This window comes from Nonomuraea sp. NPDC052129 (assembly GCF_040680095.1).
Classification (GTDB): Bacteria; Actinomycetota; Actinomycetes; order Streptosporangiales; family Streptosporangiaceae; genus Nonomuraea.
The window spans coordinates 115343-171471 of record NZ_JBFAVX010000015.1; the positions used below are offsets into that span (position 1 = coordinate 115343).

General features: G+C 69.7%; 52 protein-coding genes, 6 tRNA genes and 1 pseudogene (2 of these 59 running past the window's edge). 27 read left to right on the forward strand and 32 right to left on the reverse strand.

The features are described from left to right. From AB0L53_RS29965 to AB0L53_RS29975, 3 genes are all read right to left on the reverse strand, one after another. A protein-coding gene (locus tag AB0L53_RS29965) for an RNA polymerase sigma factor (RefSeq protein ID WP_364000670.1) crosses the window boundary here: on the reverse strand, positions 1-561 show its 5' portion. It extends 51 nt beyond the left edge of the window; only the first 561 of its 612 coding nucleotides appear in the window; it begins with the start codon at positions 559-561; the stop codon falls past the left edge of the window. Positions 562-669: 108 nt separating this feature from the next. Continuing rightward, positions 670-1638, reverse strand: coding sequence for an SPFH domain-containing protein (locus AB0L53_RS29970; RefSeq protein ID WP_364000673.1), 969 nt, complete (start codon positions 1636-1638; stop codon positions 670-672). 100 nt (positions 1639-1738) lie between these two features. Beyond that, the gene (locus tag AB0L53_RS29975; protein ID WP_364000676.1) at positions 1739-3049 is read right to left on the reverse strand and encodes an MFS transporter; all 1311 of its coding nucleotides are present in this window, start codon (positions 3047-3049) and stop codon (positions 1739-1741) included. Positions 3050-3134: 85 nt separating this feature from the next. Between AB0L53_RS29975 and AB0L53_RS29980 the strand changes: the two genes are divergently transcribed. The 6 genes from AB0L53_RS29980 (at position 3135) to AB0L53_RS30005 (ending at position 7801) form a co-directional block, all read left to right on the forward strand. Further along, entirely contained in the window at positions 3135-3827 is a 693-nt protein-coding gene (locus tag AB0L53_RS29980; RefSeq protein ID WP_364001041.1) for a GntR family transcriptional regulator, read from the forward strand. Positions 3828-3868: 41 nt separating this feature from the next. Continuing rightward, positions 3869-4231, forward strand: a complete 363-nt coding sequence (locus AB0L53_RS29985) for a DUF2203 domain-containing protein (protein WP_364000679.1) — start codon at positions 3869-3871, stop codon at positions 4229-4231. A 95-nt stretch (positions 4232-4326) separates the two neighbouring features. Beyond that, positions 4327-5328, forward strand: a complete 1002-nt coding sequence (locus AB0L53_RS29990) for a hypothetical protein (RefSeq protein ID WP_364000681.1) — start codon at positions 4327-4329, stop codon at positions 5326-5328. Positions 5329-5332: 4 nt separating this feature from the next. Beyond that, positions 5333-6307 carry a hypothetical protein gene (locus AB0L53_RS29995; RefSeq protein ID WP_364000684.1) on the forward strand — a complete coding sequence of 325 codons (975 nt, stop codon included), beginning with the start codon at positions 5333-5335 and terminating at the stop codon, positions 6305-6307. A 78-nt stretch (positions 6308-6385) separates the two neighbouring features. Then, a complete protein-coding gene (locus tag AB0L53_RS30000; protein ID WP_358549971.1) occupies positions 6386-6913 on the forward strand; it encodes a CGNR zinc finger domain-containing protein in 528 nt (175 codons plus the stop codon). 273 nt (positions 6914-7186) lie between these two features. Beyond that, positions 7187-7801, forward strand: coding sequence for an alpha-ketoglutarate-dependent dioxygenase AlkB (locus AB0L53_RS30005; RefSeq protein ID WP_364000687.1), 615 nt, complete (start codon positions 7187-7189; stop codon positions 7799-7801). Positions 7802-7921: 120 nt separating this feature from the next. Here the strand turns inward: AB0L53_RS30005 and AB0L53_RS30010 are convergent, their stop codons facing one another. From AB0L53_RS30010 to AB0L53_RS30040, 7 genes are all read right to left on the reverse strand, one after another. After that, positions 7922-8434 carry a GNAT family protein gene (locus AB0L53_RS30010; protein WP_364000690.1) on the reverse strand — a complete coding sequence of 171 codons (513 nt, stop codon included), beginning with the start codon at positions 8432-8434 and terminating at the stop codon, positions 7922-7924. 94 nt (positions 8435-8528) lie between these two features. Then, complete coding sequence (locus tag AB0L53_RS30015) at positions 8529-10091, reverse strand: phospholipase D family protein (RefSeq protein ID WP_364000693.1); 1563 nt, start codon at positions 10089-10091, stop codon at positions 8529-8531. A 10-nt stretch (positions 10092-10101) separates the two neighbouring features. Further along, positions 10102-11448 carry an amidase gene (locus AB0L53_RS30020; RefSeq protein ID WP_364000696.1) on the reverse strand — a complete coding sequence of 449 codons (1347 nt, stop codon included), beginning with the start codon at positions 11446-11448 and terminating at the stop codon, positions 10102-10104. Between the two features lie 98 nt (positions 11449-11546). Continuing rightward, positions 11547-11623 (reverse strand) — tRNA-His (locus AB0L53_RS30025). Positions 11624-11625: 2 nt separating this feature from the next. Beyond that, positions 11626-11698: transfer RNA gene (locus AB0L53_RS30030), tRNA-Arg, on the reverse strand. 4 nt (positions 11699-11702) lie between these two features. Then, positions 11703-11775 (reverse strand) — tRNA-Met (locus AB0L53_RS30035). Positions 11776-12029: 254 nt separating this feature from the next. Then, complete coding sequence (locus tag AB0L53_RS30040; RefSeq protein WP_364000699.1) at positions 12030-12581, reverse strand: TetR/AcrR family transcriptional regulator; 552 nt, start codon at positions 12579-12581, stop codon at positions 12030-12032. A gap of 95 nt (positions 12582-12676) precedes the next feature. Here AB0L53_RS30040 and AB0L53_RS30045 point away from each other — a divergent pair, with 95 nt between their 5' ends. Beyond that, the gene (locus tag AB0L53_RS30045) at positions 12677-13669 is read left to right on the forward strand and encodes an NAD-dependent epimerase/dehydratase family protein (RefSeq protein WP_364000702.1); all 993 of its coding nucleotides are present in this window, start codon (positions 12677-12679) and stop codon (positions 13667-13669) included. A gap of 49 nt (positions 13670-13718) precedes the next feature. Here the strand turns inward: AB0L53_RS30045 and AB0L53_RS30050 are convergent, their stop codons facing one another. Next, on the reverse strand, positions 13719-14636 hold the full coding sequence (locus tag AB0L53_RS30050; protein WP_364000705.1) for a cation diffusion facilitator family transporter: 918 nt from the start codon (positions 14634-14636) through the stop codon (positions 13719-13721). 137 nt (positions 14637-14773) lie between these two features. On the opposite strand from AB0L53_RS30050, the gene AB0L53_RS30055 reads away from it, so the two are divergent. The 3 genes from AB0L53_RS30055 to AB0L53_RS30065 all read left to right on the forward strand — a co-directional run bounded on the left by AB0L53_RS30055 (position 14774) and on the right by AB0L53_RS30065 (position 19862). Then, entirely contained in the window at positions 14774-15478 is a 705-nt protein-coding gene (locus tag AB0L53_RS30055; protein ID WP_364000708.1) for a ferritin-like domain-containing protein, read from the forward strand. A 73-nt stretch (positions 15479-15551) separates the two neighbouring features. After that, positions 15552-16778: an FAD-dependent monooxygenase gene (locus AB0L53_RS30060; RefSeq protein WP_364000711.1), complete on the forward strand. Its 1227-nt coding sequence runs from the start codon at positions 15552-15554 to the stop codon at positions 16776-16778. Positions 16779-16841: 63 nt separating this feature from the next. Then, positions 16842-19862 carry a BRCT domain-containing protein gene (locus AB0L53_RS30065; protein WP_364000713.1) on the forward strand — a complete coding sequence of 1007 codons (3021 nt, stop codon included), beginning with the start codon at positions 16842-16844 and terminating at the stop codon, positions 19860-19862. Positions 19863-19914: 52 nt separating this feature from the next. Here AB0L53_RS30065 and AB0L53_RS30070 read toward each other — a convergent pair whose 3' ends face one another. Together AB0L53_RS30070 and AB0L53_RS30075 are read right to left on the reverse strand one after the other, a co-directional pair. Further along, a complete protein-coding gene (locus AB0L53_RS30070) occupies positions 19915-20136 on the reverse strand; it encodes a cold shock domain-containing protein (RefSeq protein WP_364000716.1) in 222 nt (73 codons plus the stop codon). Positions 20137-20218: 82 nt separating this feature from the next. After that, positions 20219-20743: pseudogene (locus AB0L53_RS30075) on the reverse strand (LysR substrate-binding domain-containing protein); the annotation flags it as partial. Between the two features lie 200 nt (positions 20744-20943). On the opposite strand from AB0L53_RS30075, the gene AB0L53_RS30080 reads away from it, so the two are divergent. Together AB0L53_RS30080 and AB0L53_RS30085 are read left to right on the forward strand one after the other, a co-directional pair. Next, the gene (locus tag AB0L53_RS30080) at positions 20944-21492 is read left to right on the forward strand and encodes a hypothetical protein (protein WP_364000718.1); all 549 of its coding nucleotides are present in this window, start codon (positions 20944-20946) and stop codon (positions 21490-21492) included. Next, positions 21489-21944: a hypothetical protein gene (locus AB0L53_RS30085; protein ID WP_364000721.1), complete on the forward strand. Its 456-nt coding sequence runs from the start codon at positions 21489-21491 to the stop codon at positions 21942-21944. The genes AB0L53_RS30080 and AB0L53_RS30085 overlap by 4 nt, the downstream gene beginning before the upstream one ends. A gap of 510 nt (positions 21945-22454) precedes the next feature. On the opposite strand, the gene AB0L53_RS30090 is transcribed toward AB0L53_RS30085, so the two are convergent. Continuing rightward, entirely contained in the window at positions 22455-23708 is a 1254-nt protein-coding gene (locus tag AB0L53_RS30090) for an MFS transporter (protein WP_364001044.1), read from the reverse strand. 56 nt (positions 23709-23764) lie between these two features. Between AB0L53_RS30090 and AB0L53_RS30095 the strand changes: the two genes are divergently transcribed. After that, a complete protein-coding gene (locus AB0L53_RS30095; RefSeq protein ID WP_364000724.1) occupies positions 23765-24325 on the forward strand; it encodes an ABATE domain-containing protein in 561 nt (186 codons plus the stop codon). A 596-nt stretch (positions 24326-24921) separates the two neighbouring features. Here the strand turns inward: AB0L53_RS30095 and ltrA are convergent. The 5 genes from ltrA to AB0L53_RS30120 all read right to left on the reverse strand — a co-directional run bounded on the left by ltrA (position 24922) and on the right by AB0L53_RS30120 (position 29315). After that, on the reverse strand, positions 24922-26172 hold the full coding sequence (gene ltrA, locus AB0L53_RS30100; RefSeq protein ID WP_364000728.1) for a group II intron reverse transcriptase/maturase: 1251 nt from the start codon (positions 26170-26172) through the stop codon (positions 24922-24924). 713 nt (positions 26173-26885) lie between these two features. Further along, positions 26886-27422, reverse strand: a complete 537-nt coding sequence (locus AB0L53_RS30105) for an alpha/beta hydrolase (protein ID WP_364000731.1) — start codon at positions 27420-27422, stop codon at positions 26886-26888. 31 nt (positions 27423-27453) lie between these two features. After that, positions 27454-28158, reverse strand: coding sequence for a site-specific integrase (locus AB0L53_RS30110; RefSeq protein WP_364000733.1), 705 nt, complete (start codon positions 28156-28158; stop codon positions 27454-27456). Next, a complete protein-coding gene (locus AB0L53_RS30115; RefSeq protein ID WP_364000736.1) occupies positions 28050-28424 on the reverse strand; it encodes a hypothetical protein in 375 nt (124 codons plus the stop codon). Before AB0L53_RS30115 ends, AB0L53_RS30110 begins: the two co-directional genes overlap by 109 nt. Positions 28425-28568: 144 nt before the next feature. Beyond that, positions 28569-29315, reverse strand: coding sequence for a TetR/AcrR family transcriptional regulator (locus AB0L53_RS30120; protein ID WP_364000739.1), 747 nt, complete (start codon positions 29313-29315; stop codon positions 28569-28571). 105 nt (positions 29316-29420) lie between these two features. On the opposite strand from AB0L53_RS30120, the gene AB0L53_RS30125 reads away from it, so the two are divergent. From AB0L53_RS30125 to AB0L53_RS30135, 3 genes are read left to right on the forward strand one after another with little or no spacing between them, the layout of a single operon-like run. Further along, positions 29421-30419, forward strand: coding sequence for a zinc-dependent alcohol dehydrogenase family protein (locus AB0L53_RS30125; RefSeq protein ID WP_364000741.1), 999 nt, complete (start codon positions 29421-29423; stop codon positions 30417-30419). Between the two features lie 12 nt (positions 30420-30431). After that, positions 30432-30794 carry a nuclear transport factor 2 family protein gene (locus tag AB0L53_RS30130; RefSeq protein WP_364000744.1) on the forward strand — a complete coding sequence of 121 codons (363 nt, stop codon included), beginning with the start codon at positions 30432-30434 and terminating at the stop codon, positions 30792-30794. Positions 30795-30815: 21 nt separating this feature from the next. Next, on the forward strand, positions 30816-32099 hold the full coding sequence (locus AB0L53_RS30135; RefSeq protein WP_364000747.1) for an SGNH/GDSL hydrolase family protein: 1284 nt from the start codon (positions 30816-30818) through the stop codon (positions 32097-32099). Here the strand turns inward: AB0L53_RS30135 and AB0L53_RS30140 are convergent. The 7 genes from AB0L53_RS30140 to AB0L53_RS30170 form a co-directional block, all read right to left on the reverse strand. After that, positions 32041-33261: a Tn3 family transposase gene (locus AB0L53_RS30140; RefSeq protein WP_364000750.1), complete on the reverse strand. Its 1221-nt coding sequence runs from the start codon at positions 33259-33261 to the stop codon at positions 32041-32043. The genes AB0L53_RS30135 and AB0L53_RS30140 overlap by 59 nt on opposite strands. A gap of 13 nt (positions 33262-33274) precedes the next feature. Then, positions 33275-33793: a DUF6879 family protein gene (locus AB0L53_RS30145; protein ID WP_364000753.1), complete on the reverse strand. Its 519-nt coding sequence runs from the start codon at positions 33791-33793 to the stop codon at positions 33275-33277. Continuing rightward, positions 33762-34037, reverse strand: coding sequence for a hypothetical protein (locus tag AB0L53_RS30150; protein ID WP_364000756.1), 276 nt, complete (start codon positions 34035-34037; stop codon positions 33762-33764). The genes AB0L53_RS30145 and AB0L53_RS30150 overlap by 32 nt, the downstream gene beginning before the upstream one ends. Before the next feature lie 231 nt (positions 34038-34268). After that, positions 34269-34343 (reverse strand) — tRNA-Val (locus tag AB0L53_RS30155). A gap of 1 nt (position 34344) precedes the next feature. Further along, positions 34345-34418 (reverse strand) — tRNA-Cys (locus AB0L53_RS30160). 14 nt (positions 34419-34432) lie between these two features. Next, a tRNA-Gly gene (locus AB0L53_RS30165) sits at positions 34433-34504 on the reverse strand. 38 nt (positions 34505-34542) lie between these two features. Next, positions 34543-35178, reverse strand: coding sequence for an ACT domain-containing protein (locus AB0L53_RS30170; RefSeq protein ID WP_357959398.1), 636 nt, complete (start codon positions 35176-35178; stop codon positions 34543-34545). 81 nt (positions 35179-35259) lie between these two features. On the opposite strand from AB0L53_RS30170, the gene dusB reads away from it, so the two are divergent. Further along, positions 35260-36369 carry a tRNA dihydrouridine synthase DusB gene (dusB, locus tag AB0L53_RS30175; protein WP_364000759.1) on the forward strand — a complete coding sequence of 370 codons (1110 nt, stop codon included), beginning with the start codon at positions 35260-35262 and terminating at the stop codon, positions 36367-36369. Positions 36370-36378: 9 nt separating this feature from the next. Here dusB and AB0L53_RS30180 read toward each other — a convergent pair whose 3' ends face one another. Next, entirely contained in the window at positions 36379-37158 is a 780-nt protein-coding gene (locus AB0L53_RS30180) for a phytanoyl-CoA dioxygenase family protein (RefSeq protein ID WP_364000761.1), read from the reverse strand. 34 nt (positions 37159-37192) lie between these two features. On the opposite strand from AB0L53_RS30180, the gene AB0L53_RS30185 reads away from it, so the two are divergent. After that, the gene (locus AB0L53_RS30185) at positions 37193-38242 is read left to right on the forward strand and encodes a helix-turn-helix domain-containing protein (protein WP_364001046.1); all 1050 of its coding nucleotides are present in this window, start codon (positions 37193-37195) and stop codon (positions 38240-38242) included. A 74-nt stretch (positions 38243-38316) separates the two neighbouring features. Here the strand turns inward: AB0L53_RS30185 and AB0L53_RS30190 are convergent, their stop codons facing one another. Beyond that, a complete protein-coding gene (locus tag AB0L53_RS30190) occupies positions 38317-39468 on the reverse strand; it encodes an ROK family protein (RefSeq protein ID WP_364000764.1) in 1152 nt (383 codons plus the stop codon). Between the two features lie 166 nt (positions 39469-39634). Here AB0L53_RS30190 and AB0L53_RS30195 point away from each other — a divergent pair, with 166 nt between their 5' ends. From AB0L53_RS30195 to AB0L53_RS30225, 7 genes are read left to right on the forward strand one after another with little or no spacing between them, the layout of a single operon-like run. Next, positions 39635-40933, forward strand: coding sequence for a glycoside hydrolase family 36 protein (locus AB0L53_RS30195; RefSeq protein WP_364000767.1), 1299 nt, complete (start codon positions 39635-39637; stop codon positions 40931-40933). Beyond that, the gene (locus AB0L53_RS30200) at positions 40930-41820 is read left to right on the forward strand and encodes a sugar ABC transporter permease (RefSeq protein WP_364000770.1); all 891 of its coding nucleotides are present in this window, start codon (positions 40930-40932) and stop codon (positions 41818-41820) included. The genes AB0L53_RS30195 and AB0L53_RS30200 overlap by 4 nt, the downstream gene beginning before the upstream one ends. Positions 41821-41828: 8 nt before the next feature. Continuing rightward, the gene (locus tag AB0L53_RS30205; protein WP_364000773.1) at positions 41829-42638 is read left to right on the forward strand and encodes a carbohydrate ABC transporter permease; all 810 of its coding nucleotides are present in this window, start codon (positions 41829-41831) and stop codon (positions 42636-42638) included. Positions 42639-42648: 10 nt separating this feature from the next. Continuing rightward, on the forward strand, positions 42649-43980 hold the full coding sequence (locus AB0L53_RS30210; RefSeq protein ID WP_364000776.1) for a sugar ABC transporter substrate-binding protein: 1332 nt from the start codon (positions 42649-42651) through the stop codon (positions 43978-43980). Then, entirely contained in the window at positions 43977-45521 is a 1545-nt protein-coding gene (locus tag AB0L53_RS30215) for an alkaline phosphatase D family protein (RefSeq protein ID WP_364000779.1), read from the forward strand. Before AB0L53_RS30210 ends, AB0L53_RS30215 begins: the two co-directional genes overlap by 4 nt. A 12-nt stretch (positions 45522-45533) precedes the next feature. Then, the gene (locus tag AB0L53_RS30220) at positions 45534-47471 is read left to right on the forward strand and encodes an NPCBM/NEW2 domain-containing protein (protein ID WP_364000786.1); all 1938 of its coding nucleotides are present in this window, start codon (positions 45534-45536) and stop codon (positions 47469-47471) included. Between the two features lie 11 nt (positions 47472-47482). Further along, complete coding sequence (locus tag AB0L53_RS30225; RefSeq protein WP_364000789.1) at positions 47483-49087, forward strand: beta-N-acetylhexosaminidase; 1605 nt, start codon at positions 47483-47485, stop codon at positions 49085-49087. Here the strand turns inward: AB0L53_RS30225 and AB0L53_RS30230 are convergent. From AB0L53_RS30230 to AB0L53_RS30245, 4 genes are all read right to left on the reverse strand, one after another. After that, entirely contained in the window at positions 49084-49581 is a 498-nt protein-coding gene (locus AB0L53_RS30230; protein WP_364000792.1) for a DUF2087 domain-containing protein, read from the reverse strand. The genes AB0L53_RS30225 and AB0L53_RS30230 overlap by 4 nt on opposite strands. Positions 49582-49767: 186 nt before the next feature. After that, positions 49768-52275, reverse strand: a complete 2508-nt coding sequence (locus AB0L53_RS30235) for a DUF3516 domain-containing protein (protein WP_364001049.1) — start codon at positions 52273-52275, stop codon at positions 49768-49770. 62 nt (positions 52276-52337) lie between these two features. Continuing rightward, on the reverse strand, positions 52338-52838 hold the full coding sequence (locus AB0L53_RS30240) for an N-acetyltransferase family protein (protein ID WP_364000795.1): 501 nt from the start codon (positions 52836-52838) through the stop codon (positions 52338-52340). A 59-nt stretch (positions 52839-52897) separates the two neighbouring features. Further along, the gene (locus tag AB0L53_RS30245) at positions 52898-54181 is read right to left on the reverse strand and encodes an acyltransferase (protein ID WP_364000798.1); all 1284 of its coding nucleotides are present in this window, start codon (positions 54179-54181) and stop codon (positions 52898-52900) included. Between the two features lie 208 nt (positions 54182-54389). Here AB0L53_RS30245 and AB0L53_RS30250 point away from each other — a divergent pair, with 208 nt between their 5' ends. Both AB0L53_RS30250 and AB0L53_RS30255 read left to right on the forward strand, forming a co-directional pair. Beyond that, the gene (locus AB0L53_RS30250) at positions 54390-55625 is read left to right on the forward strand and encodes a sensor domain-containing protein (protein ID WP_364000801.1); all 1236 of its coding nucleotides are present in this window, start codon (positions 54390-54392) and stop codon (positions 55623-55625) included. Then, positions 55616-56129, forward strand: partial view of a response regulator transcription factor gene (locus tag AB0L53_RS30255; protein WP_357959441.1) — the 5' portion only. The gene runs 134 nt beyond the window's last position; only the first 514 of its 648 coding nucleotides appear in the window; the start codon lies at positions 55616-55618; its stop codon lies beyond the right edge, outside the window. The genes AB0L53_RS30250 and AB0L53_RS30255 overlap by 10 nt, the downstream gene beginning before the upstream one ends.

Below are 56129 nucleotides of genomic sequence, written 5' to 3' on the forward strand. Positions count from 1 at the left end.
GATGGTTCCTTCCGGGACGCCGAGCAGCCGGGACGCCTCCTTGACGGTCAGCCCGTCGAGAACGGTCGCCTGGATGACCGCGCGCAGCTCCGGCGAGAGGCGGTTGAGGGCGGCGCCGAGGTCCCCGTGCTCGATGCCGAGGAGCGCGATGTCCTCAGCTGACGCGATGGCCCGCTCATCGAGGGCTCGCCCTTCCAAGGCTCGCTCTTCGACCGGCTCGCTGGTGAACCGGTGCGGGCCGAACCGGTGGGAGCCGCGGCCGCGCAGGGCCGAGACGAGGCGGCGCAGTGCGATCGTCCACAGCCAGCCCGCCGCGTTGGCCCCGTCGAAGCGGGCCGCCGCCTTCCACACCGCGAGGAAGGTGTCCTGCAGGGCGTCGTCCACCGCGTCGGGGTCGGCGCAGCGGCGGGCCAGCCGGGTTCTGAGCCAGGGGGCGTGCCGGCGGTGGAGCAGGCGCAGCGCCGTGACGCTCTCCGCGGCGATCGCGGCGATCAACTCGGCGTCCGTGCTGTCGGAGCCGACGTCCGGGGGCTCGCGCCGGCTGAGGTGGAACCGTTTCACACCTCAGCTATCGCACATGAGTGCCTGGACGGTTCTCAACGGGCTGGGATCACTCAGTGGGTCGGGATCACTCAACGGGGCGGGATCACCTCAGCGGGCCGGGGTCATTCAGCGGGTCGGGATCACGATGGACTGCGGGTTCCCCGGGGCGTAGACGGTGATGCCCTGGGGGAGCGACTTGAGCTTGTCGATCTCGGCGCAGGCCGGGCACTTGTCGTAGCCCTCCTGCCGGGCCTGGTTCGCGGCCGACTCGGCCTTGGCCTGGGCCACCCGGGCCTGGGCCTCGGAGACGGCGGCGTTGGCGGCCAGCGATCTGTCCACGGCCTGCTGCACCTCCACCGGCAGCGTCACCTTGGCCAGGGTGAACCGCAGGCCGGTGAAGAACTCGCCGCCCAGCGCCTGGGGCAGGTCCTGGGCCAGGGTGGCGTTGATGGCGTTCTGGACCTTGGTGATGTTCGTGTTGCTGTCTTGAGCCTGGGGTTTGGTGTCGCCGCCCTGGTCCTTGAGCGCCGTGTTCGCCAGCAGGGAGCACGAGGGGACGAGTTCGGCGCAGCGCATGTTGCCCAGTTGCCCGCGCAACGCGTTGTCCACCACGGGGCGGACGGCCTGGCCGAAGAACGCCGACCAGCCGTCGTCGCCGTCCCACGCGGCCAGCGACTCGTCGTTCTGGGCGCGGTACGTGCGCGTGCCGTACTTGTCGTCGAATCTCTTCAGCGCGTCGTGGTCGAGGTTGAGCGTGAAGTACAGGGTGCCCTCGATGCCCAGGTTCACGCCGTCGCTGCTCGGCACCGTCACCACGTCCACGCCGAGCGTGGTGGCGCGCTTGGCGTCGGCGGTGATCGTGTAGAAGCGCTGCTGCGCGGGATAAGGGTGGACGGAGGACCACATACCCGTCCAGGTCAGGCCGGAGCCCGGGTCGATGACCTGGCGTACTTGGTTGTCGTCGAACCAGCCGCCGTCGCGGACGACGGCGATCTCGCCGCCTTCGGTGCTCTCCAGACCGCCGATCGCCCCGATGACGGTGGGGATCGCGAGCAGCGCTGCGAGGACCAGGATGACCGACAGGGTGATGCGCACGGGGACCTCCCGCGCGGGCGGCGGTGGCAGCCACCGCCCGCGCATTTCGCGGCAGACTTGCGGAGGTACGGCCGACGGTTTCCGGCCGAAGGCAGGGCGTTCAGACTCGTTGCGCTACGCCGCCAGGGTCGGCGGTGATGTCCAGGTCGCGGGTCTCCGGCGCGATGGCCAAGCCGACGGCCGTGACGGCCAGCGCGGCCACCACGTAGAGGGAGACCGCCGTCGTGGTGCCGTACGCGGCGAACAGCTTCAGCGCGATGATCGGAGCCAGCGCGCCCCCGACGATCCCGGCGACCTGGTATCCCATGGACGCGCCGCTGTAGCGCAGCCTGGTGCTGAACAGCTCGGCGATGAAGGCGGCCTGCGGGCCGTACATCGCCGCGTGGGTGATGAGCGCGACGATCGAGGCCAGGGCGATCAGCGGGAACGACTTGGTGTCGAGCAGCGGGAAGAAGACGAACACCCAGACCGCGGCGCCGATGACGCCCGCGAAGTAGACGGGCCGCCGGCCGACCCGGTCCGACAGCGCGCCGAACAGCGGGATCAGCGCCAGTTGCAGCGCGGACCCGATCAGCACCGCGTTCAGTCCCACCGAGCGCTCCAGCTTCAGCGGGCCGGTGAGGTAGACCAGGATGTAGGCGGTGAAGGTGTAGAAGGCCACGTCCACGCCGATGCGCGCGGTGAAGGCCGACAGCAGCGCGCGCGGGTGCGTACGCAGCACCTCCAGCAGCGGCATCTTCGCCTTGGCGCCCTGCTGGGTCAGCTCCGTGAACAGCGGCGACTCCGTGACCTTCAGCCGGACCCAGAGCCCGACGAGCACCAGCACGCCCGACAGCAGGAACGGCACCCGCCAGCCCCACGACAGGAACGCCGCGTCCGACAGCGTGAAGGACAGGATCGCCAGCGTCCCGGTGGCCAGCACGTATCCGGCGGGCACGCCCACCTGCGGCCAGCTGGCGTTGAAGCCGCGACGGCGGTCGTCGCCGTGCTCCAGCGACATGATGACCGCGCCGCCCCACTCGCCGCCCAGGCCCAGCCCCTGTATGGACCTGAGTGTGGCCAGCAGGACCGGCGCGAGCGCGCCGACGCTGTCGTAGCCGGGCAGCACGCCGATGAGGAACGTCGAGACGCCCATCACCAGCAACGTCACGACCAGCACGGTCTTGCGGCCCGCGCGGTCGCCGAAGTGACCGAACACGATCCCGCCGAGCGGCCTGGCCACGAACGCGACGGCGTTGGTCGTCAGCGCCAGCAGGGTCGCGTTGAGCGGGTCGAAGGTGGGAAAGAACAGCTTGCCGAAGACCAGCGTCGCCGCGGTCGTGTAGAGGAAGAAGTCGTACCACTCCAAAGAGGTGCCGATCAGGCTGGCGAGGATCACCCGCCGGGTCTGCCGCGTGGAGCCTGTCATCATCGCTCCTTCGATCAGGGGGTTCTTATCAACATAAGGATCGTTGAACAATTCGACAAGAGATTTGTTGGATGATTCCCTGTTGACTGTGGATGACGCGGCGGACAGCCCCCTTTCGGATCTCGAACATGACCGGTCCAGGCTGGGCCGCAGCAGCACGGCCGAGCGGGTGGCCGACATCCTGCGCGACCGTGTCACCGAGGGTTTCTTCGAGCCAGGTCAGCGCCTGTCCGAGGAGGCCATCGCGGACGCGCTCGGCGTGTCGCGCAACACGCTGCGCGAGGCGTTCCGGCTGCTCGGCCACGAAGGGCTGCTGGACCACCGGCTCAACAGGGGCGTGTTCGTACGGATCCTGTCGGCCGAGGACGTCGCGGACCTCTACCGCGTACGCCGGGTGATCGAGGGCGCGGCCGTCCGGCGCCGCCCGAGCGGCCAGGAACTGGCCGTGATCAGGGAGGCCGTGGCCGACGCCGAGCGGGCCGCCGCCGACGACGACTGGCGTGGCGTGGGCACCGCCAACATCCGCTTCCACCAGGCGCTGGTGACGCTCAACCAGAGCCCCCGGCTCGACGAGGCCATGCGCCAGCTCCTGGCCGAGCTGCGGCTCGTCTTCCACGTCATGAAGAATCCGCGCGCCTTCCACGAGCCGTTCGTCACCCGCAACCGCAAGCTCCTCGAGCTCCTCGAAGCCGACCGGCCGGACGAGGCCGCCGCCTTCCTCGACGCCTACCTCGACGACGCCGAGCAGCTCCTCGTGCGCGCCTACGAGCCGAACCGGTGACGATGATGCGCGCCTACGAGCCCACCCGATAGCGTTCGGGCATGGCCAGGACGTTCACCCTCGACGAGGCGCGCTCGCTCATGCCGTCGATCATCGACGACGCCGGCGTGCTGATCGCCGCCCGCGCCGACCTGGCCGAGATCGCCTTCGACCGCGAGAGTGCCGGCGGGTCCACGCTGGGCGGCATCCCCGAGATGAAGGCGATCGAGGCGCGCATCGAGGAGATCCTGAGCACCTGGACCGGGCTGGGCATCGAGGTGAAGGGGATCGCGCCGGTCCTCATCGACTTTCCCGCCGTGCTCGACGGGGTGTCCGTACGTCTGTGCTGGATCGAGGGCGAGACTGAGCTGACCTGGTATCACCGCACGGACCTGGGCTTCGCGGGCCGTCGCCCGCTGCGCTGACCACCTGTCCGGCGGGGCACATGAATGTGTCTCACCTGTGATCAACCCGTTTCACTCGGCCGGTATCTAACCGGACGAGTGAAGGGAACACCACCATGAGGCACACCTCAGCGACCGCCGCGCTCCTCGCGACGGCGGTCATCGGCGGGCTGGGGATCATTCCCAGCGCCGCCCACGCCCAGGCGGGCCCGTCCGAGGCCCGGGCGGCCTGGATCCGGTCCTGCAACGACAAGAAGAGCGACACCGCCTACCCCTGCGGTCACTGGCAGCTGGTCATGCGTGACGGCGGGAAGGTCGTCGTGAAGGACGCGGCCGCCGCCGGGATCGACGGCAAGGGCAAGAACTCCGACATGTCCGGCGTGTTCGCCGTCAGCGGCGACGGCCGCGTGATCGCCTACGAGCGGGCCCGCGACCATCGCATCGTCGTCCGGGGGGCGACGGGCGGCCCGGTCAAGGTGCTGGCCGCGTCCCTGGTGCCCAAGAAATACGGGACGGGCCCGCTGGTCCTGTACCTGTCGCCCACGGGGGACAGGCTGCTGATCGACGCCAACGACGAGTCTGATCGAGTCCCCGGCAAGGTGGTCACGATCGCCACCGGCAAGATCGTCCAGCTGCCCGCCAAGGACACGCTCGTGGGCTTCAGCGGCGACGGGGGCGAGGTGCTGGCTCAGCGCTCCGTGGGCGACAACACGACGGCGCTGATCACGTACCGGGCCGACGGCACCTCGGTCAAGCGGACGCCGCCGCAGGTCGTTGCGAACGCCGCCATCACCGCGCTGGCCGCGGACGGCAAGACCCTCGCGGTGTTCGCCGCCGGGAACGAGGAGACCAAGAAGCCCCCGCGGCTGCGGATCTACGACCTGGAGACCGGGGACCTCTCCGCGGGCGTGGACCTGGCGCTGAAGCCGGGGCAGACGCCGTACACCGCCCGGTGGACCCCGGACGGACGGCTCATCGCGGTCGTGCAGTCAGGTGACGAGGGCTCGACGGCGGTGGTACGGGTGCTCACCGTCGACACCACGAGCGGCGGCGTCACACAGGCGGACAAGTATGCGGTCAGCAAGTCCAGGTACACCTTCACCGTGGCAGGGGAGTGACACCATGAAGATCAGGATCGCGGTGGCGATCGCGGCAGGGCTGGCCGCCCTGGTGACCGCGCCTCAGGCCGCCCAGGCCGCGCCACATGACCACCACGACGGCATCCGCTACGCCTCGGTCAAGGGCTGCACGGTCAAGGGCGAGCAGCGGCCCTGCGGCAAGTGGCGGCTGATGATGCACAGCGGGGAGAAGGGCTCCCTGCCCGACGCCGAGACCATCGCCCGCGAGGCGAACGGCAAGTCTTCGGTCACCCAGGTCGCGCCCATCGCCGTCAGCGGCGACGGCCGGCGCGTCGCGTACTTCACCAAGTCCGGGCGGCTGGCCGTACGGACCATGGGGGGCGGGGTGAAGGTCTTCGCCAAGGACGCGCTGCCGCGCGTGGCCCAGTACAGCGTGACGTTCCAGCTCTCCGACGACGGCGGCAGGCTCGCGGCCGTCTTCACCACCGACAAGGCGGTGAAGACGCGGATCTTCGACACGGCCACCGGCGCCCTGCTCGGCTCGACGCCCGGCAACCAGACGCTGCTCGGCTTCAGCGCCGACGGCGGCGAACTGCTGACCGAGGTCTCCGCCGACGAGTCCGTCACGGACCTGATCGCCTACAGCGAGTCCGGCGAGCAACTGTACCGGGCCACGCCGCCGCAGATCGTCGCCTCGAACTCCCCGTCGGCCCTCGCGGCCGACGGCCGGACGGCCGCGAACGTCGTCATGGGCGGCGCCAAGTCCCAGCTCGTCCTGTACGACATGCAGACCGACCAGGTCATCGCCAAGCGGAAGGTCAAGCTGCCGGCCGGCGGCCTCCACATGATCGACTGGACCGGCGAGCAGCAGGTGACGCTGCACCTCGTGCAGGACCGCGGGGGCAAGGCGAACAAGATGACGATCGTCCAGATCGACACCGGCACCGGGGCCGTCAAGGTCCGGGACCACTACCCGCTCCTGAAGGACAGCTACGTCTTCGCGGCCTGCGGCGGCTGAGCTCTCGTCAGGTTCGACGCGGCACGGCGGGGCTGGGGAGCCCCGCCGTTTCCGTGTCCGCGGGCATACGCTGCTGGCGTGGCGGTTCACTCGACCAAAGCGATGGCGGCTCGGGCCGTGGCCCTGTGCGTCGCGCTGCTGCACGAGGAGCCGTCGGCGGAGTCCGTCGCGCGGGTGCTGCGCGACCACGGCGAAACCGGCGACCTGGACCTGGGCGAGGCCGACCTGGCGGCGATGCGGGCCGCGGCGGAGCGGCTGGTCGCCGTCTTCGCCGCCGCCGGCCCCGACCTGGCGGCCGCCCGGCTGAACGATCTTCTGGCGACGGCCGCGCGGGCGCCCCGCCTGACGAACCACGGGGACACGACTCCGTGGCACCTGCACGTGGACGGCGACGACTACGCGCCGTGGGGGGAGTGGTTCCTGGCCTCCTCGGCCCTGGCGCTGGCCGTCCTGCTGGCCGATCACCAGCGAATGCCGGGCGGGCTGTGCGCCTCGGCCGCCTGCCGCCGGCCGTACCTGGACCTGGGGGGCGGTAGCCCGCGGCGCTACTGCAGCACGCGGTGCGCCACCCGCGAACGCGTCGCCGCCCATCGCGGCCGCACCTGACCGGCACGGCGGCAAGCGGTGGCGTCGGTAACCGACATGTCGGGTAACGGGCGCCAACGGGCGGCGCGGTAACAGGCGTGACGGGCGGGGATGCCCGATACTGGACCCGTGGGGATCGGCGGCCTGCGTGGCCGCCCCGGTCTGTACGGGCTGCGTGCCGTACAGACCGGGCGGGTGGGACGACGAGCCGCGCGCCCGGCCGTGACGGCCGGGCGCAGCCGGTCTGCGGACCTAATCGAATGAATGTTTGAACGATCGCCTACACTTGATGCCATGACGGCTGTTTTCCAAGCTTCTCTGCTGGGAGCCGACGAGCTCGTCGGCTCGGCGATCCGCCGTACGCGTCTGGAGCGCGGGGCGTGGATCGACTTCGGGCCCGGCTGGCTGGCGCAGGCCGACGCGCTGTTCTCCCGGCTGTGTGAGGTGGTGCCGTGGCGGGCCGAACGGCGCCGGATGTACGACAAAGTAGTCGACGTGCCGCGGCTGCTCGCCTTCTACGACGAGGACGAGCCGCTGCCCGACCCGGCACTCGACGACGCCCTGCGCGCGCTCAACGAGCGCTACGCTGAGGAGCTCGGGGAGCCGTTCCGCACGGCCGGGCTCTGCTTCTACCGCAACGGCCGCGACAGCGTGGCCTGGCACGGCGACACCCTGGGCAGGGGCGGCACCGAGGACACCATGGTCGCGATCATCTCGGTCGGCGCCCCGCGCCCGCTGCTGCTGCGCCCCCGGGGCGGCGGCGCGTCGATCCGACACGACCTGGGGCACGGCGACCTCATCGTGATGGGCGGCAGCTGCCAGCGCACGTGGGAGCACGCGATCCCCAAGACCACCCGCCCCACCGGGCCGCGCATCAGCATCCAGTTCAGGCCGCGCGGCGTCCGCTGAGAGCAGGGACGGCGCCAGGCGGACTGGCGTCCCCTCAGCTCAGAGCGGTTGATCGTGCTGCTCGACGTACTGGCGCAGGATCGACAATGGTGCACCGCCGCCTGCGGGGAGCTCTCGTGACTACTTCTCCGGCCGCAGCACCGAATACAGGAGCTGGTCGTGCCAGCTTCCGCCGCGCCACTGGGCCCGCCGGATCACGCCTTCACGTTCGAACCCGGCGTTGGCCAGCGCGCCCTGCTCGGCGAGGTTGGTGACATCGGTGATGGCCTCGATCCGTTCGGCCCGGGTGTGGTCGAACAGGTACGTCACCAGCTCGCGGTGCGCCCGGCTGCCGACGCCCTTGCCGCGGTGGCGCGGGAAGATCACGATGGAGAGCGACCAGCACCAGGAGGTGTGCCGCGGACCCCAGAGCCGCTGGAACCAGTGCATCCACCCGGCCACCTCACCACGGGCGTCAATGGTGAAATAGCCGCCCTCGGGGCTCAGCAGCCCGCTCGCCGCGAACTCCTCGCGCATCGCGTGCAGGGTGCGATGGCCGAACCACTGCAGCTCCCCGGTCCCCTTCGGGCTGCCCAGATTCTCCTCGAACACATCCAGGTCCGCCGCACGGACCGGGCGCAGGCTCACGTTCACTCGGGTTCCCTTCCTCAGCTCCACAGAGCCGTACAGGATAGGGCAGCACCTTGCTGAGTGATCACGGAGGGTGGCCTTAGGACAGCAGTGAGCGCTAGAAAGTCCTGGATCTCCGCAGTGCGGGAGGCCGCCCGTCGGGATCGACCGCCAGGCGGTAAAGCGCCGTGGCGAGCAGCCCGCGCACCCGGGGGAGCTCGGGATAGGAATGCGGCCGCAGCCGCCCCGTCGGCCGCGGACCCTTACGGCCGCCCGCGTGCCAGGCTTCGAGCCGCGCCGCCGCGTCGGCGAAGGCGTCGAACGCGGCCACGGGATCGCACAGCTCGTCGCGATTCGCGCCGTCCTCGGGCAGGTCCAGGTGCTCGCCCATCAGCGTCAGGCGCAGCTCGCGGGCGAACCGCCGGGCGCCGTGCGGCTCGCGCGGATCCTCCCGCTCATCGAGTACGGCACAGCTCAGCTCCGAGTCGTAGCTCCAGGAGCGCAGGTTGACGTTGTCGGACCCGACCGAGGCCCACACGTCGTCGACCACGCAGACCTTGGCGTGCACGTAGACGGGGGTGCCCTCATGGTTCTCCAGGTCGTACAGGGCGACCCGGTCGCCGCCCGCCCGCAGCAGCCGGTTCAGCGCGTGGACCCTGCCGATCAGGCTCGCGGGCCCGGCCAGCCAGCCGTCCTGGTCGGGGTGGCGGGGCACCACGATGACCATCCGCAGACCGGGCTCGCGCTCCAGCGCCTCGGCGAACGGCTCGATCACATCCGTGGACCACAGATACTGATCCTCCAGGTAGACCAGCGAACGGGCCCGGCCGAGCACCTTCTGGTAGGCGTGCGCCACGCTCCGCTCGCCGTCCGGCGCGAACGGGTAGCTGCTGCGCCTGGCGGGATAGGTGCGCAGGATCTGTACGGTGTGCGTGCCCGCAGGGGGCGGCGGCGGCCCCGGCTCGGGCAGCGGAGGAACGTCGTCCATCCGGGCGAAATGGTCGCGCAGCCGCCTGATCGGATCCCTGGTCTCCGGCGCGGGATCCTCCCACCGCTCGCAGAACACCTTCTCCACCTCCGCCACCGCGGGGCCGTGGATGGCGACCTGGACGTCATGCCAGGGGGGCCGCCGGCCGTACTCGCCGGGCATCGGGCACGCCTGCGGATCGCCGAGGTGGTCGGCGTCGTCACGGCGGCTGTGACACAGGTCGATGCCGCCGAGGAAGGCCACGTCGGCGACCGGATCGCCGTCATGACGGAGGATGACGAACTTCTGGTGGTGCGAGCCGCCCGGCTTGGTCCGCGTGTCGAGGACGGCCTGCCCGCCCGCGGCCTCGATCGCCTCGCCCAGGTGCCGGTTCTCGGCCGAGCTGAAGCGTAACCGGTCCAGGTGCGAACGCCAGATGAGCCCTCTGACCAGCGCGCCTTTGTGCGCGGCGGCGGCCATCGCGTCGCCCACGGAGGGCCCGTCCTCGGTGAGCCGCTCGTCGGGATCGCCGCGCCAGTCGGCGAACAGGAGTAAGTCGTCCTCGCGCAGCGCCTCGAGGCAGGTCTTCAGCTCGGCGAAGTAGGTCGCGCCGTGGATCAGCGGGCGTACGTCGTTACCCGTCGACCAGGCGTCGAGCCTGGACGCCGGATTTCCTCTTTCCTGGTCCGTGAGGAACCAGTCCTGGATCCGCATCCGCTCCCGGCTACCCGGGCAGAGGGCCTCCATGCGTGGCCCGGGCGGTTTCGAACAGGAGGTGCTCCCCACCGGGGCGGCAGACGAGCTGCAGCCCGACCGGCAGGCCGTGCACCGTTCCGGCCGGGACGCTCAGCGCCGGAAAACCGACCACGTTCCACATGCTCGTCAGGGCGAGCAGCGCGGCTCGCACGGCGACGGACCGGCCGTCCAGCTCGGTCGCCCGCTGGCCGAGAAACGGCGCGGTGAGCGGTACGGTCGGCATCGCGAGCACGTCATGCCGCTCGAACAGCGCGCCGACGCTCTCGGCGAGCCGGGGGCGAGCCCGCATGGCCCGTACGTACCGCCAGCCCGGCATCTCGGCGGCGCCGCGCACGCGTTCGAGCAGCTCGGGGTCGAACAGCTCGGGCGCCTCGGCCAGCCGGTCGGCGTGCACGGCCGCCGCCTCGCTGCTCTGAACGGCGGTGAAGGTCTCGCGCAGCTCGTCCACCTCCTTGGCAGGAAAGGCGAGCTCCTCCAGCGGTCCGGTGCCCGCCTCCACGGCCCGGCGTACCGTACGGGCCACCTGCGGGTCGCAGGCGAACAGCCCGGTGGGGTCAAGCCAGGCGACCCGCGCCGGCCAGCCGTCGTCCCTCTGGACACCGGCGGGGACGAGGGACCGGTAGGCGATCAGGCAGTCCTGCTCGTGGCCCGCGAGAAGGCCGACGGTGTCGAAGGTCTGCGCCAGGGGGAAGACTCCGTCGACCGGGATCGCCCCGTACGCGGGCTTGAAACCGGCGACGCCACATAAAGCCGCTGGAATACGGACCGAGCCCCCGGTGTCCGTGCCGAGGGCCAGCGGGACCATGCCCGCCGCCACGGCGACCGCGCTGCCGCCGCTGGAGCCGCCCGACATGCGCGCGGGTTCCCACGGATTGCGCGACGGGCCGGCGGCGGAACGATCACCCGTGGGGCCGTACGCGAACTCGTGGGTGTTCGTCTTGCCGATGACGACGGCGCCGGCCTGGCGCAGGCGGGCCACGCAGGCGGCGTCGGCGACCGCGACGTGACCGGCGAAGTGCCGCGAGCCCATGGTCGCGGGCAGCCCGGCGACCATGATGAGGTCCTTCACGCCGACCGGCACACCGTGCAGCGGCCCCCGGTCGACGCCCCCGGCCAGCTCCTCGTCCGCGTGCCGCGCCGCGGCCCGCGCCCCCGCGGCGTCCACGGTGATGAACGCGTTGAGCAGCGGATCGGCCTCGGCGATGGCGTCGAGCGCGAGCTGGACGAGCGCCGTGGAGGTGGTCCGGCCGTCGCGCAACTCCTGCGCGAGGCCGCCGATCGTACGCCCGGTGAAGGGGCCAGAAGGTGTCGGCATAGGGCCTAACCGTAGAGGCTGGCCGGGTCGCCGCGAGGGCCTGCGCGAGGGAGCGGAGGTCCCGCGCAGGTCTCCGCGCCTTCTCGATGACACCGACGTGGGGCGGCCGACGGGACTCAAACCCGCTTTCACCAAGATCACAACTTGGTCCCTCGTTCGCTTCGGGATCGGCCGCAGTGCCTTCGGCCGGATTCGAACCGGCGTCCTCCTGCTCCGCAAGCAGGCGCGCTCTCCACTGCGCCACGAAGGCCCGGTAGCGGGTGTGGGGATCGAACCCACCTGGGGCGGCTTATGAAACCGCCGGGCACACCAGCACCCTCACCCGCCATCGGGGAAACAAAAACCGCCCAGACCGTGTGGTCCTGGGCGGCGGCTCGCTGACTGTGACGTCAGTGACGAAGACCCCAGGGCATACGGCCATGGCGGACCATATGACCGTGGCGCATCGCGTCGCTGCTGAGGTTCTTCATGTCGAGAAGCATGCCGGACAGATCATCGCCGGGCAACGCATTTATTCAGCGAGCCGGTGCGTCGGCCCACGCCGGCAACGGCTCGCAGGCGCGGCGGCCGGTCGGTGGACGTCAGACGCGCAGCAGGCGCAGGCAGAGCCGCTTGAGGGTCTCGCGCAACTCGTCGTCGCCCAGATGGGTGAGGCGGCGGATCGCCGGACCCAGGTCGTTGGCCATGAAGTACGCCGCCTGTTCGTCCACTGTCGGCTGGTCGCCGAACAGCAGGTGGAGGCCGCGTTCGGCCTGATCGTCGAGTGTGCGCCTGATCCGGTCGTGCCGGCGCAGGCCCGGATCGGTGTGGCTCAGCGGCGCGATCGCGCGGTTGGCGATGACCTGGTCGACGAACCCGTCGACCAGGTACTCCATCCGGGCCCGCTTGCCGCGGATCGTCTCGGCCGTGTCCAGCATCGCGTCGAACACGGCGATGCTGACGTCGAGGAGCGCTTCCAGAATCTCGATCTTGGTGCGGAAGTAGTAGTAGACGTTGGCCTTCGTCACGCCCATCGTGTCCGCGATCAGCTGCAACGACGTCGCGTCGAACCCGTGCTCGACGAACAGCCGCCGAGCGGTGTCGAGGATCGCCTGCCTGGTCTTCTCTGCCTGCTCGGCTCGGGTCGGCGACATGCGGCGATGGTAGCCCACCGGTTGACGGCCGGGCCGCGCTGTGTTGTCATTTCATTAGCCGATCGGCTAATGAAATGGAAGATGGGAGGGGAGCTGTGACTGAGACCGTTCTGGTGACGGGCGGGACCGGTTTCGTCGCCGGCTGGTGTGTCGCCGAGTTGCTGCGGCGCGGCTATGACGTGCGCGTCACCGTACGCAGCCTGGCGAGGAAGGCCACCGTCTCCGACGCGGGCGGCCGGGTGAGCGTCTTCGTCGCCGACCTGACGTCGGATGTCGGCTGGGACGCGGCGGTGGCGGGATGCGACTACGTGCTGCACGTGGCCTCGCCACTGGGCGGAGGCGACTCCACGGATCCGGACGAGTTGATCGTGCCCGCTCGTGACGGCGCGCTCCGGGTCCTGAAGGCCGCCACCAAGGCCGAGGTCAAGCGCGTGGTGATGACGTCCTCGTGCGCCGCCGCCACCCCGCCGCGCGACCGCGAAGGCGGCGTCTTCGACGAAACCGTCTGGACCGACGTCGAAGGCGCGCGGCTCAACGCCTACCGGAAGTCCAAGGTGGTCTCCGAGCGCGCCGCCTGGCGGTTCATGGCCGACAACGAGGGGCCCACCACGTTGACGACGGTCCTGCCAGGCGCGGTGTTCGGCCCGGTGCTGTCGGCGGACAACCTGGGGTCCGTGCGGGTGATCGGGCGTCTCGTGGAGGGGCGCATGCCCGGCGTTCCTCGTCTGGGGTTCAACATCGTGGATGTCCGTGATCTGGCTGATCTGCACCTGCGCGCGATGACCTCGGCGCAGGCGGCCGGACAGCGGTTCATCGGGGTCGGCGAGTTCATGTGGCTGAACGACGTCGCGAAAGAGCTTCGCGCGAAGCTCGGCCCGGCCGCCGGCAAGGTGCCCACGCGAGTGCTGCCGGACTTCCTCTTTCGATTGATCTCGCTTTTCGACCCCGGGGTACGGGCGGTGCTGCCGAACCTGGGGCGGAAATACCTCCACACCTCGGAAAAGGCTCAGCGCCTGCTGGCGTGGCGCCCACGACCCGCCGCCACGACCGTCGTCGACTGCGCCGAGAGCCTGCTGGCCGCACGTTGACCTGCCTTCACGGCACGTCGACCAGCCTTCACGGCACATCGACCAGCCTTCACGGAACCCTCTCCGGCGGGGTCGGCTGCAGGTACACCGCCGACGCGATCGAGACCCGTTGCCTGATTCGCTGTTCGGTCTCCGCCAGCGCCTTCGCGGCCCCGTCCACGTCGCCCGACGGGTGCATCGTCACCCGGGCGGCCACCAGCAGGTCCTCCGGTCCCAGGTGCAGGGTCCGCACCTGGGTGAACGCCTGGATGGACGGGTCGTCGTCCAGGACGTTCTCGATGGCGTCCTGAACGGACGGCGTGGCCGCCTCACCGATGATCATGCTCTTGGTCTCCCTGGCCAGCGTCACCGCCACCGCGACCAGCAGCAGCCCGATGGCGATCGAGCCGAGGCCGTCGAAGGCGGAGTTGCCGGTGAGCACCGTCAGCCCGACGCCGACGAGCGCGAACACCAGCCCGGCCAGCGCTGCCGTGTCCTCCAGCAGCACCACCGGCAACTCGGGCGCCTTCGCGTCGCGGATGAACCCGGCCCACGACCGGCCATCACGCACCCGGTTGGAGTTGCGTACGGCGGTGCGCAGCGAGAGCGACTCCATGATGATCGCCGCCACCAGAACCCCGACCGCCCACGGCCAGCTCTCCAGCGGATGCGGATGGGCGATCTTCTCGTACCCCTCGTACAGGGCGAACAGCCCGCCCCCGAAGAACAGCACGAGCGAGACCAGGAAGCCGTAGAAGTAGCGCTCGCGCCCGTAGCCGAAGGGGTGGTCGGCGCTCGGCTCCCGCTTGGCCCGCCGCCGGCCGAGCATGAGCAGGCCCTGGTTACCCGTGTCGGCGATGGAATGGATGCCCTCGGCGAGCATCGCCGAGGAGCCGGTGAAGAAGAAGGCCACGAACTTGGTGGCCGCGACTCCCACGTTGGCGGCCAGCGCCGCGAGAGTCGCCTGATGTGATCCGTCGCCGCTCATGCGGCCCCCTCTACCCAGGTGGCGGCAATCTTGACATTCCGCGGTCCACGTCCCTGCGGGCGCTGGCCGACAATCTGCACGAAACCTCGACGATCACCCGCAGGTTTTGTCCACAATCCGTTCGTACGGTGAATGCCATGAAAAAGGGTGCCGACTTCTCCGCCTGGGTGGCGGAGTTCGAAGCGGAGGCCGAGCGGCGGCACGCCGACGGCGACCCCGACTGGGCGCGGGGCGCATGCCTGCACCGGGCGGTGGCGGCCAGCATCCAGCGCTTCCAGGTCGGCGAGAGCGGCGACGGCGCCGCTCTGATCGGCAAGGCGGGCAAAGCCGAGGACGATGCATACGGCGCGGCAGTCCGCCTCTTCGTCGCCGAAGAGCAGAACCACGCCCGCCTGCTCGCTCACCTGCTGGCCGCGGCGGGCGCGCCGACCCTGGCCGGGCACTGGAGCGACACCGCCTTCGTACGGCTGCGCCGGATGCTGGGCCTACGCCTGGAGCTGATGGTCCTGATGATCGCCGAGGTGATCGCGCTGCGCTACTACCGGGCACTGCGCGACGGCGCGGGCGATCCACTCGCCGCCGACGTCGCCGCCCGGATCCTGGCCGACGAGGAGCGCCATGTCCCGTTTCACTGCGGGCGCCTCAGCCGGTCGTTCCGCCACCTGCCCGCGGCGGGCCGCGCCGTGCTGGCGGGCGGCTGGTGGTGCCTGATGCTCGGCGCGGTGACCGTGGTCGCCGTCGATCACGGTCTGGCCCTGCGCTGCCTGGGGCTGTCTCGGACCCGCTTCGTCCGCGACGTGCTCACCTTGTTCGGGCGAGCCGTCTCGGCGTCCGTACGGTGAGCGCGGCCCACCTCGCTATGATCGTTCGAGTCTCGCGTCCGACCCCGTCCATCAGCGACAGGAGTGCGTACCGATGCCGGAAGCGCCGCAGCGGGTCGTGATCATCGGAGGCGGCCTCGGCGGCCTGTGCGCGGCCCATGGGCTGCGCGCCGCCGGGATCGAAGTGGCGCTCTATGAGCGCGACCCCTCGCTGGACCACCGTCCACAGGGCTACCGCGTCCACCTGGACTCCCGTGGGGCGGGCGGGCTGCACGAGTGCCTGCCGCCCCGCCTGTACGAGCTGTTCGTCGCCACGGCCGGGATGCCCAGCAGCCGGGTCACGATCGTGAACGAGCGGCTGCGGGAGCTGCACGCCGTCCAGTTCGACGGCGGGTCGGCGGGGGAGGACCCCAAGACGTTCAACGCCGCCGTCGACCGGATGACGCTGCGCCAGGTCCTCCTGGCGGGGCTGGACGACGTGGTCCGCTTCGGCGCCGAGTTCACCCACTACGAGCACGAGGGCGAACGGGTGCGCGCCTGGTTCGCCGACGGCACCAGCGCGGTCGGCGACCTGCTGGTGGGTGCCGACGGTGTCGGCTCCCGGGTGCGCGGGCAGTACCTGCCGCACCTGGAGATCAGGGACCTGGGCACCAGGTGCGTGTACGGCAAGACGCGGCTGGACGATCGCGTGGCCGAGCTGCTACCGCCCCGGCTGACCGACGGTTTCATGTCGGTGCGGTCGAGACGCGCCGGTATGGCGCTCGGCCTGGTACGACCGCGCGAGGATCCGGCCGAGGCAGCCGCGAGGCTCTGGCCCGGCCTGAGCCTGAGCTGGGCGGGTGACTATGTGATGTGGGCGCTGGCCGTACCCTCGGCCGGGCTGCCCGGCACCGACGCCGAACTGTCGGCGGCGGGCGGCGCCCGCCTGCACGAGCTGGTACGGGAGCGGATCACCGGCTGGCATCCCGACCTGGTGGCGCTCGTCGCGGCCGCCGAGGTGGACCAGACCTTCTACGTCCCCATCAGGAGCTCCACGCCCATCGAAGCCTGGGAGCCGACGAACGTCACAGTTCTGGGCGACGCCATCCACGCGATGAGCCCGGCCCAGGGTTCGGGGGCCAACTGCGCGCTGCTGGACGCCGCACTGCTGTGCCGCGCGGTGGCCGCGGGCGGGCCGCCGGCCGACGTGATCGGCGGCTATGAGCGGCGGATGACCGAGTACGGCTTCGCCGCGGTCCGTGCCTCGGAGGCGGCGGCCGCGGGGTCCGGCGGCGGCCTTCTGGGCAGAATGTTCGGCTGGCTCGGGCGATTGTCGCGCTGAAAAGGGAGCGGACGCCACGAACAAGGGGCGAAGTGTCGGTCATATCCGTTACGGTCGCTTGGCATGATCATCAGTGGCAGCACGATCGTGCTGGCCGGGCGGTTCAGTCGGCTTTCGAAGGATGAGGCCAAGCACGGCCTGGAGCTGTTGGGCGCGAAGGTGGCCGCGTCGGTCTCGGCGAAGACGGATCTGGTCTTCGCCGGGGAGAAATCGGGCGCCAAGGCGGGTCCGGCGGCGGTGCGCGGCGTTCCGATCTACGACGAGGATGCGCTGCTGGCCGTGCTGGAAGGCAGGGAGTCCGGCACCCGGCCGCCGTCCCCGCCGTTCACCGGCGTTCCGGACGAGCCGATGGGACCCGGTGAGGCCCTCGACTTGGTCAAGAACGCCGACTGGTCCGCGTTCTCCCCGGAGCGCGACACCGTACCGCTGCGGGACGCCCTCCAGACTCTGGAACGCGCCCACGGCGTCACCGACGCGCATCGCCTCGCGACCGCCCGCCTCCGCGACGCGGGTGCCGAGCTGCGCCACTCCGACGTGCACCACGGCCAGTTGAACGGCCACGCACTGAGCCCCGACGGCCGCCACCTCGCGGTCGGCAGTTGGACCGGGGAAGACTACGACCGAGGCGGGGTCCTGCAGGTCTTCGAGGTCGCCACCGGCCGTTGCGTCCACGCGATCGACGGCATCATGGGCGGCATCGGCTTCGAGAACCACAGCCGCAGCCTCCAATGGTCGGCGGACGGCAGGCGGATCGCGCTGGAGTACAACACCAACGCGACCGGCGTGTGGGACCCGTTCGGCACCGCCCGAGAGCCGATCGCCGACGCCTTCTTCCTCGGCTCCGGCAGGCCGTTGGGCATGGCCTTCGCCCCCGAGGGCAGGCGCGCGTTCGTCTACGGAGGCGAGTCGGACTTCCTGCACAACGTCATCGTGGCGATGCACGAGGGCTCGGTCGCCGGGCCGCCGGATGCCCACCCGGAGGGAACGGAGCCGATCGAGTTCAGCGCACCGTCGCGCGAAACCGTGAGCGACGAGCCCGAGTTCATTCTCGGCCGGGCGTTCTGGTCGCGCGACGGTTCCCGGGTCTACGGAGAGGCGGGGGACGCGTACGCGGCGATCTCGCTCGATGTGGAGAAGCGGCAGGTCTCCTGGACTTTGGACCTGGAAGAGGACCAGGACGCCCCGCCGCCCGAGTGGAGCCTGGACGAACGGCTCCTGGCCCACCAGCGCGGCGGAAAGCTCGTCATCGCCGACGCGCTGACGGGTGAGACGACGGCGGAGCTCGCTGGCTACCCGGGCGCCGACGTCCTGTGCTGGGGGCCGGGCGGCCGGCTGGCGGTGGTGGACCCGGCGGGTGGCACCGTCGGGATCATCGACGCGACGACCGGCGAGCACCAGTACGACCTGGGCGTGGGGGCGGGCACCTCCAACCCGCGCGGCTGGGACGCCCGGTCGTGGGCCTGGTCGCCGGACGGCGAGCGGGCCGCCTGCGTCACCGCCGAGGGGCGCATCGAGATCTGGTCGCTCGGCGAGCGCCCCGGACGGCTGCGTGTCCTGGACGGCGTCCGGCGTACCGTCGGCCAGTGGGAGCACGGCTTCGGCCTGGTATGGCCCGCCGCCGACGTGCTGATCGCGATCGGCTCGCACGTGGTGCGCTTCCTGCGCCCCGAGACCGGCGAGATCGTGGCCGACCACCCTTTCCACCACGCCCCGGCCGCCCGTCGCCCGCTCTTCCTGGCCGGTCGTGACCTCGGCGACCGGCTCCGGCTCGACCCGACGTTCGCGCTGGACGAGGAGACCTGGGCGGTGGGGTTCGAGGACGGCACGGTCATCGCGCCTCCCGGCCGGGACGACGATCTCGACGGCCGGCTCTGCTGGACCGTCGACCGCCGTTTCGCCTGGCCGTTCCGCTGGGGTGACCAGAGCGTCTTCCCCGACGCCGCCCGCGCGGGAGTGGGGGCGGCCTCGCCGGAGACCGAGCTGCTGCTGACGCCGTTCCGGGGACGTGGCAGTACGGCGAAGGCGACGGGGACGTGGCCGCCGCCCGACACCGCCACCGTCACCGATCTGATCACGGTGGTCCTGGGCACGCTCGTCGACCTGAGCGTTGAGCATTCGGTCGTTTACGAAAACTGGATCGTCGACACGTTCCAGCAGCTCGCGATGATCCGCGCCCGGCGGGGCGAGGCCGCCGAAGCCCGCGACCTGGCCCTCGCGATGCCGGAGCACCGGCAACGTCTCGGACACCTGGCGCGGGTCGCGCTCGCGCTCGGCGCGGCCGGTTTCGCCGCCGAGGCCGCCGCCGTCTTCCCCTACGCCGACGACGATCTTGCGGACGTGAGTGATGGGGCGGACATGGCGGTGGTCGCCGGGGCCTGCGCGGTCCTGGGGCGGCATGAACGCGCCGATCGATGGTTCGCCGCCGCGCGCGAGGCCGCCGACGCCGACCGTTCGAACTGGGAGGTCCGGCTGCCGCTGGTCTGGGCGCTCACCGAGTGCGGCCGGGAGCAGGAGGCCCGCGCCGTGCTGGACGAGGGCGCCGGCACGCCGAGGGACCGGTACCACGGTGTGCCATGGCTGGTGTGCCTGCTCAGGCGGGGCGAGTCCGAGCTGGTACGCGAGCTGATCGGGGAGCGCAGCGAGCCGGAGGACCCGAACAAGCGGCACGAATACGGCGTGCGCTGGTTCGACGACTGGACGGCGGCCCGCGCGCTCACCCTCTACGGACAGCCGGATCTGCTCCGGTTGTGGGGCGAGATCAACCGGTGTTGGGTGTCGGACGACCTGCCGGTGGCCGAACGGATCGCCGCCGAGGGCAGGCCCACCGGCCCGACCGACGACCAGCTGACCGATCTCGCTGCCCAGCACGCCGGGCTCGCCAAACTCCCCAAGGCGGCGAAGCGCCGCGAGTCCGCACATGTGGCCCGGAAGGCGGCGGAGTGCGGCCACGTCAGCGCCGTGCTCGACCTGCTGCCCGGGACGGGCGAGGCCGGCAACTACGGGCTGGACAGCAACACGCGAACCTGGGTCGTCTTCAGCGCCCTGCGGACCATCGCGATCGGCGTGGACGTGGACGTGTGGTGACCGGGTGCACCGGCGAGGGCCCGGCCCCGGCCGATCATGCGGCTGGGAGATGTCACAGCCTGCGGACGTTGAGGGCGCGGAACTGGAAGCTGTCCTGCTGCCCTTCCTCGATGTCGAACTCCACGACATCGCCCTGTCGGAGCTCCCGGAAGCCGTCGCCGACGATCTCGCTGAAGTGCGCGAAAGCGTCACCACGCCCGGCGGGGAGGTCGCTGGAGGAGATCGCACCCCAGCCTTTCTCGGCCTTCCAGAACTTCACCGTGCCACGAGCCATGGTCCCAGTGTGGCAGCGGAAGGACGGCCCGACTACCGCGCATCAGCTCCTGTCACGGCCTACCGCACGTCATGAAGCCGCATCAGGGGCTCACTGGCGTATCTGTGGCGGCCGCCCGCCGCAGGAGGCGTTCCAGGCTGTTGAGGGCCTGATCGGTGTCGGTGCCGGCGCGCCGGGAGATCGCGATGTCGACCATCGGCAGCAGCGGCAACCCCTGCTGCTCTGATGGGCGCACAGCCCCCGCCGGGACATTGCCCACGAGTAGCGCGCCGACGCCGATTCCGGCGGCGATGGCCGCCTGTACGGCATGCACACTGGTGCTCTGGAAGGCGATCCGCCATCGGCGCCCGTGGCGGCTGAGCGTGTCCAGGACGGGCTGGCGCCATTGGCAGGGAAGCGAGAACAGCACCAGCGGCAGCGGGTCGGCGAGTGGATCGAAGAGCGGCGCGCAGGCCCAGGTCAGCGGGACCTGACGCTGCCAGCGCACGGACGCTTCGGGCATGACCGACGGATCCCCGAACACCAGGTCAAGACGGCTCCGGTCGGCGAGCTTGCGCAGGGGCGGCGCCGAGCCGACGATCACCTCGAGGTCGACTCGCGGATGGAGTACGGCGAAGTCGGCTCAGGGCCACGGGAAAGGTGGTGATCGCCAGATCCTCGAGCAGTCCGATCGTGCGCCTGCCTGATGGTGTGGCGCGAGGCCCGGCGATCGAGGTGCGGGCCTCGTCGTGCAGGGCCAGCATGCGTTCGGCGTAGGCGAGGAGCGTCTCACCCGCGGGCGTGAGCCGGGCACCCTGCGGATCCCTGATGAGGATGCGCTCGCCGGCGGTCTGCTCCGGGCGCTGGATCCGCTGGCTCACACCTTGCCGCCGGAGATCATCTCCACGGGGCTGCGCGCGGCTCCGCGACGGCGAACACGTCAGCGGACCTGCCGCCGGCCCCTACCGCAGCCGCGTCGTCGGCGGCCCCGCCAAGTTCGCAGGCCGCGTCATCCGCAGCGGCCGCCAAGCCAAAGCCGTCCTGGCCAACCCCGTGCTGCAGATCTACCCCGGCAAGGGCATGACCTGCGTGTTCGAGCGAAGCAAGGCGCTGTGCCAGATGCGCGACGCCGACGAACACGACGACCGGCGCACACCGGATCTCGACGACTGCCGCCCCTCCTGCCGAAACATCGCCCGCACCGACCAGGACATGACCCTCGTCTACCAACAGGCCGCCGAACTCCGAACCCGGATCGCCGACCAGCTCAGCCCCACGATCCGCCACGAACGCGAACGCCGACAGCTCGAACGGATGGAACAGATCATCTCCGAGCACGAGACCCTCCAGGAACAAGGAGAGCATGAATCTCCGTGACCACGTCCCCACCGGACCCGCGGCTCCTCACCGACCTTCGCGCCGCAGCAGACCGCCTCATCGCAGGAACACCGCTTCGCTCAGGTGGAAAACTGACGATCGTCGACCTCGCCGCCGAGGCCGCTATCAAACGATGGATCCTCACCCACAAGCACCCGGAACTGCGCGAGCAGTACCAGGCCGAATTCAAGAACCTCGGCCAGGTCTCGGCACCCGTCCAAGCCGCGCTGAGCAAGGCCGCCGACCTTGAAGAAGGCCTGGCCCAACTACGCGCTGGCAAGCGCGAGCTCAAGGACCGGGTGGAGGCCTACGCGGTACTGATCCGCGACCTCACCGAACGCCTCGACGCGGTGCAGCGGGAACGAGATGACGCACTGGGCGAGCTTGATCGAATCCGGAGCGGCGTTGTTGTTCTCGCCGAACGCCGCAGGGGGACGCAGCGTGATGCCTGAGTTTGGGCCCGTGTTCAGGGGTTGCTATTGGCGGATTGGTCTGTGGCGGCCGTTGCCTGTGAGGTAGGTGGGCAGCAGTCCTGGGTGGTCGGGGCGCCGTCCCCGGTGCGGGGGCTTGGCGCATCCGGTGGCGTACGGCGGTCGCCGCCACGGCGAGGACCATGACGGCGGCGAAGAGGGCGATGGCGGTGGTGTGTTGGCCGATCCAGGTGGAGACGGCGGCTGAGAAGCGGGCGAGTTCGCCGTTTGGGGTGCTGGCGGTCTGGCCGGTGGCGGCTTCGAGGTCGGCAAGGCCCGAACCGCCGCGATCCGCCAGCTCGTCCTCCAAGCCCCGGCCCCTGTTGTCGCCCGCATGCTCGGCTACAACAACGAGACCGCTGCCCAGATCGCCGCCCAGCTGCTGGCCCCTGGAGCCGCTACGCCCCTGGCGATCACCAACGGTGACGAACCGGCACTTCCCGTCCACGAATACAACACAGTTGATTACGGAACCTCACCAGTTACCCCCATTCAGGCGCCGACCTCGGTCTCGCGAGGACGGGCGTCCTCGGCGGTGCGCAGGTGGCGTATGGGCGACAGCAGCACCCACACGGGTGCCAGCGCGAGACCGATACCTCCTGCCAGCAGCGCTGGGCGCAGGCCGATCAGGTCCCCCAGCAGACCGCCGGCCACGGCTCCCAGCGGGAGTACGCCGAACGACAGTGTGCGGTAGGCGGCGTTGGCCCGCCCGACCACGGCTGCGGGCACGGCGACCTGCCGCAGCGTCACCGCCTGCGAGCCTGACACCGCGATGCCGAACCCCTCCACGAAGTACGCGATGGCCAGCACGATCGGGCTGGCCGGGCCGGTCGCCAGGGGAATGGCGATGAGCGGCGTGGAAGCGATCACCATGGTCGCGATGAGTGCAGGGCCGAAGCCGAGCCGGCGCACCAGTGGCTCGGCGGCGAGCGCGCCGAGCACGGCGCCCGCCGCCGCCGCTGAGGCGATGGCGCCGATAACCCCGGCGGACAGCCCCAGGTCGTGCACGGCGTACAGGACGTAGAGGGCGGCGATGAACTGGCCGAAGAAGTTGAACGTGGCCGCCTCCAGGGCGACGGGCCGGACGTGACGGTTGCCGAAGGTCGCGCGCAGCCCTTCGGCGATCTCCTGCCGGATCTGCCGGCGCCGGCCGGGCTCCAGGGGCCGCTCGCGATGCCGGATGCGGACCAGGAACAGCGCCGAGAGCAGGAAGGACAGCGCGTCGAAGGCGAGCGCGACGGGCGCACTGAGCACCTGGATCAGCAGACCGCCCAACCCCGGCCCGGCCAGTTGGGCGAGCGAGGCGCTGAACTGCAGGCGACTGTTGGCCCGAACCAGGCTCTGGCCTGGCACGAGCGCGGGCACGTAGGCATGGTAGGCGGTATCGAACAGCACGGTCAGTGCCCCGCTCGCCAGGACGATCACGTACAGGCCCTCGATGCCCAGCACCCCGGCCAGGGCGGTGACCGGGATCAGGCCGATCACGACGGCTCGCCCCAGGTCGGCTCCGAGGAGCAGCGGCCGGCGGCGGCTACGGTCGATCCACACACCGGCGAGCAGGGTGAGCAGGAGCGCGGGTAGGTAGCCGGCGGCGTTCAGCAGGCCCATCTGGGCGGGGCCGGCGTCGAACAGCGCGACGGCGGTCAGTGGCAGCGCCACGGTGGTGATCTGGGATCCCACCTGGGAGATGGACTGCGCGGCCCACAGCGATCCGAAGTCGCGGCCTTCTACCCTCTTGAAAAGCATCACCGGGTTAGAATTAGAGCCTTCTAACCCCTTGTGTCAACTCTTATAGTTAGAGCATGCCGTTCATGTTCGTCGGAGGTTCGCTCCCGCTCGACTTCGCCAACACGGTCAGCTGGCACACCGGGCCGGAGCCGTACGACCATCTGCAGACCCCCGCCGACCTCGCGGACTGGGCGCAGCAGGCAGGGATCCTGGTGCCGGCCGGCACGCAGGCCACACTGTCCGCGGCAAGGGAACTGCGCGAGGCGCTGTTCCGCTCGTTCCTGGCCGCCATGAAGGAGAACTCCCCCGACCCTGGCGACCTGGACACGATCAACGCGCACCTGCGGGTGGCGATGGGTCACACGCGGCTGACCCCCGACCTGGCATGGGGCTGGGACGACCAGGGCTCTTGCGATCTGGCGGTATGGACGATCGCCCGGCAGGGCACCGAACTGCTCGCCTCACCCGATCTGCGGTCGGTGTCAATCTGCCAGGCCGACAACTGCGGCTGGCTCTTCCTTGACCGCCGCCATCTGCGCCGCTGGTGCACAAAGGAGGGCTGCGGCAACCGGGCCAAGGCGGCCAGGCACTACCAGCGGGCCAAAGCCCGGAGGGCGTCCCCGTCACAGAGGTAATGACGTCTCGTCTTCTTGTCCTAAATGTGGGAATGAGGCATGGCCAGGTACGTGGTTCGACACTTGGGTGCGGAAGGCGCCGTCATCGAACCGGTATGAAGATCAAACTTCCTGTGCGAACTTCTGCACGCCGACCTTCCATATCGAGTCCACACATCACCGATTTGTCCCGCACTGGAGAAGCCGGAGTTCCGAGATTGGACAATCCCGGAAGTAACTACCCTGGAGTTGCTTCTGGCCTCCCTGGCCCCTCTAGCCGCAGGACCCGGGCTTATCTGCTGGCGCTCCGGCTTCTTAAGGGATTGATGAGATGTCAGGGATCCTGAAGGTCTATCGTCCTGGTCGTTCGTCTTGCTGTGAGGGTGAAGGCGAGGTGGCCGGAGTTGGCGCTGGCGGTGGTGATGGATCGACCTCACCATCAAGCAGCAGGAGGCGGCAGGCGCGGCGCCGATATCTGCGGCACGTGCCCTGGCCGACGATGACGGGCGCGTCCAGGAATCCTGGAAGGTCGGGTCGCCCGGAGGAGTCTCACCTCCGGGCTCCCACAGATCCCGGCGTGACAGTCTCCCGTCACCGGGCTCTTCTCAACCTCACCGTCAGAACTCGGAAATCCACCGCCAGTGCGCGAAGAAGCGCGGGTATTGGCGGGTGGTTCGGTCCCAGGCCGCGAGGGCCTTCTTGAAGGTCCTCAGCCGCTTGTATTTCTTCCTCATCCAGCGCACCAGGTAGGCGTTGATGCGCCGCAGCAGCGGATGAAGCTCCGACCGGTAGAAGCGGCCGTAGTAGTTCATCCAGCCCGACACGATGGGGTTGATCCACCGTGCCAGGTCCCGCTCGGAGGCGGTAGTGCGGCGGTGCAGCCGCCAGGACCGCACCTGTTCGCTCATCCTCTTCATGGCGGTCTTGCTGACCGCCGGGCCGAAACCGGTGAACACCGTCCCGTTCCTGCTGCGCACCCCTCGTGCCCGGAAGGTGAACCCCAGGAAGTCGAACGCGGTGTGCTCGAAAGAGCTCCTGCGTCGGCCGTCCTTGCAGTAGACGATCCGGGTCTTGTCCGGGTGTAACCGCAGCCCGACCTGCTTCATCCGCTCGCCGATCGCCATGGCCAGCATGCGGGCCTGGCTTTCGCTGCGGCAATGCACCACCACATCGTCGACATAGCGCTCGAACGACACGGACGGAAATCTCCGCGCCATCCAGGTGTCGAAGGCGTAGTGCAGGAACAGGTTGGCCAGCACGGGCGAGACCGCTGATCCTTGCGGGGTTCCGCGATCACGCTCGGCCCGCGAGCCGTCGCTCGTCTGCAGCGGGGCGGCCAGCCACCGCTGCACATACAAGACGATCCAGGGCTGATCGGTGTTGGCCCGCACCGCTTTGACGATGAGATCCCACGGAACGCTGTCGAAGAACTTCTGGATGTCCAGATCGATGACCCAGTCGTTCGACCAGCAGCGTTCCCGGCACCCGGCCACCGCATCCAGCGCCGACCGGCCCGGCCGATACCCATAGGAGTCCGGATGGAACATCGGTTCCACCGCCGCCTCCAGCCGGGCGGCCACCACAGTCTGAGCGATCCGGTCCGCGACAGTCGGTATGCCGAGCGTCCGGGTGCCGCCGCCATGCGGCTTGGGTATCTCCACCGCCAGCACCGGGGGCGGGAAGTAGCTGCCCGAGGACATCCGGTTCCAGATCTTGTAGAGGTTGTTCTTCAGATCCTGCTCGAAGTCCGCGATCGTGCAGCCGTCCACGCCCGGTGCGCCCTTGTTGGCCCGCACCTTCAGATACGCGTCCCACACCTCCTGTTTGGAAATATCGAACGGCTTGCCTGCCGGTCTCTGCTCGTCCACGCGATTCCTCCCAGACCTTCCGCCTGGTTGATCTGATGCACGAACCACGGTCGAGCCGGCTCCTTCGCTCCACCCCCACCGCATCAAGCAGGGGTCTCACCGCTACTACGGGCCGGTCCGCCTGCGTGTCCCGCGACGGTACTCACTCCCTTGCGTTTCAGACGCTTGGGGAACTCCCTGCCGCCCCGCCTCGGGCATCCGGTACGGGACTGTGTCGGGACACGCCCTCCCACGTTCCGCACGAGAGCAGCAGATCAAGCTCGCGCCACCTCTGCGCCGGACACCGCCTGGCCAAGACCTCGGGCACCCGCCAGGCTTATCCCGGGCTGGGGTTAAAGGCCCGGTTTCGATGCCACTTCATACCTAACGGCGCTTCCGCGGTGAATCCCTTCATCAGGGACTTTCGATGCAACGCCTTCTTGATCCCCACCTGACGCCTCAACGGGCGCCTTTTCCCTCCACGCTCACCACGACAGTCTTCGGCTAACGCAGCTGAGGGCGGTTTGAAGCCTCCCCCCGACGGGCGGCTCCGAAGGGCCATATTTCCTTCATCTCTCGTGCAGCACCGCGTGCGATCGTTGCTACCTCACACGATCACCTCGCGTTCGTGGCACACAAACCCCTGGTAGACGGGTTGATCACCACAACCATCACCGCCGCAACCAGGGGTTCCGGATGCTGTTCGGCTCCGCGCCGACTGTGTCCGTCTCAGCTCAGGACAGAATCCTGCCCAGCCACCGGGCGCGTGCCTCGCGGGCGTTCTGAGACAGCACCGCCTGCGGCACCAGGCCGTCGAACCCGTGGAAGCCGCCGGGCCACACGTGCAGTTCGGCGCTCCCTCCGGCCTGCCAGATACGACTGGCGTAGGTGACGTCCTCGTCGCGGAAGGTCTCGGCGGATCCCACGTCGATGAAGGCGGGCGGCAGCCCGGACAGGTCCGCCGCCCGCGCCGGCGCCGCGTAGGGGGAGACGTCGTTGGTGCCCCGGGCGTCGCCGAGCAGGGCCGTCCATCCACCCTGGTTGGATGCCTGGTCCCAGACGCCCAGCCCAACCAGCTGGCGCGCTGAGGCAGTGTCGTTGCGGTCGTCGATCATCGGGCACATCAGCATCTGCGCGAACAGGGCCGGGCCGCCGCGGTCACGGGCCATCAGAGCCAGGGCCGCAGCCAGGCCACCGCCAGCGCTGCCGCCGGCGACGATGATCCGCTCAGGATGGAAGGGGTGTAGCCAAGGTAAGCCTAAAACCCACAATCGCGATCTTGGTTGAGCAAGTCGAGGCAGGTCAGCCGCTGATCCGAGGGGCGAGCAGGCTGGTGATCTCGGCGATGGCGTCCGGTGAGGGCTTGAAGTAGCGCCGCAAGTTCTCCGGTTTCTTGTGCCGGGATTTGGCCATCAGCATCAGCAGGCTCGCGCCCGCCTCGCCCAGGTGGGTCAGCGCCGAATGGCGGAATTCGTGCAGGTCCCACCCCATGCCGGGACCGTTCAGCGCGGTGTGCTCATCCAGCAGGGCGCGGGCCTGGCCGTAGGACAGGCGGGCCAGGCCGGTGTCGGGGCAGATGTCGCGGGGGCTGACGACCTTGCCGGGGCCGGGACGCCGGTGGGTGACGAAGACCGGGCCGCGGGTGCGGCCTTTGAGCAGGCGAGGCAGCAGCCGAGCGGCGCCGGCGTCCCAGTAGACGGTCTCCAGCACGAAGTCCTCGCGAGCCTGACCGCGGCGGCGAGTCTTGGCGCGGGCGCCCTTGGCCTTGACCCGCGCCTGGCGGGCCGTCAGGTCCAGGTCCTCGATGTTGAGGGTGAGGATTTCCTCGGCCCGGGCGGCCGTCTCATACAGGAGCCTGTAGAGGGTCTTCTCCCGAAGGCCGACGTCGCGGCGTGCGATCAGTCGGTCGATCGCGGTCTTGGAGCGAGCGGGGGTCTGGCTGTCAGGTGCGGCCAGTCGCCTGGCCCAGGCGGGTACGGCCGGGCGGCGTGGCCGCGGTCGCGGCACCAGGCCAGCCAGGACAGTACGGCGGCGCGGCGGGCGTTCCAGGTGTTGACGGCCGCACCGCCCCACAGTGCCTCCAGGGCCTCGCCGATCTCGTCGTCGGCCACCGCCGCGAGGGGGCGGTGCTCGCCGAGCCGGAGCGCGATCTTGCCGACGCCGGCGGCGTAGGCGCGCACGGTGTTGGGGTTGGGCACGGTGTCGAGGAAGGCGTCGGCCGCGGCGCGGACCGTCAGGTGCTGGGCGGCTGGCAGCGGCGTCACGGCGGGCACGGCGTCCTCCTTGTCGCAGATAACAGGGCCGCTTCACGCAGCGGCCCGCATTCGTTACCGCAGGTCGTGATCAGCGGTGCCACAGATAATAGAGTGTTATCTGTGGCGTGCTACATCTCCTTGTGCGGCACATCGTCCAAAGGCTCAGGTCGAGGAGTGCGGCGTCCTCGCGCGGCGCGCATGCTCCACGTCGAGCCCTAGGGATCTGAGCAGGTCGAGCAGTTCGGCGTGGTAGAGCTTGGCGGGGTCGCCGGTCTGCGTGCCGAGATGGCCGTAGACCTCCAGGGAGATCAGGCCGTGCATGCGGCCCCACATGCGCAGTGCGAGGGCAACGGCAGCCGGGGGCAGGTCGGGGAAGTGTTCGCGGATGGTGTCGGCCAGGCCGGGTGAGAAGTCCGACCACTGGTGGTCGGTGGATGCCTGGGTGGCTTTCGCGTACGGCCAGGCGGCTGCGGCCAGTTCGGTGAGTCCCAAGCAGGCACGTTTGGCGGCCTCGGGGGCCGGTCCTCCGGTCGGCGCGTGGTAGCCGGCGACCGGATCTCCGTAGATGAGCCGGAAGCCTTCGGGGTTGGCCAGCGACCAGACGCGTAGGGCCTGCCCCCAGGCCAGGATCCGGCCGGCGATGTCGTCGGGGGCGACGGCGTCGCGTGCAGCCTCCACCTGGTCCAGCAGCGAGGAGTAGATGTCGTTGATCAACGTGGTGATCAACGCGTCGCGGGTCTCGAAGTAGCTGTAGATGGCGCTGCCGCTCATCCCCATCTCGCGGCCGATCGCCCGCAGCGAGACCGCGTCGGGGCCGCCCTCGGTCAGGTGCTTGAGCGCGATGGCTTTGATCTCCGCGGTGGTCTGCGCCCGCAACCGTGCCCGCCGGCCCACTGTCTGCTCTTGCACGCTTGACAGCTTACACCGCTACGTTAGAGTACGGCGCACCAAGTTTGAACGCCGTTCTGACTTTGAACGGCGACAGGATCCATGTAACTGAGAGAAGAGTTCGTGATGAAAGCCAGGACAGTCCTGTTCGACGAGCTCGGCGGTCCCGAGGTGCTCTACCTCGCCGACGTGGAAATCGGTGAACCCGGCCCCGGCCAAGTGCGGGTGCGCATCGACGCCTTCGGACTCAACCGGGGCGAGGTGTTCCTGCGCACCGGCCGGTACTACTACGACGCGGTGCTGCCCGGCTCGCGCCTGGGAACCGAGGCCGCCGGCGTGGTGGAGGCCATCGGACCCGGCGTGACCGGCTACGCCGCCGGAGAAGCGGTCAGCATCGTGGCCAAGCCGAGCGACGAGGGGATGTCCGTCCACGGCATCTACGCCGACCGGGCCATCGTGGCGGCCGAGCGGCTGATCCGCCGTCCGGAACACATGGACGCCGTGACCGGCGCGGCCATCTGGGTGCCCGCGTTCACCTCCTACGGCGCACTGGTCGAGGTCGGCAGACTGCAGCCCGGCGATGATGTGGTCGTCACGGCCGCCTCCAGCAGCGTCGGCCTGGCCGCCGTCCAAATCGCCGCCCACCTGGGCGCCACGCCCATCGCGGTGACCAGGACCGGCGCCAAAACCGACCGGCTTCTGGCCGCGGGCGCCAAGCACGTGATCGCCGCCGACGACGGCAACGTGGTCAAGCAGGTGCACGCCCTCACCGGCGAGCGCGGCGCGCGGCTGATCTTCGACGGCGTCGCCGGTCCCGGCCTGCCCGACCTGGCGCAGGCGGTGGCCCCTGACGGCATGCTGATCGTCTACGGTTCCCTGGACGGGCGGCCCACCCCGCTGCCGATGTGGTGGCCGATCAACGTCTACGGCTACGCCATCTTCCACCTGTTCGCCGATGAGGAGCGGGTCCTCCGGGCCGAGACCTTCATCACCGATGGCCTGCGAGCCGGAGCGCTCGCCCCGGTCATCGACCGCACCTTCGACCTGACCGACATCGTCGAGGCCCACCGCTACATGGAGTCCAACACCCAGGTCGGCAAGATCGTCGTCACCGTCCGGCACTGACAGGAGAAACCCATGAACTACGCCGAGCTCATCCACCGGTTCATCGAGGCCATCAACGACACCGACGCCGCCTCCCGGCGCGCCACCATCAAGGAGATCCTCACCCCCGACTGCACCTACACCGACCCGGAGACCGCCGTCGAAGGACACGATGCGCTGGATGCGGCGTTCGCCGCCCTGCAGCAGCGGATCCCGCCTGGTTTCCGCTTCGGCCTGAGTGCCCCGGTCGACGTGCACCATCGTCAGGCCCGTTTCTTCTGGCGGTTCGGCGATCCCAAAGCCGACACCCCCGCCGCGACTGGCTCCGACGTCGCCGTCTTCGCCGACGGGCGCATCCGCCACCTGTACGCCTTCTTCGACGCCACCACCAGCTGACCCCACCACCCGGGAAGAACCATGTCCTCCGCCACCCGACGGCTGTTGACCGTCACGGCCATCACCGTCTGCGCCCTGCTGACCGGCGCCGCTGCCGCATTTCCGGACACCGCCCGGCAGCCCTCAGCCGCCACCGGACCCGGCTGGAGCGCGACCTGGACCGCCGCGCCACAGCGCCCCAGCATCAGCTTCGCTCCCAACTGGTCACAGCAGGGCTTCACCCGCCAGACCGTGCGCCAGATCGTCCGGATCAGCGCCGGCGGTAAAGCCGCCCGGATCCGGCTGTCCAACCGCTACGGCACCACCTCGCTCACCATCGACCAAGCCACCATCGCCCGCACCGACCGCGGAGCCGCCATCGAACCGGGATCGCTGCGCCACCTGACCGTCCGCGGCAAGCGCGCCTTCACCGTCCCGGCCGGGACCGACCTCGTCACCGACCCGGTACCACTGGACCTGGCCGCCTTGGAATCGGTCACCATCACGTTCTTCGCGACCCAGCCGACGGGCCCGGCCACCTATCACGCGCAAGCCCTCGCCACCACCTACCGGGCCGCCGACGATCACGCCGCGGACATCGGCGCCGCCGCCTTCACCGACACCTCGCAGTCCTGGTACTACCTCACCGGCGTGGACGTGATCACCACGGCGCCTCGCGGCGGCGTGGTCACCTTCGGCGACTCCCTCACCGACGGAGCCGGCAGCAGCACCGACGCCAACAACCGCTACCCCGATGAACTCGCCGAGCGCCTGGCCGCCGCCGGCACCCCCCGCGCCGTGCTGAACCAAGGCATCGCCGGCAACCGCGTCACCGTCGACTCGGCCTGGTTCGGCGACAAGGCCACCGCCCGCTTCCGCCGAGACGTCCTCGGCCAGCCAGGCGTGCGCACCGTCATCATCCTGGCCGGCATCAACGACATCGGCATCGGCGAACTGGCGGCGGCGCCTCCCTCCCCGATCTTCGCCCCCTACCCCGACGTCTCCGCCGGCCAGGTCATCGCGGGACTTCGCGAACTGATCCAGATAGGCCACGCCAAGCACCTGCGCGTAATCGGCGCGACGGTGATGCCGGTCAAGGGATCGGCCTACTACACCGCCCGCAGTGAGGCCAAGCGCGAGGCCATCAACGCCTGGATTCGCACCTCTGCCCCGTTCGACGCGGTGGTGGATCTCGACCGCGTCACCGCCTCACCCGCCGACCGCGACCGGCTCAACCCCGCCTACGACTCAGGCGATCACCTCCACCTCAACGACGCCGGGTACCGAGCCATCGCGGGCGCCATCCACCCGGCCGACCTCGGCTGAACGTCCGAACCCCGCCTGTTGCCGATCGCCTCCACCTGCCGCGCCCTGGCACCGCACTTGTGGAGGCCATCGTGTCAATGGGGTCGTTGTCGGCAATCACCCCGCGCTGGCCGAAATGCAGCCACTCGGCGAAGCCGTTGTAGGCCTCCACCTTGTTGGTCGCCGCGGTCACCCGCCGGCGCAACGGGGCGACCGACAAGTACCGCAACAACTGCACCGTCCTGATCACCCGCCCCACCTCGCGGAAGGCGGCGTAGTGGGCGTTCTTGCGCGAGCCGGAGCGCAGCCGGCGCAGCAGCAGCGTGGAGGAGATGGCGTTCTCCCGGATGGAGACCGCCACCCGCAGCAGGTCCCGGAAATGGGTCTCGATCAGCGTCCAATCGATGACGTTCTTGCCCCGCTCGCCGAACAACGCGTCGATGTGCCGGTACCGGGTGGCGCGGCCGGGCCGGTAGAAGGTCAGGTCCTTCCAGTTGCGGATGCGCGGCATCAGCTCAAACCCGAGCAGGTGCGCCAGAGTAAAGACCGGGAAGCTCTGGCCTTGGGTATCGGCATGGATCGTGGTCGGCTTGACCTCCGAGGCGTTCTGCAACAGCCCGTCGATGATGTAGACCGCCTCCCACGCCCCACAGGGGATAAATCGGGTGAACAAAGCGATGTAGGTGTCGGCGACGTGGTGGTAGGCGATCCCGCCGGGCTTTCCGTACCGGACGCTGGTCTCGGCGAGCAGGTTGTTGAGGTAGGTGTCCATATGGGTGCCGTTGCCCCACACCCGCGACATGTCGAGCCGGGCGTGCGCGTTGACCACGTCCGCGATCGCCTCGTTCAGCTTGGGAATGGAGAAGTGCCGGTTGGCGGCCATGGACAGCTCGTGCCCGCTCACTCCGGGGATGTGCCGGGCGGCCTCCCACATCTCATCGATCTGCCGGTGCGCGGCTATCAGTTCGGGGACCTGGTCCTCCGCAGCGCACGCACGGCACCAAACCCTTATGTCGTCTTCCGTGGGATTCTGCCGTCCCAGCTCGATCCTGGAAATCTTGGAGTCGCGCATCCCGGATCGAGCTGAGAGCTGGCGGCCGTTGAGATTGGCGTCCAGGCGTAGGGCGCGAAGCCTCTGCCCGAACGCCTTTCGGGCAGCTTGTACTTGGTCTTGTTCAGACAAGGGCGGAACGCTGTCAGGCGGGCCGGTAGTCGCGGTGCGGGATGGCCAGGTCCCACAGAGCCGAGAATACGTCAGCGCAGTGCTTCAGGATGGCGGGGTCTCGGTAGAGCTGAATCTCGGCGCGCTTGTCCGTCCCGTCGAAGACGTTGAACACGACTGTCTCACCGTCGAGCAACCAGAAGTCATTCCCTGACAGGCTCAACGTTGAGGTCAGCCGTCGTGGCACCCAACGCAGGTCCTCCCCAGCCTCGACCTTGAGGCCATTCGTCGCCTCGAAGCACCACCGCTGGTACGCGGAAAGAGGTTCTGACACCACGCACACGCGACGGTATGTCTTGCCCTCCGCAACCCCAGCCTTGACCCGATCACACCACGGCTTGAGAACGCGAGGGACTTCCTCCCGGTCGCCTGCCTGCCAGTTGGCGAACAGATCAGCGTCTATGCCGTAGTTGTCCCGCATCTCGACGTGGAGTGCTTCCCGGCTGATGTTGTTGACCAGATCAGCTCGTTCCTTCGGAGAGATCAACTCCATAGTGCTCCCTCACGTACTTGCGGACGAACGCGTTCATGGTGCGGTCAGAGAGTTCCCCGAACGTCTCGTCTTCCCCGAGGCCGATGAGCTGCGCCCCTACCCTGGAGCCGCGCTTCTTGACCTGTACGAGCCAAGACCCTCGATCTGTCCGGTAGAACGTCTCGCACTCGTTGTCCTGATTGGAATCGGGGTCCTTGCAGTAGAAGGTTAGAGAGAGATCATCTGCATCACCGTAGGATTGCACGAGATTTCGCCCTCCTGGTCTAATGCCGTGAGCACCAAGAGTCGCGCGACGGACACACAGAGTCACGAGCTTCTTGCTCGTGAGCTGACCTGGCCATCTAGCGTACTGGGATGGGTCATCAGCAAGTCGGCACCCATGCTGATGTCAGCCACAAACAGCCCGGAACAGGAAGAAGCCCCAGACTCCCGGCATGTGCCGCGAGCTGGGGCTGTGACTCCTGTTGAACGGGTCTGGTGGACGATACTGGGATTGAACCAGTGACCCCTTCCGTGTCAGGGAAGTGCTCTCCCGCTGAGCTAATCGTCCTTGGAGGTGGAGACGGGATTTGAACCCGTGTGGACGGCTTTGCAGGCCGCTGCCTCGCCTCTCGGCCACTCCACCGAGTCGCCCATCCGAGCGGAAGACGGGATTCGAACCCGCGACCCTCACCTTGGCAAGGTGATGCTCTACCACTGAGCCACTTCCGCGTTGCCCCATAACTCTAGCGGGTTTTCCGACCGGATGCTCACTTGCGGAGCTGGCGGGCCACGCTCCGTTCCGTCGCGGGCAGGCTGAGGAAGATCTCCAGGATGCGGGTGAGGCGGTGCACCTCGATGCGGTGGAAGGCCGGGCCGTCGCTCCTGGCCAGGAGCAGGGTGAGGGCCAGCGGCGGGAGCGGGGCGTGGATGACGTGCAGGCCGTCGTCGAGCGTGAGGGCCATCGGGCGAGACGGTACGTCCTTCGGCAGCGTCACCTGCTGCGGCGCGCGCCAGCTGGCGTAGATGACGCCGCGCTCGGCGGCGGTGGCGGCCCAGTCGGCGCTGAACAGCACCGGCAGTGAGTCGACCAGGGTGGTCAGCGCCCTGTCGCCCGCCGTGGTGATGTATTTGAGGATCTCCAGCTCCGGATAGGTGCCCGGAGCCTCTCGGGTGGTCCAGATGCCTTCGACTGCCACGTCGGCGACGCTCTGCAGGCTCTTGAGCAGGGTCTGCTTGGGGGTGCCGTCGGGGCAGAAGACCGTGATGTCGTCGACGGCGCGGCCGGCGCCCCTGTCGAGAACGGTGAACTGGGTGATGTCGGCGCCGACCGTGCCGAGGACTCGGGTGATCTGTGCCAGCGAACCCGGCCGGTCGGGCAGTGCGATGCGTACTCGCAGAAGCATCCGTCCCCTCCCCACTAGATGCCACTTCACAGCCTATCCGCGAATACCCGTCACGGCCTGACCTGCGCTACAACTGACTGAGTGAAGATTGGACCGATAGGGGTGTGGCCGCCGGTCGTGCTGGCGCCGATGGCGGGCATCACCAACGCGGCGTTCAGGGTGCTCTGCCGCGAGCAGGGCGCCGGGTTGTTCGTGTGCGAGATGATCACCACGCGGGCGCTGGTGGAGCGCAACCCCAAGACGTTCAGGATGATCAGGTTCGCGGAGTCGGAGCGGCCCAGGAGCATCCAGCTGTACGGCGTCGACCCCGACACCGTCGGGCGCGCGGCCAAGATGATCGCCGAAGAGGACCTGGCCGACCACATCGACCTGAACTTCGGCTGCCCCGTGCCCAAGGTCACCAGGCGCGGCGGCGGCTCCGCGCTGCCGTACAAGAGGAATCTGCTGCGGCGGATCCTGCGTGAGGCGGTGGCGAACGCAGGCCCGCTGCCCGTCACGATGAAGATGCGCAAGGGCATCGACGACGATCACCTCACCTACCTCGACGCCGGCCGGATCGCCGTCGAGGAGGGGGTCGCGGCGATCGCCCTGCACGCGCGTACGGCCAAGCAGCACTACGGCGGCGTGGCCGACTGGGACGCGATCGCCAGGCTGAAGGAGGCGGTGCCGGAGGTCCCGGTGCTGGGCAACGGCGACATCTGGTGCGCCGACGACGCGCTGCGCATGGTGGCGGAGACCGGCTGCGACGGGGTGGTCGTCGGGCGCGGGTGCCTGGGGCGGCCGTGGCTGTTCAGGGATCTGGAGAACGCCTTCAACGGCAGTCCGGAGCGGGTACGGCCGAGCCTCGGCGAGGTGGCCGCGATGATGGCCAGGCACGCCGAGGGGCTCACCGAGTGCTTCGACATCGAGCGTTACGCGATCGCCGACTTCCGCAAGCACGTCGGCTGGTATCTGAAGGGGTTCACGGTCGGCGGCGAGCTGCGGCGCGAGCTGGCCACCGCCGAGTCGCTCGACGGGCTGCGCGAAGGGCTGGCCAAGCTGGAGCACGACCAGCCGTGGCCGCCCAACACCGACACCCCGCGCGGCAAGTCGGGAGAGCGCGGCAAGGTGCTGCTGCCGGACGGCTGGCTGGACGACCCATGGGATTGTGTCGTGCCTTCGGACGCCGAGTCGGATATATCCGGCGGCTGAGCTGTATATCTAATGCGGGCCGGCCGCCTCCGTGCCGCAAGGGCCGCCGCCGGTGGCGGGCTGGAGCTGGACCGGGTCGCCCGACATCGTGAGCGTCGGGTAGTAGGCGGCGATGCGTTCGGCCGAGCGGCCCGCGTAATGGCAGATGAAGCTGCGCCTGAACCGGTCGGCCGTGCTGTTCGGCTCGGAGCCGTGGACCAGGCTGCCGTTGAAGAACAGCACGTCGCCCGGATCCATGTCCACCGGCACCCGCTCGAGGCCCGGCGGCGGGGGGACGTAGTCCTTGGTGAAGGAGACGTCGTTGTCGGCCTCCTCGGGACAGAACAGGTCCATCAGGTGCGTGCCGGGCACCACCTCCAGGCCGCCGTTGGCCCGGTCGACGCGGTCCAGCGCCACCCAGGCGGCCACACACGTGCCCGGCTCGACCCGCAAGTAGAAGTTGTCCTGATGCAGCGCCTGCCCGCGGGCGCCGGGCGGCTTGAAGTAGAACATGCTCTGGGCTGCTATCGGCTCCTCGCCGAGCAGGTCGCGGAGCACGGCGGCGATCCGGGCGTCGAGGAGGTACCGTAGCGCGACGTCGTTCACCTGGTGGGGGTGCATGACGCGCGGGTAGTCGCGCAGGATGTCGTACGGTTGGCCGGGGTCCTGCGGCTTGGGGGAGAAGTGACCCGGGATCGGCCCCCGGGCGTGCAGCGCCATGAACTCCTCCCGCAGCTCCACCACCTCATCCGCGGCCAGAAGACCGGGCACCAGGACGAACCCTCGATCATGGAAATCTGTCAGCCTCATACCTTCACGCTAAGGAGCCGGACCGGTGAACGGTATGCCTGTGACCGCTGAGGAGATGTCTGTTCCTGCTGCGGAGCTGACGATCGTGGGTCACTTCGACAACCGGCCCGGGTACGCCACGCGGCGCGTCAGCGGGTCGCCGAGCTGGCTGCTCATGTGGACCCAGGACGGGGCGGGGCTGGTCGAGCAGGCGGGGGTGTCGTTCACGGCCGGGCCGGGGGATCTGGTGGTGCTCGGGGCCGACGCCGCGCAGCACTACCGGGTCGCGCCGGGGGCGGAGCGGTGGCGCTTCTGGTGGGCGCACTTCCAGCCGCGCCCGGCCTGGCTGGGCTGGCTCGCCGAGCACGCCCGGGCTCCGGGCTGCCACCTGGTCGAAGGCGTGCCCGAGCCGACCCGCGCCCAGATCGACGAGGCTTTCGGCCGCGCCGCCCGAAACGCCCGCTGGCTCCCACCCGCCGTCCGGTCCCTGGGAGGGCAGGCGCCCGCCGCCCGCCCCGCACAGACGTCCGCTGCCCGTCCCGCGCAGGCGTCTCCCGCCCGCCCTGCCGACGCGTCCGCCGACCGCGCCGCGCAGGCGCCCGTTGTCCGTCCCGTTCAGGCGCCCGTTGTCCGCCTCGCGCGCGAGTACGCGCCCGCCGTCGCCGTCTCCGGGCCCGCCCGTGAGCTGGTGCTGAACGCCGTCGAGGAGGTGATCGTGCTGGCCACCGCCTCCGCGCGGCCGGTCGGCGACGCCCGGCGCGCCGAGGAGCCCGGTGACGCGCGGGTCCACCGGGCGCTGGCCCTGATCGCCGCCGAACCGGGCGCCCCCCATTCGGTCGCCTCCCTCGCCAGGGCCGTCGCCCTGTCGCCCTCCCGGTTCGCGCACCTGTTCACGACCGAGACGGGCCACCCGCCCATGCGGGCCGTACGGCGGGCGCGGATCCGGCACGCGGCCCGGCTGCTGGAGGTGACGGACATGGACGTCGGCCAGGTCGCGGCGGCGTCGGGCTTCGTCAGCCCGTTCCACTTCAGCCGGGCCTTCAGCCACGAGTACGGCATGCCGCCCCGCGACTTCCGCTCCCGTCTCCGCCGGCCGAACGCCTGAGAATCAGCCGCTCCCGCCTTCGCCCGAACGCCCGACAACCTCTGACGAGCCGAACGCCTAACAGACCGAATGCGTCAGCGCAGCGGCGTCAGCGGGGCGTCGGAGGTGAACAGTTCGCTGTCCAGGTGGTCGGCGGCGTAGTCGATGGCGCCCATCACCACGCATTCGTCCCCCAACGTGGACGCGCGTACCTCCGGCATCCGCATGCAGGCCCGCTCCAGCCGCTCTCGCAGCGGCGCCAGCAGGACGTCGGCCGAGCGGGAGAAGCCGCCGCCCAGCACCACCATCTGCGGGTCCAGCACCAGCACCATGGCCGCCGTCCCCACCGCGAGGTCGTCCACGTAGCGGTTGACCGCGGCCAGGGCGACGGGGTGGCCGTCGCGGGCCGCCGCCAGCGTGTAGCCCGCCGCGTCCTCGGGCGCGGTGCCATCGGGCACGACCTCGCAGCCGTTGAGGTGCTCGGGGGCGTCGTACCAGCGGGCCTCCGGCAGCATGACGATCTCGCCGGCGGCGGCGCCGAAGCCGCGGTGCACCTTGCCGTCGATGATGAGGCCGGTGCCCATGCGCCGCCCGACGTGCAGGAACACCACGTCCCGAGCGCCCTGCGCGGCGCCCCGGCGGGCTTCGGCGAGTGCGGCCAGGCGGCTGTCGTTCTCGATCAGCACCTGGCACGGGAACATCTCACGCAGCTTGGCCGCCAGGTCGAGGCCCGTCCAGGCGGGGATCGCGGCCGAGAACGCGATGCGGCCCTCCGGCGTGAGCACGCCCGTGGTGCCGACGGCCACCGTCCAGAGGTCCGCGGCCGACCTGCCGCTGAGCGCCAGGCACCCGGAGACCGCGCGGTCTATGGCGGCCAGGCGCTCCTCAAGCGGCGCGTCCGGCAGGACGGGCTGCCGGGTCTCGGCCAGGATCTCGCCGTCGAGGTCGGACAGCGCGGCCCGTACGTTGTGCCCGCCTATGTCCACGCCGACCAGACAGCCGCTGTCGGCGCGGAACCGATAACGGCGGGCCGGCCGGCCCATCGTGCCCGGCGAAGGCGGCACCTCCTCCACCCAGCCCAGCTCCATGAGCTCGTCGGCGACCTCCTTCATGGAGGGCCGCGACAGCCCCGTACGCTCGGCCAGCGCCGAGAGGGTGAGCGGTCCGGCGCCGCGCAGCGCCCGTATCGCGGTCAGCGAGTTGAGCTGTCTGAGCCGGGACAGGTCGCCGCCGCGCAGGTCCGCCATCGCCGCCCCTAACGTAGGTGTCCTCTGTAACTCGCCATTATGCCAGCGTTCGCTTCTGCTTCAACCCGGGCGGTTCCGCACAGAATCGGGCATTGACCCTCCACGAGTCCTGGTGCTACTAATGAAGCGCTCCTTCGTAAGTAGATCAACAGGAATTGAGGGTCTGATGTCGTTCGCGGACGTGGGCGAGGTCGTCCATCAGCCAGGGCAGGCCCGGGTCTTCGAGCACGGGTGGCAGTCGTGGAGCCCCACCGGCGCCTACCGCCTCGGCGAGACCCCGCCCAGGCCCGCGGACGACAACATCCAGATCCTTTGCTACCGCCCCGAGACGCCGGTGCCCGCCGGGGTGTTCCAGGGTGAGGGGCTGCTCGCGATCGACCCCGGCGGCGGCGCGCCGCTGGAGCTATGGTCCGCGCCGAGCCCCGTGGAGGTGCCCTCCATCCGGGCGCGCGAGGAGGACGGGCGCCTGATCGTGAGCGCGAACGGGCCCGTACGCCACCTGACCGGCGAGTCGCTGGGAACCTGGGCAGAAGGCATGGCCGAGGGGTACGCGCCCAGGACGTTTCCGGCCGTACCCCCCATGTGGTGCACCTGGTACGGCTACTGGGGCAAGGTCACCGAGGACGACGTCCTGGACAACCTCCGCCTGTCGGAGCGGCACGAACTGGGCGCCGACATGTTCCTCGTCGACGACGGCTACGAGGCCGAGATCGGCGACTGGCTGGACCCGCGCCCCGGCTTCGGCTCGCTGCGAAAAGTGGCGGAAGCCCTGGGAGAGGCGGGCAGGCGTACCGGCGTCTGGACCGCCCCCTTCCTGGTCGGCCACCGCAGCCGGATCTTCCGCGAGCACCCCGACTGGCTGGTCGGCGGCGCCCACGCGGGCCGCATGTGGGACCAGGACCTGGCGGTGCTCGACGTCACCCACCCGGATGCCGCCGCCCACCTGGTCGAGGTGTTCAGGACCTTCGCCGCGTACGGCATCACCCACTTCAAGCTCGACTTCATCTACGCCGGGGCACTGGCGGGCAGCAGGCACGAGGACCTCGACCCGATCGCCGCCTATCGGCGCGGGCTGGAGCTGATCCGCGAGGGCGCCGGCCCGGACGCCACCCTGCACGGCTGCGGCGCGCCCATGCTGCCCAGCATCGGCCTGGTCGACATCATGCGGGTCAGCCCGGACATCGCGCCCACGCTGCACCCGAAGTCGGGCGACATCAGCCAGCCGTCCCAGCTGGGTGCCCGGCTGACCGGCGCGGCCCGCGAGTTCCTGCACGCCCGCTGGTGGGTGAACGACCCCGACTGCATCATCCTGCGCCCCGAGGTGGAGGCCAGGCAGGAGTGGGCCGCCCACATCGAGGCGACCGGCGGCCTGCGCGGCTCCAGCGACCCGATCGCGGCGCTCGACGACTGGGGCCTGGAGACGACCAGGCGCCTCATGATCCCCACCACGACGGAGCCGTCGTGACGAGGAGCGTGCGGAGGAGAGGGCGCGACTGGCACGCCTACCTGTTCATCGGCCCGAGCCTGCTGGGCGTGCTCGCCTTCCTGCTGCTGCCGATGGTCATCGTCTTCGTGCTCAGCTTCTTCCATTGGGAGCTCCTGTCGCCCCCGTCCTTCGCCGGACTGGACAACTACCGCCGTCTGGCCGGCGACGGAGACTCCTGGCACTCCCTCGGGATCACCGTCGTCTACGTGCTGCTCTGCATCCCCCTGCAGACGGTCCTGGCGCTGGTACTGGCCCTGCTGCTCAACCAGCGGATCAAGGGCGTCAGGGTGTTCCGCTCCCTGTTCGTGGTGCCGTGGATGGCCACCCCGATCGTCATGGGCCTGGTCTGGAACTGGATCTTCGACCCGCGTGACGGCGCGATCAACAGTGCCCTGGCCGTGATCGGCGTCACCGGCCCCGACTGGCTGTCGGACGCCACCTGGGCCCTGCCCGCCGTCGCGCTGGTCAACGTCTGGCAGTACACCGGCTACAACATGCTGTTCTTCCTGGCCGGGCTGCAGGGCATCCCGAGGGAGCTCTACGACGCGGCCGCCACCGACGGCGCCACCCCGCGCCAGCGGTTCTGGCGGGTGACGCTGCCGCTGCTCAACCCCACGATGTTCTTCGTCATGGTGACGAACCTGATCGGCGCGTTCCAGGTCTTCGACACCGTCTTCGTGATGACCAACGGCGGGCCCAGCCAGAGCACCGAGGTCATCAACTTCAAGATCTTCGGCACCGCGTTCAGGGAGTTCGACTTCGGCTACGCCTCGACGCTGTCGATGCTGCTCTTCGCGGTCATCCTGGCCGTGACGCTGGTGCAGGTCAGGTTCTTCGGCAAGCGCACCACCTACGACATGAGCTGAAGGACGACATGACCAAGCGCATCCTGCTCTACGCCACGCTCAGCCTGGGCGCCTTCGTCGCCGTCTTCCCCTATCTGCTCGTGGTGCTGACCGCCTTCAAGACCCAGGGCCAGCTGAACTCGACCGAGCCGTGGGTGCCCGGCCTGCCGCCCACCACCGCCAACCTGACCAAGCTCCTCGGCGGCGAGTTCCCCCGCTACCTGCTCAACACGGTGGTGATGACCGCGCTGCTCACGCTGGGCCAGCTGGTGTTCACCACGTTCGCCGCCTACGCCTTCGCGCGGCTGCGTTTTCGCGGGCGCGAGGTGCTCTTCTGGCTGTACGTGGCCACGATGATGGTGCCCAGCGCCGTCACGATGATCCCGCTGTTCCTGATCATGCGGGAGCTCGGCCTGGTCAACACGTGGTACGGCCTGCTCGCGCCGTACATTCTGGGCACCCCGTACGGGATCTTCCTGATGCGGCAGTTCTTCCGCGGCCTGCCCGCCGGGCTCGAAGAGGCGGCACGGATCGACGGCGCGGGCCCGCTGAAGATCCTGACCCGGATCCTGCTGCCGCTCTGCCGCCCCGCGATCGGCACGCTGACGATCATCACGGTGATCTCGTCGTGGAACAGCTTCATCTGGCCGCTGATCATCACCAGCGGCGACGACACCAAGGTGATGACGGTCGGCCTCGCCACGCTCAACCAGGGCATCGGCGTGAACTACAACCTGATCATGGCCGGCGGGCTGATCGCGCTGGTGCCGATGATCGCGATCTTCATCTTCTTCCAGAAGTACATCGTCCGGTCGGTGGTCCTCACCGGCCTCAAGTAAGAGAGGTCATATGCGATCCCCCCGCATACGCGAGCTCCGCCATGCCGTGACACTGCTGGCCGCCGCCGCGCTCACCCTGACCGCCTGCGGCTCGGGCGGCGGCAATGAAACCGGCGGAGACGGCAAGGTCACCTTGACCTACCGGCTCTGGGACGACCAGCAGAAGGTGGGCTACGACAAGGTCATGGCGGCCTTCGAGAAGGCCAACCCCAACATCGACGTCAAGATCGAGCTGATGCCGTACGACGAGTACTGGACCAAGCTCACCGCCGACGCGGTGGCCGGCACGGCGCCGGACGTGTTCTGGATGACGCCGTCGCAGTTCCCCGAGTTCGTCACCAAGGGCGTCCTGGCCGACATGTCGCCCCTCAAGCTCGATGCCACGAAATTTCATCCAACGGTGGTCGGGTCGTTTACCTACCAGGACAAGCTGTATGGGGTGCCCAAGGACTGGGGCATCGTCGGCCTGCTCTACAACAAGGATCTGTTCAAGAAGGCCGGTGTCGAGATGCCGGCCAGCCTCACCTGGAAGCCCGACGGCTCCGGCACCTTCCTGGAGACCGCGCGCAAGCTGACCGTGGACGAGGCGGGCAAACACCCCGAGGACCCCGGCTTCGACCCGGCCAAGGTCAAGACCTACGGCTTCGCCTCCTGGAACCACTACCAGACCCAGTGGATGAACTGGGTCAACTCCAACGGTGGCAAGCTGCTCGACCAGCCGTTCGGCAAGTACGCCTTCAACGACGACGCCTCCGTGCAGGCCCTGCGGTTCGGCGTCGACCTGGTGAACAAGTATCACGTCTCGCCGCCCGCGACCCAGACGAACCCGCCGACCGGCAAGGCCACCGACATGTTCAAGGCGGGCGAGGTGGCGATGTTCCCGGCCAACAACGCGCTGCTGCCCTACGTCGCACCGGAGGCGAACTTCGAGCTGGGCGTCGCCCTCATGCCCGAGGGCCCGGCCGGTCGCGCGGTCAACCTCAACGGCCTGTCGGAGGCCGTGTACGCCAAGAGCAAGCACCCCCAGGAGGCGATGAAGCTGGCCGCCTACCTCGGCAGCGAGGAGCCGCAGAAACTGATGGCCGCCGACGGCTACATCCTCCCCGCGCTCAACGGCCTCACCCAGGGCTACGTCGACTACTGGCAGAAGACCAAGAAGATCGACGTCTCCCCGTTCGTCGAGGAGTCGAAGGGCACCACGTTCCCGCTGCCCGTCACCACCGGGTTCACCGGCTTCGAGACCAAGCTCAACCAGATCTTCAACGAGATGTACCTCGGCAAGCTCGACCCCAAGCAGGCCGCGGACCAGGCCGTCACGGAAGGGAACGCGACCGTCAAATGATCAGCCGGCGCTCACTCCTCGCTGGGGGCGCCGGACTGGGACTGACCGCCGCACTGGGTGCCTCACCCGTGCGCGCGGCGGCCCGCCGTGCCCCGATCTCCGACCCCTTCCAGCTCGGCGTCGCCTCCGGCGAGCCGGCCCCCGACGGCGTGGTCCTGTGGACCCGCCTGGCCATGGACCCCGTCGCCCTCGACGGGCTCGGCGGCATGCCGTCGCGGCCCGTACCGGTCGAATGGCAACTCGCCAAGGACGAGAACTTCCGCCACGTCGTGCGGGGCGGCGCCGACCTCGCCCGGCCCGAGGCCGCCCACAGCGTCCACGTCGAGCTCGACGGCCTGAACCCCGGCACCGAGTACTTCTACCGCTTCAAGGCCGCCGGCGAGATCTCCCCGGTCGGCCGTACCCTGACCAGCCCCGCGCGCGGCACGCGGAGCCGCGCGCTCAACCTGTCGTTCACCTCCTGCGCCGACTACCAGACCGGCTGGTTCACCCCCTACCGGAGGATGGCCGAGGACCAGCCCGACCTGATCGCCTTCCTCGGCGACTACATCTACGAGTACGGCGACTACAAGTACCCGGTGCGCGACCAGGCCGGGGGAGAGTGCTTCGACCTGGCCGGATACCGGCTCAGGCACGCCCAGCACAAGGCCGACCCGGAGTCCCAGCTGGCCCACGCCATCGCCCCCTGGGTGGTGGTGTGGGACGACCACGACATCGAGAACGCCTGGGCCGGCGACGTGCCCGAGCAGCCCGACCCGCCCTTCCTTGCCCGCCGGGCGGCCGCCTTCCAGGCGTACTACGAGAACATGCCGCTGCGGCGCGCCCAGAAGCCGGACGGGGCGGCGCTCAAGCTGTATCGGAGCATCCGCTGGGGCGCGATCGCCAACCTGCACCTGTTAGACACCCGCCAATATCGCGACATCTACCCCTGCACCGGCAAGAGCGGCACCGTCGGCGCCGACTGCCTGGAGCGCTTCGCCCCCAACCGGACCATCCTCGGCGCCGCCCAGGAATCCTGGCTCGACGGGGAGCTGCGCGGCTCGAAGGCCACCTGGGACCTGCTCGGCCAGCAGGTCTTCTTCATGGAGATGGACTGGACCAACGGCGAGGGCAAGGGCTACTCCAACGAGGGCTGGGACGGCTACGTCGCCTCCCGCAACCGCCTGGCCGCCGCCATCGACGACTACAAGCGCAACGGCGTCGTGCTCACCGGCGACGTGCACTCCCACTGGGCGGGCGAGATCAAGCGCGACTACCAGGACCCCGCCTCCAAGTCGGTCGCCGTCGAGCTCGTCACCACCTCGGTCACCAGCGCCGGCAACGGCCTGGACGAGTACCCGAACACGCAGGTCCTGCTCCAGGAGAACCCGCACGTCAAGTTCTTCAACGGCCGCCGCGGCTACGTGCGCGCCAAGCTCACCGAGCGGGAGATGAAGGTCGACTTCCGCTCGCTGTCCCGAGTCACCGAGCCCTACGCCCCCGCCTACACCTCCGGCTCCTTCGTCATCGAGCCCGGCGACCCGGCGCTCCACCCAGCCTGACGGGACCCCCCCATGCGCACAACCACGGCCGCCCTCGCGGCGGCCCTCATCGCCCTGCCCTTCGTCCCATTACCGGGCAACGCCGACGCCGCCCCGCAAGGGCCGCCGATGGGCTGGAGCAGCCGTACGCTCGGCTGCTCGGTCTCGGAGGCGTCCGTACGGCAGGCGGCCGACGCCCTGACCGCGCTCGCCCCGGCCGGCTACGACCACGTCATCCTGGACGATTGCTGGCTGGCCGCCCAGCGTACGGGCGGCGCCCTGGCCCCCGACGCCGCTCGCTTCCCCTCCGGCGTCAAAGCGCTGGCCGACTACCTGCACGGCAAGGGGCTCAAGCTCGGCCTGAGCCTGTCGGCGGGCACCAAGGCGTGCTCCGGCGGCGGCGCCGGCTCCTACAAGAGCGAGACCGCCGACGCCGCGCAGGTCAAGGGCTGGGGCGTCGACTACGTCAAGTACGACTGGTGCAACATCCCCGCCGCCGACTTCCCCGGCCAGAACGTCCAGCAGATCGCCCAGACCCTCTATCCGCGCATGCGTCAGGCGCTCGGCGACGCGATCGAGTTCGCGATGAACAACGAGGACGGCAGCACCGTGCCGTGGCTGTGGGGTAAGGAGGCGAAGGCCACCACCTGGCGGACCAACGTCTACAACAAGCCCCTGCCTGACAGCTACGCGACCATGGTCGACGTCTGGGAGGTCAACCAGCTCAGGGTCCAGTACGCGGGTCCGGGCAGCTGGGCGGACTCCGACCTGGTCCAGGCGGGCCGGGGCGGCATGACCGACGCCGAGTACCTCACCCAGGTCAGCCTCTGGGCCGTCGGCGCCGCCCCGCTCATCCTCCAGGCCGACCCGGCCAAGGCGCCGGCGGCGATCGTCGCCAACCCCAAGGTGATCGCCGTCGACCAGGACGCGCTTGGCGTGCCGGGCCGGTTCGTGACCTCGGACGGCTGGTATCACGTGCTGTCCAAGCCGCTGGCGAACGGGGATCAGGCGATCCTGCTGTTCAACGAGAGCGACCGGGCGGCGACGATCTCCACCAAGCTGAAGCCCGCCCGCTATCGCGTCGAGGAGCTGTGGACCGGCGCGGTCACGACCACGGAGGGCGACCTGGCGGCCCAGGTGCCCGCCCACGGGTCGGTGCTCTTCCGGGTGAGCCAGAGCCGGGAGAAGGCCCCGCCCGCCGTGCTGGTGGAGGTGGACCCGGGACTCCTGGGCGACGATCACCCGTCCGTGCTGGAGCCGGGCAAGGAGCGGGAGGTCGTCACCAGGGTCACCAACACCGGGGCTACGGACCGGCTGCGGGATGTCGAGGTGGCGCTGGCCGTACCTGAAGGGTGGCGGGCCAGGGCGCGCACGGCCACTAGGACCGGGCTGCTGGACGGCCGCGAGGCGTTCACCGTGAAGTGGGCGGTCACGCCGCCCGCCGGAGCCGAGCTCAAGGACTATGAGATCACGGCGACCGCCGCCAAGTCCGCGGCCACCGCCGTCGTCAAGGTCGCGCGGGCGCCCGGCTCCGGCCGGACGTACTTGAGCGACCTGCCCTGGACCCGCGTCGCCAACTACTTCGGCCCGGTCGAGAAGGACACCAGCAACGGCGAGAAGGCCGCCGGAGACGGCAAACCGATCACCATCGAGGGAGTCACGTACGCCAAGGGGCTCGGGACCCACGCGCCCGCCGACATCGAGTTCTACACCGCCGGCCGCTGCTCGACCGTCGAGTTCCAGGCCGGGATCGACGACGAGGTGGGCCAGGCGGGCTCGGCCGACCTCGAAGTATGGGCCGACGGCGGCCGGGTCGCCCACTCGGGCATCGTCACCGGCGCGCAACCCGCCAGGAAGGTCACCGCGTCCGTGAAGGGCGCCACGTACGTCCGGCTGGTCGCGACCAACGGCGGCGACAACGCGACGTCGGACCACGCCGACTTCGCCGACGCCTCTATCACCTGCCAGTAGAAAGAGAGCTCATGATCGTTCCCAAGCCCGTCCGGTACGAGATCCGGCAGGGGCGCTTCGTCCTCGATCGGGAGACCTCGGTGACGGCGTCGCCGCCGCTGGGCGAGGTGGCCTCCTGGTTGCGGGGCGAGCTGAGCCCGGTCGTCGGCGGGGAGCTGCTGCCGGGGCCGGGCTCGGGAACGATCACGCTCGGGCTCCGCGACGATCTGCCGCCCGAGGCGTACCGGCTGAGTGTGGCCGACGACGGCGTGGTGATCGAGGGCGGCGGCCCGGCGGGGGTGTTCTACGGGGCGCAGAGCCTGCGGCAGCTGCTCCCGCCCGCCGCGTTCAGGAAGGCGTCGGCGGGTGGGCCGATGGTGCTGCCGGCCGTCCTGATCGAGGACGAGCCGAGGTTCGGGTGGCGCGGCTGCATCCTCGACGTCGCCCGGCATTTCATGGTCAAGCAGGATGTGCTGCGCTTCATCGACCTGATGGCTCTGCACAAGCTCAACGTGCTGCACCTGCACCTGACCGACGACCAGGGCTGGCGCGTCGAGATCAAGCGCTACCCCCGGCTGGCCGAGGTCGGCGGCTGGCGCAAGGAGAGCCAGACCGGCTGGAACGGCGCCATGGACGGCCGCCCGCACGGCGGCTACTACACCCAGGACGACATCCGGGAGATCGTGGCCTACGCGGCGCGGCGGCATGTCACCGTCGTGCCGGAGATCGACCTGCCCGGCCACACCCAGGCCGCCATCGCCGCCTATCCCGAGCTGGGCAACCTCGACACCCCGCTGGAGGTGCGCACCACCTGGGGCGTCGGGGTGAACGTGCTGAACGTCGAGGACAGCACGATCGCCTTCTTCCAGAACGTCTTCGACGAGGTGCTGGAGCTGTTCCCGAGCCCGTACGTGTGCGTCGGCGGCGACGAGTGCCGCAAGGACCAGTGGCGCGACAGCCCCGCCGCGCGGCGGCGCATCCGCGAGCTCGGGCTGCGGGACGAGGAGGAGCTGCAGAGCTGGTTCATCCGCCGCTTCGACGACTACCTGGCCGAGCGGGGGCGCCGGTTGGTGGGCTGGGACGAGATCCTGGAAGGCGGTCTCGCGCCGGGTGCCGTGGTGGCCTCCTGGCGCGGCGACCTGGGGGCGGTGTCGGCGGCCCGCGCCGGGCACGATGTGATCACCTGCCCCAACACCTCCGTCTACTTCGACTACCGGCAGGGGCCGGGGGAGGACGAGCCGGTGCCGTTCGGGACCGTGCTGACGCTGGAGGAGGTGTATGCCTTCGACCCGGTTCCGGAGGAGTTGCGCGATGATCCAGCAGAGGCGCGGGTCCTCGGGTCGCAGTGCGGTCTGTGGAGCGAGCTGATCGACTCCAACCGGCACATGGACTACATGGCCTTCCCGAGGGTGGCGGCGTTCGCGGAGACGGTGTGGAGCCCGCCCGCCCGGGACCTGGCCGACTTCCGTGTACGGCTGGCGGACCACCTGCCACGGCTGGCCGCGATCGGGGTGGAGTACCGGCCGGAGTCGGGGCCGCTGCCCTGGCAGACCCGCCCCGGTGTCCCCGGCCGCCCGGAGGACCGGGCGCGTTGGCAGGCCAAGATCGACGCCTGGACCAGCAACCTCCGGAGTTAGAGCTCTACCGGCCCGCCGCTGCGCCAGTAGACGTTGTCGTGTCTCGACAGCAGGTCCTCGTCCACCAGATAGCGGCGCAGCGCCGCGTAGTCATCGTGGAAGGCCCGCAGCGCCACGTTCACGTCCTTCTCCGAATAGCGCACGCCGGGCTCGAACACCCGCGAGATGTAGCGCAGCACCACGAGCTTCTTGTCCCGTTTCGTGGGCATGGTCGTCAGCCGCCCGTCCACCAGGAACGTCCGGAGCAGCCGCTCCTCGGCGCCGACCGCGTCCGAGGGCTCGGCGGCCCGTGTCCGGAGCAGTTCGCGGAACTTCTCCGGCGCCGCCCGCCACGCGCCGTCCTCGCCCCGCACGGCCAGCCCACCGGCGGCCAGCCGGGCGAGGACCTTCGGCGACAGCCCGTCGGTGACACCGAGGACCAGCGAGGCGAACGCCCGGAGCGTGTCGTCCTGGGCGAGCAGACCGAGCACTCGTCGGTTCTCTTCATCGCTCATTCGGATATTTTGTCTCATGATCGCCGGATCGATGCCTGCGGCGGGATCCCGGCCAAATGTCCCGATCTTGAGACATTGTCATGACCTTATGACGAACTTATCTATCGGAGACTTGAGGAACGCGCGTGTGCCGGAGCGCCCTTGCCAGTCCGCTCCGGCACACGGCTTTATCACAATCTGTTTATCTCACAATCGGTTGAGACCCTGTACGTGCACCACCGCGCGGCCCTCCTCGTCGGAGGCGGCCAGGTCGATCTGCGCGTCGATGCCCCAGTCACCGTCACCCGCCGGGTCCTTGACGGTCTGGCGCACCTTCCACAGCCCGCTCTCCTCCTCGATGCGCAGCAGCGCGGGACCACGCGCGTCGGCGTCGGTGAAGATCTCCTCGTGCTCGGCGTAGTAGGCGTCGAGCGCCGCGCCCCAGTCGACGTCGGGCGCCAGCTCCGCCAGCTCGTCCTCCTTCTCGATGGCGCAGAGCTCGACCAGGCGGAACATCGCGTTGCGCACCAGCACCCGGAACGCCCGCGTGTTGGCGGTGACCGGCCGGACCTTGGCCTCCAGCTGCTCCTGGCGCTCCAGCGCCTCCTCCGGGTTGGCCAGCTGCTCCCACTCGTCGATCAGCGACGAGTCGACCTGCCTGACCAGCTCGCCCAGCCACTCGATCAGGTCGATCAGGTCCTCGGTCTTGAGGTGCTCGGGGACCGTGCGCGACAGCGTCCGGTAGGCGTCGGCCAGGTAGCGCAGCACCGTGCCCTCCGACCTGGCCAGCTCGTAGAACTGGATGTAGTCGGCGAACGTCATCGCCCGCTCGTACATGTCGCGCACCACGCTCTTCGGGCTGACCGTGTAGTCGCCCACCCACGGGTGCCCGTGCCGGTATGTCTCATAGGCCCCGAGCAGCAGATCGTCCAGCGGCATCGGGTACATGACCTCGGCCAGCTGCTCCATCCGCTCCTCGTACTCGATGCCGTCGGCCTTCATCTGCGCGACCGCCTCGCCCCTGGCTTTCTTCAGCTGGGCCGACAGGATCTGGCGCGGGTCGTCGAGGATGGACTCCACGATCGACACCATGTCGAGGGCGTAGCTCGGCGACTCGTGGTCGAGCAGGTCGAAGGCGGCCAGCGCGAAGGTGGACAGCGCCTGGTTGAGCGCGAAGTCCTCCTGTAGGTCGATCGTCAGCCTGGCCCGCCTGCCCTGCTCGTCGGCCTCACTGAGCTGCTCCACGATGCCGCCCGCGAGCAGCGACCGGTAGATGGCGATGGCCTGGCTGATGTGCCGCCGCTGCCACTTGCGGTCCTCGTGGTTGTCGGTGAGCAGGTGCTTCATCGCCTGGAAGCAGTCGCCGGGCCGGTTGATGACCGCGAGCAGCATGGCGTTGGTGACCTTGAACCGGGAGTTGAGCGGCTCCGGCTCGGCGGTCTGCAGCTTCTCGAAGGTCTCCTCGCTCCAGCCGACGAAGCCCTCCGGCGGCTTCTTGCGGGCGTAGCCGCGCCGCCGCTTCGGGTCGTCGCCGATCTTCGCCAGCGCCTTGGCGTTCTCGATGTCGTGCTCGGGCGCCTGGCAGGCGACATAGCCGATGGTGTCGAAGCCCGCCCGCCCGGCCCGGCCGGCGATCTGGTGGAACTCGCGAGCGCGCAGGCGGCGCACCTTGTTGCCGTCGTACTTGGACAGCGCGGTGAACAGCACGGTCCGGATCGGCACGTTGACACCGACGCCGAGGGTGTCGGTGCCGCAGATGACCTTCAGCAGGCCGGCCTGGGCCAGCCGCTCCACCAGCCGCCGGTATTTGGGCAGCATCCCGGCGTGGTGGACGCCGATGCCATGGCGTACGAGGCGGGACAGGGCGCGGCCGAACCGGGTGGTGAAGCGGAAGCCGCCGATCAGCGTCGCGATGGCCTCCTTCTCGGCCTTCGTCGACATGTTGATCGACATCAGCGACTGCGCCCGCTCCATGGCGGCGGCCTGGGTGAAGTGCACGACATAGACCGGCGCCTGCCCGGTGCGGAGCATCTCCTCCAGCGTCTCGTGCAGGGGCGTCATCCGATAGGAGTAGATCAGCGGCACCGGCCGCTCGGTGTGCTTGACGACCGAGGTGGGCCGGCCGGTGCGCCGGGTCAGGTCGCGCTCGAACATCGAGACGTCGCCGAGCGTTGCTGACATCAGGATGAACTGGACGTTCGGCAGCTCCAGCAGCGGCACCTGCCACGCCCAGCCCCGGTCGGGCTCGGCGTAGAAGTGGAACTCGTCCATGACGACCTGGCCGATGTCGGCCGCCGCGCCGTCGCGCAGCGCGACGTTGGCCAGGATCTCGGCCGTGCAGCAGATGATCGGGGCGCCCGGGTTGACGCTGGCGTCGCCGGTCATCATGCCGACATTTTCGGTGCCGAAGACGGAGACGAGGTCGAAGAACTTCTCCGACACCAGCGCCTTGATCGGCGCGGTGTAGAAGGTGCGTACGTCCCTGGTCAGCGCGGCGAAGTGGGCGCCCGCCGCGACCAGGCTCTTGCCGGAGCCCGTCGGGGTGGACAGGATCACGTTGCTCCCGGAGACGACCTCGATGAGCGCCTCCTCCTGGGCGGGATAGAGCGTGAGCCCCCGTTCGGAGTTCCAGGAGACGAACGCGTCGAAAATGGCGTCCGGGTCGGCGTCGATCTCTTCTGGCAGGCGGTCAACGAGAAGGCTCACACCCTCTATCCTGCCGAAGTTTGCCGAATGCTCGAACCCGAGCAGGCGAGACGGCGCCCGATCCCCGTGACTTAAGGGAGTTCGAGCTGGTAGAGGATGGTGTCGATCCATCGCCCGTGCTTGAAACCGACCGACTTCAGCCGGCCCGCCTCCGCGAATCCGAACGCCGCGTGCAGCTTCAGCGAGGCCGGGTCACCGCCGTCGGCGATCACCGCGATCATCTGCCGGACGCCGGCCTCCCCGGTGCGGGCGATCAGCTCGCCGAGCAGCAGCCGCCCCAGCCCGCGCCCCGTCGCCCCCGGCGAGAGGTAGATCGTGTCCTCCACGGTGTGCCGATAGGCGGGCTTGGGGCGGTAACGCCCGCAATAGGCGAACCCCAGCACCCGGCCGTCCTCCTCCTTGGCCACCAGGAACGGCAGGCCCGCCTCGGCGATCGCCGCCGCCTTCAGCCGCCACGCCTCGATGTCGAGGGGCGTCTCGTCGAAGGTCGCCACCGAATCCGTCACATAGTGCGCGTAGATATCAGCGACGGCTGGCAGGTCGGTCTCGGACAAAGGCTGAATGAGCGTCATAGAACTGCATTCTTAGACGATTCGCGTGACCATCATGTTTCCGCATCCTCACGCGCGCGTCACACCCGGGCCTTCGGGCCGGTGAGCAGCAGCCCGCCCAGGATCGCCAGAGCCGCCAGGAACGGCGTGTTGCCGGGCGCGAACCCCGCCATGGTCAGTCCCAGCAGCCCGCCGCCGACCAGCCCCGCCGAGGTGAGCGCGCTGCGCCAGGTGGCCTTCCCGTACGGCAGCGCGGGCGGCTCCTCGAACCGGGAGAAGCCCTTCAGCAGCGGCCACATCACCAGGCAGAGCATCCCGAACCAGATCGGCCACCCGGCGAACCACGCCAGCCCGCCCGGCGCCGGCGTGTCGATGCCGAGACCGACGACGACCACGCCGGTGACCGCGAACAGCGCCGGCATGTGCCACAGATAGGCGGTCATGATGCGCGGCCCGGCCCAGGCGAGCAGCTTCTCGGTCCGCAGCCGCAGGATCCACGGCCGCAGCAGCGTGGCCAGCCCGATCTGGCCGATCGAGACGGCCAGCATGGCCAGCGTGGGCGGGGCCATGTTCGACACCTCGGCGCCGGGCAGGCCGATCATGCTGCCCGGGTACGGGCCGAACGCCACGAGCAGCGCCGCGGCCCCGAAGCCGCCGATCGCCATCAGGCCGGGGCGGGTCAGCCGTCCCTCGGCGTACCGGAAGCCGAGCTGGTGCACCGCCAGCCAGACGAACACGATGTTGAGGTAGCCCAGCGCGTCGACCCCGGTCGAGAACCGCAGCACGTCCGTCAGCACCGCCCCGGCGGCCAGCACGGCGGGGACGCGCAGGCCGTACCTTTCGTGCAGGCTCATCATGTACGGCGTGGCCGTGACCGCGATCAGATAGACGGCCAGGAACCACAGGAGCTGCCCGGTCAGCTGCGCGCCCACCTGCAGTGGCTGCGCGGGCACGCCCAGCGTGAGCAGCAACTGGGGGAGCGGGATCCAGACCGCGGCCAGCGGCAGGAGCGGCCAGGCCAGCCGGCGCAGCCGGGTGGCCAGCCACTGCGGCCCGCCGTGCGCCGCCCGGCCGAAGCTGATCGCGTTGGCGGCGCCGCCCGCGAAGAACACCAGCGGCATCACCTGGCTGATCCAGGTCACCACCCAGACGCCCGGCGCCGCCAGGGCGTTGCCGGTGGTCAGGCGAGTGCCGTCGAAGGCCAGCACCGGAATCGTCCAGTGCTGCAGCACCACGAGCGCCATGCCGAACACCCGCAGCAGGTCGATGAACGGGTCCCTGACCGTCGCCCGCGCCGCCGGGGCGGGGTGGACCGGTGCGGCGGCCTCGGGCAGGGCCGCCGGATGGTCGAGCAACGCGGTCATGGGGGCCTCGTTTCGTGGTGGACGTTCATCGCGAACCTTGAGGCCTCAAGACTTCCGTCGCGGGCGGCCCGGCACAGTGCCGTGAGCCGCCCTCTTGCGGGAAGATCACACCACCATGGAAGGTAGGGCAGGCCCTACCGCCATATACCGGCGCACAGGGTCGATCCGGGCATGGCACAGTCGTACCGTGAACGCCATGCGCTCCCTCATGAGACGTGTCCTCCTGGACACGCGCTACACGCTGGTCGGCTTCCCCACGGCCGTCATCGCCTTCGTGCTGCTGATCGCCGGCATGGCCGTCGGCGTGGGCACGACGGTCGTATGGATCGGTGTGCCCCTTCTCGCGGGAACGCTCATGATCGCCAGGGGGTTCGCGGACGCGGAGCGCGGCTGGCTCTCCGACGTGCTCAAGCGCCCTCCGGTGCGCCCGCGCTACAAGCCGGCGCCGGCGGGCGCGGGCCGGTTCCGCCGGCTGGTGAACCCGCTGACCAGCGGGCAGTCATGGCTCGACCTGCTGCACGGGATAGTCAACTTCCCCCTCGCCATCGTGTCGTTCGTGCTGACCGTGGCGTTCTGGGCGGTGCCGATCACCGGGCTGAGCTACCCGCTGTGGGGCGTCATCACCTCGCGCATCCCCGGCAACGAAGAGCTGCCCCAGCTGCTCGGGTTCGAGCAGAACTACTGGGTCAACTCGGCCTTCTACGTCGTGCTCGGCCTGCTCGGCATGCTCATCCTGCCGTTCATGGTGCGCGCCGCCGCGCTGCTGCGCGCCGGGGTCGGCCGCGCGTTGCTGACCGGGGTCGCCGAGCTGCAGGAGCGCATCGACGACCTGGCCGAAGGCCGGGCCGCGGCCGTCTCCGCCGAGGCCAACGCGCTGCGCAAGCTGGAGCGCGACATCCACGACGGCCCGCAGCAGCGGCTGGTCTCGCTGGCCATGGAACTGTCCAGGGCACAGCGGCAGATGCAGCGCGACCCCGACGCCGCGCAGGCCACGATCAGCTCGGCGATCACCGCCACCCGCGAGACGCTCGACGAGCTGCGCGCCCTGTCACGCGGCATCGCGCCGCCCATCCTGTCCGACCGCGGCCTCGCCCCGGCCCTGGCCGCCTTGGCCGGACGCTGCACCATCCCGGTCGATCTCGACGTGCAGACCGTCCGCCGCTACCAGGCCTCCGTCGAGAACGCCATCTACTACGTCGTCGCCGAGACGCTCACGAACGTCGCCAAGCACAGCCGCGCCACCATCTGCACGATCCAGCTCGTCCACATCGGTGACATTCTCATGCTCACCATCGGGGATGATGGGGTCGGCGGCGCGCACGTCGCCAAGGGACATGGTCTCGCCGGTCTGGCTGACCGGCTCCGCGCGGTCGACGGGGAGCTGGCCGTGCAGTCGCCGGACGGCGGGCCTACTGTGATCGTGGCGGAGGTTCCGTGCGGGTAGTCGTGGCCGATGACGCGGTTCTGATCAGGGAGGGCCTGGTCAGGCTGTTGGAGGAGTTCGGCTGCGAGGTGGTCGCGACGGCGGGTGACGGCGACGGCCTCGTCAAGGCGGTGGCCGAGCACCGGCCGGACGTGTCCGTGGTCGATGTGCGGATGCCGCCGTCGTTCACCGACGAGGGGCTCAGGGCCGCCGTGGAGGCGCGCCGCCGGGTTCCGGGGGCGCCGGTGCTGATCCTCTCGCAGTACGTCGAGGTCTCCTACGCCGACGACCTGCTGGCCGATGCCCGAGGCGCGGTGGGCTACCTGCTGAAGGACCGGGTCGTGGACGTGGACGAGTTCATGGAGGGCCTGCGACGGGTCGCCGCGGGCGGGACCGTGTTCGATCCTCAGGTGGTGTCCCAATTGATGGTGCGCAGGCGCAGGGACGACCCGTTGGCGCAGCTGACGCCGCGGGAGCGGGAAGTGCTCGGGCTGATGGCCGAGGGCAAGTCCAATCCGGCCATCG

Coding starts and splice junctions, on each gene's coding strand:
- AB0L53_RS29975 (WP_364000676.1), bottom strand. CDS start 3,049: ATGATGACAGGCTCCACGCGGCAGACCCGGCGGGTGATCCTCGCCAGC.
- AB0L53_RS29985 (WP_364000679.1), top strand. CDS start 3,869: ATGGCCAGGACGTTCACCCTCGACGAGGCGCGCTCGCTCATGCCGTCG.
- AB0L53_RS29990 (WP_364000681.1), top strand. CDS start 4,327: ATGAGGCACACCTCAGCGACCGCCGCGCTCCTCGCGACGGCGGTCATC.
- AB0L53_RS29995 (WP_364000684.1), top strand. CDS start 5,333: ATGAAGATCAGGATCGCGGTGGCGATCGCGGCAGGGCTGGCCGCCCTG.
- AB0L53_RS30005 (WP_364000687.1), top strand. CDS start 7,187: ATGACGGCTGTTTTCCAAGCTTCTCTGCTGGGAGCCGACGAGCTCGTC.
- AB0L53_RS30015 (WP_364000693.1), bottom strand. CDS start 10,091: ATGCGGATCCAGGACTGGTTCCTCACGGACCAGGAAAGAGGAAATCCG.
- AB0L53_RS30020 (WP_364000696.1), bottom strand. CDS start 11,448: ATGCCGACACCTTCTGGCCCCTTCACCGGGCGTACGATCGGCGGCCTC.
- AB0L53_RS30040 (WP_364000699.1), bottom strand. CDS start 12,581: ATGTCGCCGACCCGAGCCGAGCAGGCAGAGAAGACCAGGCAGGCGATC.
- AB0L53_RS30050 (WP_364000705.1), bottom strand. CDS start 14,636: ATGAGCGGCGACGGATCACATCAGGCGACTCTCGCGGCGCTGGCCGCC.
- AB0L53_RS30055 (WP_364000708.1), top strand. CDS start 14,774: ATGAAAAAGGGTGCCGACTTCTCCGCCTGGGTGGCGGAGTTCGAAGCG.
- AB0L53_RS30060 (WP_364000711.1), top strand. CDS start 15,552: ATGCCGGAAGCGCCGCAGCGGGTCGTGATCATCGGAGGCGGCCTCGGC.
- AB0L53_RS30065 (WP_364000713.1), top strand. CDS start 16,842: ATGATCATCAGTGGCAGCACGATCGTGCTGGCCGGGCGGTTCAGTCGG.
- AB0L53_RS30070 (WP_364000716.1), bottom strand. CDS start 20,136: ATGGCTCGTGGCACGGTGAAGTTCTGGAAGGCCGAGAAAGGCTGGGGT.
- AB0L53_RS30080 (WP_364000718.1), top strand. CDS start 20,944: ATGAGGATGCGCTCGCCGGCGGTCTGCTCCGGGCGCTGGATCCGCTGG.
- AB0L53_RS30090 (WP_364001044.1), bottom strand. CDS start 23,708: ATGCTTTTCAAGAGGGTAGAAGGCCGCGACTTCGGATCGCTGTGGGCC.
- AB0L53_RS30095 (WP_364000724.1), top strand. CDS start 23,765: ATGCCGTTCATGTTCGTCGGAGGTTCGCTCCCGCTCGACTTCGCCAAC.
- AB0L53_RS30125 (WP_364000741.1), top strand. CDS start 29,421: ATGAAAGCCAGGACAGTCCTGTTCGACGAGCTCGGCGGTCCCGAGGTG.
- AB0L53_RS30130 (WP_364000744.1), top strand. CDS start 30,432: ATGAACTACGCCGAGCTCATCCACCGGTTCATCGAGGCCATCAACGAC.
- AB0L53_RS30135 (WP_364000747.1), top strand. CDS start 30,816: ATGTCCTCCGCCACCCGACGGCTGTTGACCGTCACGGCCATCACCGTC.
- AB0L53_RS30145 (WP_364000753.1), bottom strand. CDS start 33,793: ATGGAGTTGATCTCTCCGAAGGAACGAGCTGATCTGGTCAACAACATC.
- AB0L53_RS30170 (WP_357959398.1), bottom strand. CDS start 35,178: ATGCTTCTGCGAGTACGCATCGCACTGCCCGACCGGCCGGGTTCGCTG.
- AB0L53_RS30180 (WP_364000761.1), bottom strand. CDS start 37,158: ATGAGGCTGACAGATTTCCATGATCGAGGGTTCGTCCTGGTGCCCGGT.
- AB0L53_RS30185 (WP_364001046.1), top strand. CDS start 37,193: ATGCCTGTGACCGCTGAGGAGATGTCTGTTCCTGCTGCGGAGCTGACG.
- AB0L53_RS30190 (WP_364000764.1), bottom strand. CDS start 39,468: ATGGCGGACCTGCGCGGCGGCGACCTGTCCCGGCTCAGACAGCTCAAC.
- AB0L53_RS30195 (WP_364000767.1), top strand. CDS start 39,635: ATGTCGTTCGCGGACGTGGGCGAGGTCGTCCATCAGCCAGGGCAGGCC.
- AB0L53_RS30205 (WP_364000773.1), top strand. CDS start 41,829: ATGACCAAGCGCATCCTGCTCTACGCCACGCTCAGCCTGGGCGCCTTC.
- AB0L53_RS30210 (WP_364000776.1), top strand. CDS start 42,649: ATGCGATCCCCCCGCATACGCGAGCTCCGCCATGCCGTGACACTGCTG.
- AB0L53_RS30215 (WP_364000779.1), top strand. CDS start 43,977: ATGATCAGCCGGCGCTCACTCCTCGCTGGGGGCGCCGGACTGGGACTG.
- AB0L53_RS30220 (WP_364000786.1), top strand. CDS start 45,534: ATGCGCACAACCACGGCCGCCCTCGCGGCGGCCCTCATCGCCCTGCCC.
- AB0L53_RS30225 (WP_364000789.1), top strand. CDS start 47,483: ATGATCGTTCCCAAGCCCGTCCGGTACGAGATCCGGCAGGGGCGCTTC.
- AB0L53_RS30230 (WP_364000792.1), bottom strand. CDS start 49,581: ATGAGCGATGAAGAGAACCGACGAGTGCTCGGTCTGCTCGCCCAGGAC.
- AB0L53_RS30240 (WP_364000795.1), bottom strand. CDS start 52,838: ATGACGCTCATTCAGCCTTTGTCCGAGACCGACCTGCCAGCCGTCGCT.
- AB0L53_RS30245 (WP_364000798.1), bottom strand. CDS start 54,181: ATGACCGCGTTGCTCGACCATCCGGCGGCCCTGCCCGAGGCCGCCGCA.
- AB0L53_RS30250 (WP_364000801.1), top strand. CDS start 54,390: ATGAGACGTGTCCTCCTGGACACGCGCTACACGCTGGTCGGCTTCCCC.